General features: G+C 47.1%; 51 protein-coding genes, 1 pseudogene and 1 CRISPR repeat array (1 of these 53 running past the window's edge). Of the genes and pseudogenes, 9 read left to right on the plus strand and 43 right to left on the minus strand.

Annotation, left to right across the window (positions count from 1 at the left end; all coding sequences use genetic code 11):
* The first annotated feature begins 28 nt into the window (after positions 1 to 28).
* Positions 29 to 3401: direct repeats of the CRISPR family, unit length 30 nt; unit sequence GTTTCCATCCCTCATAGGAAGATCTGAAAC.
* Positions 3402 to 3574: 173 nt separating this feature from the next.
* The 8 genes and pseudogenes from cas2 to cas6 form a co-directional block, all read right to left on the minus strand.
* Positions 3575 to 3841, minus strand: coding sequence for a CRISPR-associated endonuclease Cas2 (gene cas2, locus M0Q40_03955; protein ID MCK9221764.1), 267 nt, complete (start codon positions 3839 to 3841; stop codon positions 3575 to 3577).
* 2 nt (positions 3842 to 3843) lie between these two features.
* Entirely contained in the window at positions 3844 to 4839 is a 996-nt protein-coding gene (gene cas1b, locus M0Q40_03960; GenBank protein ID MCK9221765.1) for a type I-B CRISPR-associated endonuclease Cas1b, read from the minus strand.
* A gap of 11 nt (positions 4840 to 4850) precedes the next feature.
* Positions 4851 to 5360, minus strand: coding sequence for a CRISPR-associated protein Cas4 (cas4, locus tag M0Q40_03965; protein ID MCK9221766.1), 510 nt, complete (start codon positions 5358 to 5360; stop codon positions 4851 to 4853).
* Positions 5347 to 7590, minus strand: coding sequence for a CRISPR-associated helicase Cas3' (gene cas3 / locus M0Q40_03970; protein MCK9221767.1), 2244 nt, complete (start codon positions 7588 to 7590; stop codon positions 5347 to 5349). Before cas3 ends, cas4 begins: the two co-directional genes overlap by 14 nt.
* Positions 7541 to 8251: a type I-B CRISPR-associated protein Cas5b gene (gene cas5b / locus M0Q40_03975; protein ID MCK9221768.1), complete on the minus strand. Its 711-nt coding sequence runs from the start codon at positions 8249 to 8251 to the stop codon at positions 7541 to 7543. The genes cas3 and cas5b overlap by 50 nt, the downstream gene beginning before the upstream one ends.
* A 5-nt stretch (positions 8252 to 8256) precedes the next feature.
* Positions 8257 to 9162: a type I-B CRISPR-associated protein Cas7/Csh2 gene (gene cas7b, locus M0Q40_03980; GenBank protein MCK9221769.1), complete on the minus strand. Its 906-nt coding sequence runs from the start codon at positions 9160 to 9162 to the stop codon at positions 8257 to 8259.
* A gap of 14 nt (positions 9163 to 9176) precedes the next feature.
* Positions 9177 to 11027: pseudogene (locus tag M0Q40_03985) on the minus strand (TM1802 family CRISPR-associated protein).
* A gap of 65 nt (positions 11028 to 11092) precedes the next feature.
* Positions 11093 to 11854 carry a CRISPR-associated endoribonuclease Cas6 gene (gene cas6, locus M0Q40_03990; GenBank protein MCK9221770.1) on the minus strand — a complete coding sequence of 254 codons (762 nt, stop codon included), beginning with the start codon at positions 11852 to 11854 and terminating at the stop codon, positions 11093 to 11095.
* 243 nt (positions 11855 to 12097) lie between these two features.
* Between cas6 and M0Q40_03995 the strand changes: the two genes are divergently transcribed.
* Together M0Q40_03995 and ytvI are read left to right on the plus strand one after the other, a co-directional pair.
* On the plus strand, positions 12098 to 12541 hold the full coding sequence (locus tag M0Q40_03995) for a DUF523 domain-containing protein (GenBank protein ID MCK9221771.1): 444 nt from the start codon (positions 12098 to 12100) through the stop codon (positions 12539 to 12541).
* Positions 12542 to 12553: 12 nt separating this feature from the next.
* A complete protein-coding gene (ytvI, locus tag M0Q40_04000) occupies positions 12554 to 13687 on the plus strand; it encodes a sporulation integral membrane protein YtvI (GenBank protein MCK9221772.1) in 1134 nt (377 codons plus the stop codon).
* A 4-nt stretch (positions 13688 to 13691) separates the two neighbouring features.
* Here ytvI and M0Q40_04005 read toward each other — a convergent pair whose 3' ends face one another.
* The 12 genes from M0Q40_04005 to lepB form a co-directional block, all read right to left on the minus strand.
* Positions 13692 to 14441, minus strand: coding sequence for a prepilin peptidase (locus tag M0Q40_04005; GenBank protein ID MCK9221773.1), 750 nt, complete (start codon positions 14439 to 14441; stop codon positions 13692 to 13694).
* A gap of 5 nt (positions 14442 to 14446) precedes the next feature.
* The gene (locus M0Q40_04010; GenBank protein ID MCK9221774.1) at positions 14447 to 16429 is read right to left on the minus strand and encodes a hypothetical protein; all 1983 of its coding nucleotides are present in this window, start codon (positions 16427 to 16429) and stop codon (positions 14447 to 14449) included.
* Entirely contained in the window at positions 16426 to 17544 is a 1119-nt protein-coding gene (locus M0Q40_04015; protein MCK9221775.1) for a hypothetical protein, read from the minus strand. Before M0Q40_04015 ends, M0Q40_04010 begins: the two co-directional genes overlap by 4 nt.
* A gap of 75 nt (positions 17545 to 17619) precedes the next feature.
* The gene (gene pilO / locus M0Q40_04020) at positions 17620 to 18513 is read right to left on the minus strand and encodes a type 4a pilus biogenesis protein PilO (GenBank protein ID MCK9221776.1); all 894 of its coding nucleotides are present in this window, start codon (positions 18511 to 18513) and stop codon (positions 17620 to 17622) included.
* Between the two features lie 5 nt (positions 18514 to 18518).
* On the minus strand, positions 18519 to 19076 hold the full coding sequence (locus M0Q40_04025; GenBank protein ID MCK9221777.1) for a PilN domain-containing protein: 558 nt from the start codon (positions 19074 to 19076) through the stop codon (positions 18519 to 18521).
* Complete coding sequence (gene pilM / locus M0Q40_04030; protein ID MCK9221778.1) at positions 19073 to 20104, minus strand: pilus assembly protein PilM; 1032 nt, start codon at positions 20102 to 20104, stop codon at positions 19073 to 19075. The genes M0Q40_04025 and pilM overlap by 4 nt, the downstream gene beginning before the upstream one ends.
* A 14-nt stretch (positions 20105 to 20118) precedes the next feature.
* A complete protein-coding gene (locus M0Q40_04035; protein ID MCK9221779.1) occupies positions 20119 to 21333 on the minus strand; it encodes a type II secretion system F family protein in 1215 nt (404 codons plus the stop codon).
* A complete protein-coding gene (locus M0Q40_04040; GenBank protein ID MCK9221780.1) occupies positions 21326 to 22360 on the minus strand; it encodes a type IV pilus twitching motility protein PilT in 1035 nt (344 codons plus the stop codon). Before M0Q40_04040 ends, M0Q40_04035 begins: the two co-directional genes overlap by 8 nt.
* Positions 22361 to 22366: 6 nt before the next feature.
* Entirely contained in the window at positions 22367 to 24070 is a 1704-nt protein-coding gene (gene tadA, locus M0Q40_04045) for a Flp pilus assembly complex ATPase component TadA (GenBank protein MCK9221781.1), read from the minus strand.
* Positions 24071 to 24332: 262 nt separating this feature from the next.
* On the minus strand, positions 24333 to 25622 hold the full coding sequence (locus tag M0Q40_04050) for a hypothetical protein (GenBank protein ID MCK9221782.1): 1290 nt from the start codon (positions 25620 to 25622) through the stop codon (positions 24333 to 24335).
* Positions 25623 to 25771: 149 nt separating this feature from the next.
* Positions 25772 to 26422: a bifunctional 4-hydroxy-2-oxoglutarate aldolase/2-dehydro-3-deoxy-phosphogluconate aldolase gene (gene eda / locus M0Q40_04055; GenBank protein ID MCK9221783.1), complete on the minus strand. Its 651-nt coding sequence runs from the start codon at positions 26420 to 26422 to the stop codon at positions 25772 to 25774.
* Positions 26423 to 26657: 235 nt separating this feature from the next.
* A complete protein-coding gene (lepB, locus tag M0Q40_04060) occupies positions 26658 to 27236 on the minus strand; it encodes a signal peptidase I (protein MCK9221784.1) in 579 nt (192 codons plus the stop codon).
* A 125-nt stretch (positions 27237 to 27361) separates the two neighbouring features.
* On the opposite strand from lepB, the gene M0Q40_04065 reads away from it, so the two are divergent.
* From M0Q40_04065 to M0Q40_04075, 3 genes are all read left to right on the plus strand, one after another.
* Positions 27362 to 28129 carry an MBL fold metallo-hydrolase gene (locus tag M0Q40_04065; GenBank protein MCK9221785.1) on the plus strand — a complete coding sequence of 256 codons (768 nt, stop codon included), beginning with the start codon at positions 27362 to 27364 and terminating at the stop codon, positions 28127 to 28129.
* A gap of 111 nt (positions 28130 to 28240) precedes the next feature.
* Positions 28241 to 29251, plus strand: coding sequence for a hypothetical protein (locus M0Q40_04070; protein ID MCK9221786.1), 1011 nt, complete (start codon positions 28241 to 28243; stop codon positions 29249 to 29251).
* 240 nt (positions 29252 to 29491) lie between these two features.
* Positions 29492 to 32533, plus strand: coding sequence for a DNA polymerase III subunit alpha (locus M0Q40_04075; protein ID MCK9221787.1), 3042 nt, complete (start codon positions 29492 to 29494; stop codon positions 32531 to 32533).
* Here M0Q40_04075 and M0Q40_04080 read toward each other — a convergent pair.
* Both M0Q40_04080 and M0Q40_04085 read right to left on the minus strand, forming a co-directional pair.
* Positions 32511 to 33803 carry a germination protein YpeB gene (locus M0Q40_04080; protein ID MCK9221788.1) on the minus strand — a complete coding sequence of 431 codons (1293 nt, stop codon included), beginning with the start codon at positions 33801 to 33803 and terminating at the stop codon, positions 32511 to 32513. The two genes, M0Q40_04075 and M0Q40_04080, sit on opposite strands and share 23 nt — an antisense overlap.
* Before the next feature lie 14 nt (positions 33804 to 33817).
* Positions 33818 to 34330 carry a cell wall hydrolase gene (locus M0Q40_04085; protein ID MCK9221789.1) on the minus strand — a complete coding sequence of 171 codons (513 nt, stop codon included), beginning with the start codon at positions 34328 to 34330 and terminating at the stop codon, positions 33818 to 33820.
* A 160-nt stretch (positions 34331 to 34490) separates the two neighbouring features.
* On the opposite strand from M0Q40_04085, the gene M0Q40_04090 reads away from it, so the two are divergent.
* Genes M0Q40_04090 through M0Q40_04105 form a run of 4 tightly spaced genes read left to right on the plus strand, consistent with a single transcriptional unit; the run spans position 34491 to position 41203 of the window.
* A complete protein-coding gene (locus M0Q40_04090; GenBank protein ID MCK9221790.1) occupies positions 34491 to 35213 on the plus strand; it encodes a hypothetical protein in 723 nt (240 codons plus the stop codon).
* 18 nt (positions 35214 to 35231) lie between these two features.
* Entirely contained in the window at positions 35232 to 38375 is a 3144-nt protein-coding gene (locus M0Q40_04095) for an efflux RND transporter permease subunit (GenBank protein MCK9221791.1), read from the plus strand.
* On the plus strand, positions 38362 to 39456 hold the full coding sequence (locus M0Q40_04100) for a hypothetical protein (GenBank protein MCK9221792.1): 1095 nt from the start codon (positions 38362 to 38364) through the stop codon (positions 39454 to 39456). Before M0Q40_04095 ends, M0Q40_04100 begins: the two co-directional genes overlap by 14 nt.
* A gap of 22 nt (positions 39457 to 39478) precedes the next feature.
* Complete coding sequence (locus M0Q40_04105; protein MCK9221793.1) at positions 39479 to 41203, plus strand: phosphodiester glycosidase family protein; 1725 nt, start codon at positions 39479 to 39481, stop codon at positions 41201 to 41203.
* A gap of 24 nt (positions 41204 to 41227) precedes the next feature.
* On the opposite strand, the gene M0Q40_04110 is transcribed toward M0Q40_04105, so the two are convergent.
* The 21 genes from M0Q40_04110 to rplO form a co-directional block, all read right to left on the minus strand.
* Complete coding sequence (locus M0Q40_04110; GenBank protein ID MCK9221794.1) at positions 41228 to 41617, minus strand: HIRAN domain-containing protein; 390 nt, start codon at positions 41615 to 41617, stop codon at positions 41228 to 41230.
* A gap of 11 nt (positions 41618 to 41628) precedes the next feature.
* A complete protein-coding gene (locus tag M0Q40_04115; protein ID MCK9221795.1) occupies positions 41629 to 42450 on the minus strand; it encodes a hypothetical protein in 822 nt (273 codons plus the stop codon).
* 45 nt (positions 42451 to 42495) lie between these two features.
* Positions 42496 to 46194, minus strand: a complete 3699-nt coding sequence (locus M0Q40_04120) for an Ig-like domain-containing protein (protein MCK9221796.1) — start codon at positions 46192 to 46194, stop codon at positions 42496 to 42498.
* A gap of 488 nt (positions 46195 to 46682) precedes the next feature.
* Complete coding sequence (gene rpsI / locus M0Q40_04125; protein MCK9221797.1) at positions 46683 to 47075, minus strand: 30S ribosomal protein S9; 393 nt, start codon at positions 47073 to 47075, stop codon at positions 46683 to 46685.
* Between the two features lie 25 nt (positions 47076 to 47100).
* Positions 47101 to 47517, minus strand: coding sequence for a 50S ribosomal protein L13 (gene rplM / locus M0Q40_04130; GenBank protein ID MCK9221798.1), 417 nt, complete (start codon positions 47515 to 47517; stop codon positions 47101 to 47103).
* Positions 47518 to 47711: 194 nt separating this feature from the next.
* On the minus strand, positions 47712 to 48464 hold the full coding sequence (truA, locus tag M0Q40_04135; GenBank protein ID MCK9221799.1) for a tRNA pseudouridine(38-40) synthase TruA: 753 nt from the start codon (positions 48462 to 48464) through the stop codon (positions 47712 to 47714).
* 14 nt (positions 48465 to 48478) lie between these two features.
* Positions 48479 to 49291 carry an energy-coupling factor transporter transmembrane protein EcfT gene (locus M0Q40_04140; protein MCK9221800.1) on the minus strand — a complete coding sequence of 271 codons (813 nt, stop codon included), beginning with the start codon at positions 49289 to 49291 and terminating at the stop codon, positions 48479 to 48481.
* Complete coding sequence (locus M0Q40_04145; protein MCK9221801.1) at positions 49281 to 50162, minus strand: energy-coupling factor transporter ATPase; 882 nt, start codon at positions 50160 to 50162, stop codon at positions 49281 to 49283. Before M0Q40_04145 ends, M0Q40_04140 begins: the two co-directional genes overlap by 11 nt.
* Entirely contained in the window at positions 50147 to 50977 is an 831-nt protein-coding gene (locus M0Q40_04150) for an energy-coupling factor transporter ATPase (GenBank protein ID MCK9221802.1), read from the minus strand. Before M0Q40_04150 ends, M0Q40_04145 begins: the two co-directional genes overlap by 16 nt.
* Before the next feature lie 93 nt (positions 50978 to 51070).
* The gene (rplQ, locus tag M0Q40_04155) at positions 51071 to 51415 is read right to left on the minus strand and encodes a 50S ribosomal protein L17 (GenBank protein MCK9221803.1); all 345 of its coding nucleotides are present in this window, start codon (positions 51413 to 51415) and stop codon (positions 51071 to 51073) included.
* A 16-nt stretch (positions 51416 to 51431) separates the two neighbouring features.
* Positions 51432 to 52373, minus strand: coding sequence for a DNA-directed RNA polymerase subunit alpha (locus M0Q40_04160; GenBank protein MCK9221804.1), 942 nt, complete (start codon positions 52371 to 52373; stop codon positions 51432 to 51434).
* A 76-nt stretch (positions 52374 to 52449) separates the two neighbouring features.
* On the minus strand, positions 52450 to 53076 hold the full coding sequence (rpsD, locus tag M0Q40_04165; GenBank protein MCK9221805.1) for a 30S ribosomal protein S4: 627 nt from the start codon (positions 53074 to 53076) through the stop codon (positions 52450 to 52452).
* Positions 53077 to 53107: 31 nt separating this feature from the next.
* Positions 53108 to 53503 (minus strand): 30S ribosomal protein S11, encoded by a 396-nt coding sequence (rpsK, locus tag M0Q40_04170; GenBank protein ID MCK9221806.1) that lies wholly within the window; start codon positions 53501 to 53503, stop codon positions 53108 to 53110.
* Between the two features lie 33 nt (positions 53504 to 53536).
* Positions 53537 to 53932, minus strand: coding sequence for a 30S ribosomal protein S13 (rpsM, locus tag M0Q40_04175; protein MCK9221807.1), 396 nt, complete (start codon positions 53930 to 53932; stop codon positions 53537 to 53539).
* Between the two features lie 26 nt (positions 53933 to 53958).
* Positions 53959 to 54072, minus strand: coding sequence for a 50S ribosomal protein L36 (gene rpmJ / locus M0Q40_04180; protein ID MCK9221808.1), 114 nt, complete (start codon positions 54070 to 54072; stop codon positions 53959 to 53961).
* Between the two features lie 25 nt (positions 54073 to 54097).
* The gene (infA, locus tag M0Q40_04185) at positions 54098 to 54319 is read right to left on the minus strand and encodes a translation initiation factor IF-1 (protein MCK9221809.1); all 222 of its coding nucleotides are present in this window, start codon (positions 54317 to 54319) and stop codon (positions 54098 to 54100) included.
* On the minus strand, positions 54319 to 54609 hold the full coding sequence (locus M0Q40_04190) for a KOW domain-containing RNA-binding protein (GenBank protein MCK9221810.1): 291 nt from the start codon (positions 54607 to 54609) through the stop codon (positions 54319 to 54321). The genes infA and M0Q40_04190 overlap by 1 nt, the downstream gene beginning before the upstream one ends.
* A 24-nt stretch (positions 54610 to 54633) precedes the next feature.
* Complete coding sequence (map, locus tag M0Q40_04195; GenBank protein ID MCK9221811.1) at positions 54634 to 55380, minus strand: type I methionyl aminopeptidase; 747 nt, start codon at positions 55378 to 55380, stop codon at positions 54634 to 54636.
* A gap of 14 nt (positions 55381 to 55394) precedes the next feature.
* Positions 55395 to 56051 carry an adenylate kinase gene (locus M0Q40_04200; protein MCK9221812.1) on the minus strand — a complete coding sequence of 219 codons (657 nt, stop codon included), beginning with the start codon at positions 56049 to 56051 and terminating at the stop codon, positions 55395 to 55397.
* 44 nt (positions 56052 to 56095) lie between these two features.
* Positions 56096 to 57364, minus strand: a complete 1269-nt coding sequence (gene secY / locus M0Q40_04205; protein MCK9221813.1) for a preprotein translocase subunit SecY — start codon at positions 57362 to 57364, stop codon at positions 56096 to 56098.
* Positions 57365 to 57671, minus strand: the 3' portion of a protein-coding gene (gene rplO / locus M0Q40_04210) for a 50S ribosomal protein L15 (protein MCK9221814.1). The gene runs 134 nt beyond the window's last position; only the last 307 of its 441 coding nucleotides appear in the window; the start codon falls outside the window, past its right edge — the gene reads right to left on this strand; the stop codon is at positions 57365 to 57367.

Genomic DNA, 57671 nt, shown 5'->3' on the forward strand with positions numbered 1-57671 from the left:
CAAAACCTTGCATCACGCTTTGCAAGTCGTTTCCATCCCTCATAGGAAGATCTGAAACCGTGCCGGGAAACACCTCATATGAGGCTTACACGGGTTTCCATCCCTCATAGGAAGATCTGAAACCATAAACTCGAAGTGATACCCGCCATCTTTGAATTGTTTCCATCCCTCATAGGAAGATCTGAAACGATCTTGGCTCCCTCTACCGCCGATCCAAGTTGGGTGTTTCCATCCCTCATAGGAAGATCTGAAACAAGCCCCTCACCTATGCGACAGGTGAAGGGGCACGAAGTTTCCATCCCTCATAGGAAGATCTGAAACTCTCGCCAGCCAAAGAAGGACCGCTAGCCGATCTTGAGTTTCCATCCCTCATAGGAAGATCTGAAACCGGCGGGACGATGACGGGCAAACTCGTTGCTCAATCGTTTCCATCCCTCATAGGAAGATCTGAAACCCCATACCCAATCAAGGCCACCAATGCGGCCACCACTAGTTTCCATCCCTCATAGGAAGATCTGAAACGATCAGCTACCACCAGATTGTTTTCGGTATTGTAATGTTTCCATCCCTCATAGGAAGATCTGAAACTTGGCGATGCTCTCCTCGTGACGGCGAGTGACCTGGTTTCCATCCCTCATAGGAAGATCTGAAACCGTAGCTCTCTTGAGTCTTGGCACCCAATTTCGTGGTTTCCATCCCTCATAGGAAGATCTGAAACGAACCACTGTACCGGGAGCTCAAAGAGGCATATCGGGTTTCCATCCCTCATAGGAAGATCTGAAACGGCATACTCGCCCGTTTTCTTGGGTGATGTCTCCCGGTTTCCATCCCTCATAGGAAGATCTGAAACGAGTTTGCGCACTTGCTCTTCGGGTGTTAAGTGCTGTTTCCATCCCTCATAGGAAGATCTGAAACCTTGCCCTCCGGCAGGAACGATCTGTGATGTTGTGTTTCCATCCCTCATAGGAAGATCTGAAACCGGATCAGTATTAGCCTGACGCCCGCTGATACGCGTTTCCATCCCTCATAGGAAGATCTGAAACACTACACATGCCTACTAGAGAAAATATTGCAAATCCGTTTCCATCCCTCATAGGAAGATCTGAAACATTTGTTCCTCCTTTGTTTTTTTGGCTTGCAACCTGTTTCCATCCCTCATAGGAAGATCTGAAACCGTGAACGGCGAAGGAGGAAATAAAATTATGGCCAGTTTCCATCCCTCATAGGAAGATCTGAAACGCGATCTGCTTCTCGATCTCACTCCGTCTTTCCTTGTTTCCATCCCTCATAGGAAGATCTGAAACGACGCCCTCACCGGGCAACTGCCGGAGGGCGTAAAGGGTTTCCATCCCTCATAGGAAGATCTGAAACTTTGAGTCCATTGTACCACGGTTTACATCATGATGGTTTCCATCCCTCATAGGAAGATCTGAAACGGGGACTATGGCGCCGCTGCTGACCAGATGCTTGACAGGTTTCCATCCCTCATAGGAAGATCTGAAACCCCGCCCCGGCAAAGTCCAGTGTATTGAAGTTCGGGTTTCCATCCCTCATAGGAAGATCTGAAACGTATGGCAAGGACCGGCTGTACATCGAGGACCGTCGGTTTCCATCCCTCATAGGAAGATCTGAAACGGGCAGGCCGAAGGGTACGATTTGGAAGATCCATAGTTTCCATCCCTCATAGGAAGATCTGAAACGCGAATAGAGATATTGTAGAATATTTGGGGGAATGGTTTCCATCCCTCATAGGAAGATCTGAAACAATTCGATGTGTCCTGTATTGCCGAAAACATCCTCCGTTTCCATCCCTCATAGGAAGATCTGAAACAGATCCAAAACCAACAAGCAGCAACCAACAAGCAACGTTTCCATCCCTCATAGGAAGATCTGAAACTTCCTAGGCACCTTTGTTCTCCTCCAGCTGCCGCGTTTCCATCCCTCATAGGAAGATCTGAAACTATAGGGTGTCCACCGTATGGAAGCTATTTTTTCGGTTTCCATCCCTCATAGGAAGATCTGAAACCCATTCTCCATAGTAAAGCTCTTCGAGGAGGAAGTGTTTCCATCCCTCATAGGAAGATCTGAAACTTTCTCCAGTCCATACCTCGCCGTCTCTCTCGAGGGTTTCCATCCCTCATAGGAAGATCTGAAACCGCATGGTTATGCGGTTTAACAAGCTACTATCCATAGTTTCCATCCCTCATAGGAAGATCTGAAACGTTGACGTGAGGGCTGAAAAGGCACGTTGGCGTGGTGTTTCCATCCCTCATAGGAAGATCTGAAACCCACCGGATGGATATATATCTTGCCGTGCTGAATAGTTTCCATCCCTCATAGGAAGATCTGAAACCATATCAAGTCATCCTCCCTTATAGCCGCCCAAAAGTTTCCATCCCTCATAGGAAGATCTGAAACGACCAAGGAAGAGGTCGAGGCGCACGGACAGAAATAGTTTCCATCCCTCATAGGAAGATCTGAAACTGCCCGTTACCATCCTTCATCTTGCGGATTTCCCTGTTTCCATCCCTCATAGGAAGATCTGAAACAGTGATACTGTCAACCAGACCAGCGACCGCGTCTAGTTTCCATCCCTCATAGGAAGATCTGAAACGCGGAGGAAGTACAGGAGGCCGCGAGGCACTCCTGGAGTTTCCATCCCTCATAGGAAGATCTGAAACACCGATGAGGAAGACCTGAAAAAGGTGAAGCACTGTTTCCATCCCTCATAGGAAGATCTGAAACGCGGATGGCTCCCGGGAGTTATTCGCAAGGATGTATGTTTCCATCCCTCATAGGAAGATCTGAAACCAGAAGAAGACTGGAGGTACTAGAATGGAACAGAAACTGTTTCCATCCCTCATAGGAAGATCTGAAACAATCATATCGTCATCAGTCATGCCACTCTGGGACGGTTTCCATCCCTCATAGGAAGATCTGAAACGTTAGGACCTAGACTCTCTATAAACAACCTCTAACTGTTTCCATCCCTCATAGGAAGATCTGAAACCAATCTCCGGGCTTCCTGTGTATCGCCCTTCCGAGGTTTCCATCCCTCATAGGAAGATCTGAAACATTCTAGATACTGCCAAGCACAGCGCAACAAAGCTGTTTCCATCCCTCATAGGAAGATCTGAAACACCGAATCGTCAATCCGTCAGCCATGACCCGCGTGTAGTTTCCATCCCTCATAGGAAGATCTGAAACTTGGAGCCTTCCTCGAGCCCCGCTGAGAGCTGTTGTTTCCATCCCTCATAGGAAGATCTGAAACGGGATCTGCTTGATGGTTGGCAGACGATACGAGTGTTTCCATCCCTCATAGGAAGATCTGAAACATCTTGAAAAACCCCATGAACCGGGTGGAGAAGCCAGTTTCCATCCCTCATAGGAAGATCTGAAACCCTCGTTACACTGGCAGTTTGCTATTTCCCTGCAATAACAATTCTGGATGGCAGGAAAAGGCAATTCAAGGCTATCACCTTCATAGCGCGGACTTAGACATTTTAGCTTAGTTGACAAAACCGCGTCGATGTCCCGGGGTTTTCGCGCTACTGAGGGTCGACGCGGATGAAAACTAGATAAAAACATCTGGACCCTCACTTTTCTCTTGGCCTAAGACTTCTCTTCTTGTATACTTTTCAACGCGCCATGTATATAGGATAACACTATCGTAGTCTTTGTCAATAATACCAAGCAAATCCGCTTTCAGTTGCGCGTAGAGCCCAGGTGTTAGTTCCCCTTCTAAAACCGAATTTTGAACCCATGTCAGGTACCGACGTCCAACCTTCAGTACCTTGTTTACCCGTTTCTCACCAGCATCATATACCATAAGAACAAACATACTTACCACCTTGAGATAAACGGCCGGTATTCCGCATCTCCAAGAATATGCCGTTCAAGTTTGTATACTTCCATCTTGATCAAAGTACGGTAACTAACTTTCCGGTTTAAGCGCGGATGTGTTATGGTCTCCCTGAGTCGTTCCTCCCAAGTACGGAGAACAATACCCCGACCAGTATCGGTTAGGTACATAGCATTGCCCTCTTTGGCGAAATGCTTCGCCTCAATCATTTTCTTGTTAAGCAACGTGAAAATCAATCGGTCCACGAGGATCGGCTTGAAGATCTCAGCGATGTCTAGATTCAGCGAAAAGCGTCTGAAATTGGTTTCGTGTAGGTAACCAATCCTTGGATCAAGATGTGTTTGGTAAATCTGACCCAATGCTGTCACGTAGCACATGCTGTTGAGGAAACTAATTAGCGCGTTCATTCTGTTTTGGGGCGGACGGCGGCTACGGATTTCAAAGCTAAATGCTGGATCCTGAACCACACGATCAAACATTTTGTAGTAAGCGTTTCTTGCTTTGCCTTCAATGCCCATTAATGTGGTAATGCCGGTTGCCTCGGTTACATCCTTTTTTGCTAAATCGAGGCTGTCTTCGATTGCTTCAAGGCTACTGTCCTGTCTTCTACCATAATAACCAACTACCTTTTTCATGTTTTCTATGGCCCCATAGACAAATCTACTCGCAATCTTTAGCCTCAATTCCTCGTTTGTGTAGTGCTCGCATTGTTTTATGATAACTGCCCCTGAATTGTAATGTTCCCGGGGATAGTACGTACCCTGATAGTATCCATAATGATTGAAAAAGTGCAGAGCCAAATGATATTCCGTTGCAAACTCAAGAAACCGCTTGTTCAACGTGACGTCCCCAAAGATCATGATCTCATCGGCAGTCTCGACAGGCACAAATCTGCGGCCTTCATCGTTTTCAATAACAATAGTATTGTCTTTCCGCGCTAGCCGACCCGACGACAATATGTAGAGACTTTTTCCCACCCATCTCCCTCCTAGCTCCAACACCATTGAACATACGCACAGGATTTGCAGTAGCCTCGCTTCTCAAGCACAGGCGGGCTCGTTGCTTTAGATATGATCTGGATCTGATAATATGCTTCCTCAAGTTGGTTACGAAGCCGCTCATCTAGTATGACTTCTTCTGTCCTCCGTTCAGTAGGAAACTGCAGCAGACCTTTAGCGTTGAAACCTTCGTTTTCAAGTTCATAGAGATAGTGAGCCAATTGCAGCCTAGCAGCTTCAATTGATTTGCTACTCTTCTTCACTTCCGCAATAACCAAAGCCCCGTCCTGTTGGCGAACAATATCGAATCGGTTATCACCGAAGACAACACTATGCTTGTCCCGCCTATAAGTAGTCTGATCAATTATCCTCCCCATCAGAAGAAGATCATCATCCTGGTTAGGCTCTATCCCTCGTGTTATGAACCACACCTGACGCGGACAGATCATGTAATACCATACAACAGTACCTCCAATACGTGGATCCTCAGAATATAACATTTCCGACATCCTCTTCACCGAGATCCGGCGGTATGTATCCCGCCAATGGATGATAAATCGTGCCTAGAGCATCCTTTGAAATTAGCCAGTATTCGCCATTGAGAATGGCTCGAACGGGCGGTTCTGCACTGGTGGTACTAATCGTTGCGGCAATCTCTCTGCTTTTCAAAAGAGACTTAAAAGGAACTTCGATCATGTATTGCGAAGCTCTTCGCCACAACTGCCGTATTCGCTCTTGATTCTCAAATGTCCACTCGGTTGATTCTAGCTGTTTGAGTATCTGTATTAGTCCTTGATCAAGTTCCACAAACACCTGAACCTCACCGTAGTACTTGGTTTCGATAAGGGGAGGGATGCTTCCCCATTCACCATTGTTAATCAGCTCGAAGCAATCCTTCGGTCGCAGACCATCCATGATTACACGGTAGTACTCGTCAATCAAGACGGATACTTCCTGTTCGGTAAAGGCCTTATACTTTGATAGAACTTCCTTTGCACCGTTGGTTAAGATTTGGCTGTAGACAAAGGAATGAAAGGCACGACCCTGCGTATTAACAAGCTCGGCAACCAACACGCTACCCGGCGGTTTAGTATGATCAAAGTGTCGATTACATCTTCCGGCTGCCTGAATTATTGAATCCAGCGGACCAACATCTCGATAGACCCAGTCAAAACTAAGATCAACTCCCGCCTCCACTACCTGGGTAGCAACTAAGTAATGCTTGCGACCCCGCCTTTGTAATCCTTTCAAAGCTGTTAGGATACGGCGACGGTGTATGGGCGCCATGGAACGAGAAAGGAACAGCACCGATCCTTCTAGATGCCCGTCTTTTTTGGGGTTTTGAAGCAGGTCCCACAGTTCATAGGCAGACTTCTTCGTATTTAGCACCATCATACCCGAGCCCTCACAAAAGGGTAGGTGCTCTCGGAGTACTTGCGGTAGTTGCTGCAACTCGAATTTCTGATCGAGAAATTCGTATGTATGCCGTGATTTTGGAAATGGCTCGATACCTTGCGCGAGTTCCCGCCCTTGGCCGATGAGGGGCTGAGTAGCCGTCATAAGCAAGAAGGTGGTGCCCCAATGTTCTGCCAAATAAGCCATAGTCTTGCCAAAACCCTCCCAAAGTTCAGGACTAATACTCTGTGGCTCATCAAGAATCACAACAGCACCACTTAGTCGATGAAAGTTCATTGTCGCATTCGCACGTGCTTCAAACAATGCACGCCAGAAAGCTACTAGGGTTGTTACTACCACCGGCTCAGTCCAATACCGAAAGTAACTAGACATGCGACCCCATGGATTCTGTGAAAGCTCATTACTTTCCTCGTCAGCAGAGCCCACTCCACTGTGATCCTCTTGGACATGTGCTTGAAAGACCTCCCGTGCTACCTTAGCATTTTGCTCTACAATTGCGATAAAGGGAAGCGCATAGATGATCGAAGTTGCACCTGTTCTAGTCGCCATTTCTTTAGCAATTTGTAGACCGGTGACCGTCTTGCCAGCACCGGTGGGTAGCGTTAGCGTATAAACACCAGGAAGAATTTTGTCCGGAAGATTTCCCAGGCACATCTTACGTACTTTGGTGCGCCATATGTTCATTTCACCGTCTTTTGGGAAATTGGGTAAATGAAACTCAGGCAAATTGGAGAAAGCCACCTTCTGTACTCCGACTGCATCCATCCGATCTGCCGCGATAAACAGAGAGTAGAGTGCACGAAGTCTCAACCAGTCTTTGGCACTCACTTCCCAATCAAGGTTTAGGAAATCGACAAAGTCATACCAGCCCTCCTGGGTAAACTGCATAGGCCAGTTGGGAACCAGCTTTTTCATTTCGTTATTGATTACTTGGAAATCCTGTCGATCGCTTGTCCAGAAGTTTCTTACTTGGTTAACATCTTGAAGACCGCTATGATGGCGTCGTACGGCCTCAGCAGCAAGGATATCCTTTGTCATACTAAGTGTAAAATAGGAAGATGGCAAAGAATGATTGATACCCTGCGGAGCACCGTCTAAATATGCTTGAAACTTCGGGTGGACTTTACCAAGATCGTGTGTCCACCCGATGGCTTCAAGTGCTTTTTCGTCCACGTCGATTCCGTGGGCTTGTGCTAAGTGCTTAGCAGTCTCCGCTACATTTTGTAGGTGATCCGACAGGCGTTTTTTCTCATGGCTTTTTAGGTCACCAGGCAGGGAACCAGGCAACCACATCGTCCCCGCATCGTGTGACATCAAGAACACCTCTCTCTAGTAGATGCAACTTACGGTCCACCGCTGTCGGATACAAGACCGTAACACTCTCGACCAGCCCCCGTTCCTGGTCTAATTCAAAGGGAACAATCTCTCTAAATGCCCCACCCGAGCGAAGGGCATCTATTTTCACCCCCTCGTCCCACGGAAGAACCGTGTCTACTTCGAGAACGTCTTCTTGGGCCTCGCTCCAAGGATAGAAACCGATATACTGTAAATCGGCAATGGCATAGGCTGTGCCAAGACAAGGCGTGTATATGAAGGTCTCTGACTCGATAAAGCTTCTCAGTTTTTCTTCCAGCCCCCCCGAGACATAAACCCGGTATCGGGGCGAACCTACAAACTGATGCTTTACCTGGACCCGCGGATTTCTCTGCGGATTCTTCGTGTTCCACAGGTTCACCGAATGGTTCTTCCAACGGATTGGGGCGGCGATCCTAATAGCAATCCTGGTTCCTCTCATGTATGACCAATACTCTGCATTGGTGGCGTCTTGATCACTTCCATTTCCGAGACCAATAATTGCAGCAATCATTCCAGCAATAGCGGTAGGCGGCGGAAATGCAAAGGAAACTGCAGAAGTCGTCGTATAGGGCTTGCGGAACATAGCCACCGGCCCTGTGACTTCAAAGACCGTTGCCACCGGCTTCACCTCTTTTCGACGGCCAACCGATTACCAAGTTGGCTCAACCGTTCTAATCCAAGCAGTTTTAAATCTTTGGAGTGGACGATATCCACTAATTTTATAGCTTCGTCATGGTAAAGAATCGCGTCACTTAGCTCTGAAACATCAAGCTGTATATTCGCCAAGGATCTTAGGGCCAACTGTTCTTCTTCGGAAAGACATCGTCCTTCATCGTCGACTAACTTCACTCTATCATCCAGGGAACCGGTAATACCGTTAAAACCTTCGTTATACACAACCTGGAGGATTAACTGTGGTTCATGCCCTACCTTACTCCTTGTAATAAGGTTAACGGTGCCATCCCACATCCCATCAATAAGCAGATCCAAGTCCGCATCGGTGGCCCCGGTTACCTGGGAAGGGTATTGATTAGCTATGGCATAGGCCGCAATAACCGCAAAGGGAACAATGTATTCGTTACGGAAAGAACGCTGCTCACTACCTTCTCGTGAGACAAAAGCCGCTGTACCCTGAACTAACTCCACACGAGATCGATTTAGCGATCTGCCCCATTTAAACTGCACCGGCCCAGTCCAGGAAAAGCTTTCGCTACCTAATGCAAAAGTCGCCCCGAACAATCTTGCATCGATGCACTGCGAGAGTACTTCCTCCCCAGTCTGCCCATTGGTTTTCTTCTTTAGCTCCTCAAAACGAGTTTTTAGAGTCTTTGGTTCACCATCCACAAAAACGTTGAGCCCATCCCTGACCCACTGATCCCTAATCGTGCGTTTAATCCTGACATCAGAAACAAGTAATTGTCCGGCATCCTCATCATAGCGAGGGTGATTTGCATTTAGAGGATCACCATTGGGGTTAGCATCTTTTACGGTATAGACGAACAATAATTCTCTTCTGTTTTCGAAAGACATTTCGATTAACCTCCTTATTCATCGTCCTCATTGACTTCATTGGTATCCATCGCTACTTGTTCTTCGGCGACATCAATTTCGAATATTGCTGCGTAATATGGCCATGGATTCAAAAATGCAACCGAAAAAGCAAAGTTTCCATCAACACCTAACTCAGGAATCCCGCTTTTAAGCATCAAAGAACCGGCTTCCGCGGCAAGATGTTCCAGTCGTCCAGCTCCTTTAACCCGATACACTCGCGTTAACTCCGGAACCCTAGATAAGTGTTTCTTAAGGTCCCGTAACATCATTTTGCCGAAGTTCAGTTGTTTAAAAAGTGGTGCCTTGGCAATATCATCACCTTTACTAACTTGGCCCCTCGCGAGCATTCCTAAGGTGATTCCGGCAAGGAAAACCCCCTTTCCCTCATCTTTTTGTAGATACTGATCTGAAAATTGATCAAAGAAACTTAGGTTCATCAGTTACCGCCTCCCATTATATCTATCAAGAAAGTCAACTAACGCGCCAAGTTCTCGTACATTATTCGACGCATATTTCATCCATTTTGGATCGTTTACCAAACCTGGCATGCGGGATACAGCTAGAGTCTTCATCATCTTCGAGTCCACCCACTCATTATTCAAGAGCTTGCCGACTAAGGATATGGTATACTCTGTCATCACATTTTTATCCTGTTGTCGCTCGCCTGCAAAGGATCTAGTGGCTCTGAATAGAGTTCGGAATGCACCATCAAGTGTTCTTCTTCCGTCTTCCTTTATGCCGAAAACATCAGCTGTTTCCAACCACGTATCCTCAAGAAATCTTAGATAAGACGGGGGTACATCCTCAACCATAAGATGAATCCTCTCCTGAGCCTGATTAGACTCCCAAAATACAAAGTGAAAGACAAGTAATTCATCGCGCCGCGCAAGACTACTGAACACACTCTCTTTTCCCGCCACCCCCTCCGTTATAAAGCCAGTGGCCGCCCGAGCTGCTGCGTCCATTCGCTTGGTGCCGGTAATAAGCTCCGGGACAACATAAATATTAATTCCGCTAATCGTGCGGCGATCACAAAACTGCACATCCAGTTCCTCACGTCCTACCAGAAGAGCGGAATAGCAGTCTATGCACGCCGGGAACACCTTGGCCGCAGACCTGTCTTTTCCGCCGCTTCCCATTCCCGGTAGGTATCCGGGTTTATCAAATGTAGCAAATTTGAACACCGTATCAAGATTAACGCATGCGGCCGATGATGTTTGGCACAGGGCACACGGCGATGAGAAGGCATCATCAAAGACTTGTCTTTTAACCTTATCTCGAAAGTAACTCACAAAGGCTGGTATATCGCCGGGATACAAGAAACTATCTTGGTGGGATATGCCAAACATCAGCAGATATGAACGCTCCGTATCCGACCAGAGCTCTGCTAAGGTTTCCGACTGTTCGTGGAGGGCATTCATAAGCAAGTCAACAGATCCGGGGGCGAAGACCCCTTCCTTCTCGTAATTGTTTAGCGTTGTTTTCTGCAACCTTTCTAACCGTCCCTTTTCACCAAGCAACTCTCTTAGGCTGTTTCTCTTGGGTTTCCCCAAGCGATATATGGGAGAGTAACTCCACGTCACATTGTTTCCGGACGGTTCTTTGAAAAGCATACGACGTTTTTGCTCCTGCCGAGCAACAACGGATAGGCCATCAGCTAGATAATCAACTACTCTAAACCTATCAATGCCTTGTATGTCGAGGACTTCGGCAAATGGATCAGCCGTCCTTAACCAAACCTGAATCACTTGCTCTTTTTTGGTCTCTTGTTGGTCATTCCTGGATTTTTGCACAATCGGAATCATAGGCAACTGTGAAAATTTTACTGTGGAATCTTCTTCCATACCGGCTGTTTGCACTCGTCCAATATCTCTTACAGCATTCAGAAATCCCATGATAAAATGCCTCCTTATTCCCTCGATTTCAACACCTCAACACAACCCCAACCACTGCTATTCTTACTGCCAAAACCAGCGTTAACCCCTACTTGCAGCAATTCCCTGGGACCATGGACCCGGAAGGTGCCCCACCAACCCTTGGTTGGCATTTTTGTTTCCCTGCTGAAAACAGCAATCTGTCGTCTAGGCTTGTCCACAGGCTCCAGTACAACTCTCTGTTCCGAAATGGGCTGGGTAGGCCAGCAAATCGAGTGCTTCTTCCGTAGATTCTGATCGATTTGTTGCTGGAATTCTTGTTCTATCGGTTCATAGAAGACGGTATATGGTTTGCCGTCCTCTTTGCGCAGTGTCGAATAGCAGGTTATAGGAGAGAGCGCGCGGATCACTATGGCATCGTCAGTCACTTTCTGATCAATAACTTCCACGCCAGCACAGTATAATTCGTTGTTCCCCAGGCGAACTGAATCCTTCGTAAGGGCACCGGTAGCTGCATCTTGAAGAATATGTAGTAGTGGCGAAGAAATATGCAGGGTAAGGGGTGAACGAAGGACAACCATGTCTTTGATGATCTTAATCGGTTCTACTCCACTAAGCCAAGAAAAGGTGAATAGTTTGAAGGTCCGCTTCTCAAAGGGAAATCCTTCATTGTGTAAGAAGCACGCAAGCCGCTCGGAAAAGAGCTGGTACACAAAGGCCTGAAGAATATGTAGGTTAGCTCGGGGTAACCATACCAAACCACTAGGTTCATTTTGTAAGGTCAACTTGATTTGCATGTAAGCGACGCTCCTAAACATTTTGGGATACACAAGATAATTATGTGTAGTAGGTTCGACATCTTTCACTTAAATTCCTTGTTTTCCCAGTTTAATGTCTGATAAGCAGAACTATCCGGTATTATGTATAGGTTGATTTATCACCCAACAACCGGCGCAGTAGACAAAACGCTGAAACTACACGTATGCACGTCCGGCATTGTTTGCTATAATGTACTTGTCGGAAGGAACAAGGTGATGCCTTTGATGCTAATCAGTGCCTGCCTAGTGGGTATCAAATGCCGCTATGATGGTAAGAGCCAATGTAATAAGTTGGCGTGCAAACTAGTACAAGAAGGACGGGCTATACCCGTATGCCCAGAGCAGCTTGGGGGGCTTTCTACGCCACGTGTCCCTTGCGAGATCAAAGGAACTGACGGCAAAGCGGTGCTACAGGGTCTCGCAAAGGTTGTAAGTAAAGACGGTGAAGATGTGACCAATTCTTTTGTTTTGGGCGCCATGGAGACTCTCAAATTGGCAGACCTAACAGGGATAAAGCAGGCCATTCTTAAAGACAATAGCCCATCTTGTGGCTCTAGGATGATTCATGACGGGAGTTTCACGGGGAGTAAGAAACCGGGCATGGGTGTGACGGCCGCATTATTAGAAGGTAAAGGGATCCTGATCCTGACGGAACGCGATCTTTAAGGGGTGCAAACATTGGGTAAGATCAATTGGTCTAAGCTTGACTTGAAAAAAGTGGGAATCCCCTTACTTATTGTGATGGGACTCATCATCACTTTGTATTTGCTTGCTCGACTACTTAGTGCAGTAACAACTGAGATACTACCCTCGATAATCGTGTTGCTCCGTTATGTTCTGATCAGTTTGATCCCATTTATTGTAGCTTTGATCTTGGCAGAACTGTTAGATCCAGTGGTTGGTTTTTTACAAAGCAGACTGAAGTTTCCCCGTTCCTTGGCTGTTTTACTCACTTTAGGCACCGTTATAGTAGTCTTCGGTTATATCCTGGTGATGATGTTTAGCAAGGTGATGACCGAACTGTGGGAACTTGCCAATCTACTGCCCCAATACCGGGTGGAGATCAGCGACTCCATCAATAATCTGCTGATTCAATACGAGGAATTTAGTAGCAACCTGCCAAAACCAGTCAGCGCCAAGATCCAGGAGACTATCGAGACCTTTGGCAAGTCTTTGGAGGGTACAGCCATACAGCTGGTAAATAGCATCCTCAATGCCCTTTCGGGGTTACCTTCCTCTATGTTTGTGATCGTGGTCATCTTCCTGGGAACATATATCATCAGCCGAGATAAGAATACCATTATTAATGCCATGACTCAGCTTACCCCGCGAAAATGGCGTGAACCATTGAACCTTTTGAGGGATCGGATCACAATTGATATCATCGGGTTAATCAAATCACAGCTCTTTTTCGTAGCTATTACAGTGGCGATAGCTTCCTTTGGGTATTTCTTGATCGGCAGCCGCTATTGGTTGTTACTAGCTTTAGCCACCGGGATTTTGGACATCATTCCAGTAATTGGCCCAGGCTTTCTCATGCTACCGTGGGCTTTGTTCTCCTTCCTGCTCGGGCATCCGAAGGTCTCTGTTGGCCTAGTTGTGCTGTATCTAACAATCCTCATTGTTCGACAGGTAATCCAGCCCTATGTAATGGGAGACACCATCGGTGTCCATCCGCTAGCCATGTTGATCTCCATGTACGCCGGGATCGTGTTTTTTGGTCCCTGGGGTCTTCTTATTGGACCCGTTCTGGTGATTGTGATTAAGGCCATTGTTAGAACCTATGTAGCTTTACGAAAGGGCGAGGCCTGAGGAATCACACAAACAAGTTGGTCCACCAGAAGATCAGTGTATCTCCCCAGAGGAAGACAATCCATCCTGCCACCGCGATAAACGGGCCAAAGGGTACACGGGTTGTTAGTGCCTGCTTTCCCCTCCGGACAAATAAGTGTATGTTGCTTATGAGACCGAATACGGCAGCTAGGAATAGTACTAGGAGGGCTTGGCCCGGTCCCGTGATGATACCTATATACCCTAATAGTTTAGCATCACCCATACCAATGGACTTTGGGTAGATGAGGCGAATAAACAGGATTGTACCAAACCCAACAAGCCCCCCTAAAAGGGCAGGGGGTAGCATGTCAAGCTGCTTAAGCCCGTAATAGGCCAACCCAAAGGCTGCCCCCCCATAGGTTACTTTGTTGGGAATCAGCCCCGTCTCTTTGTCAATGATCCCTGCTAATAGCAATAGAAGACCATTGACGCTAAACCACAGAAAAGAGGCGACTTCTCTAGTCATCCACCACGAGACTGGTAACCACACTCCCGCCAGTAATTCGACAATCAGATATCTAGTGGGAATGGCCCCGTGACAGTATCTACAGCGCCCTCGCAAACATAGATAGCTTAATACGGGCACAAGATCCAAGGCACCCAATCGGTGTTTACATCTAGGACATGCCGAGGGAGGAAATACCATGGAGATCCGTCGGGGTAATCGGTAAATACAAGCATTCAGGAAACTACCGATAACGCCGCCCGTGGCAAAAAGCAATAGATACAACATATCGACTAAAACTCCACTCCCACATTAAAGCCTACCCCGGTACCCTCAGTCTTACCTGGGATAGCTGGAATTTTGGGTTCGTTGCGTAGGCAATAGGACCAGTATCCTTCAAGAATAAAGCCTTCAGAGCGAAAGCGCAGCCCCGAACTTGTGTAGACTGAATAACCAGTTTCCTGTCCAGCGGTCAAATAGTATAAGCCCAGTTCCGCCCAAGCGGGTTCGTACATACGTCGTACTCCGGCACCAATACCCCAGCTTAGATCACCCACGCAACCAAGAAAGGAATAGACCCAAGGATTAGTCCGTCTTTCCAGCCTAAAATCAAGATTGCTTTTTGACAGACTTCCCAGATCAAGCAGCAGGGCAGTCTTATCTGGCTCAGCTGGTTGCAGTAGGGGAATTGCTATTTCCCCCTCGGGCACCACATCGAGCTTATCGTCGGTAACGATGTGGGGTACTAGGAATATTAGCATCTCCATTTGCTTGGACTTGCTTGATTTAGTCTGAAACAATCCACCAAGCAAAGGCAACTGGGATAGGATCGGAAGTCCAACATCATCCTGGGACTGTTCATCTTTTATCAACCCACCGATCATGAGGGGTTGTCCATCCTTGACCCGTACCTGGGTCTGTGCTTCTCTAGTACGGGTTTGGGGATAGCCTTGGGTAGTTGAGCCGGTCATACTGCTCACCTGGGTATCGACTTGAAGCGTAATGGTACCTTCACTACTGATCCGCGGAGTGATCTCGAGCAAAACACCGGATTCGAAGTAGTCAATGGTCTCTCTGACTGTATCTCCCACTTCGGTTTTCAATATGATCGGTATCCGATCCCCGATGAAAATTCGGGCCTTTTCCCCATCTATGGCGGCAATCTTAGGATGAGCAAGGAGGCGAGAATCACCTTGGGATAAGAGGGCGTCTAGGGCCACCTCCAGGTTGGGCCAATCGATATTTAGGGCAAAGGGCTTACCCCCATTGCTAGCTTCTATATTCGGTAGAGTCCAACTAAGGCCTAACTTAGCAATATCCTCCCTGGTTACTTCCTGAATCCGAGCCTCCACAAGGACCTGGTATCTGGGTTGGTCCAGTTCAGCCAGTACATTGGCGACAAGATCAACTAGGGAGGCTTGTCCCTTTAAAACGATGACCCGTTCCCCAAGGGTCTCCACAGCGATCTCCTCTCCGTAAATACTCATCACCACCTGGCGGGCCTTGTCAGCACTAATTTCGTTTAGCGAAATCACTCGATGGCTGGCAGGGTCCTGTTGCACCGGCCTAACCACCAAGACGTGATCCTCTAGGGTATAGGCAAATTGGAAGAACTCAGCTAGAAGCTCAAGGGCCTTCTGTGGTGGAATCGATGACAGATCGGTGGTGAGGCTACCCTCAATCTGCCCAACCAAAAACAGGGTCCACCCTGCTTTATCCGCAATGGCCTTTAGTGTTTGTTCCACCGAAGCATTATTTAGACTAGGTTGGGGTTGTCCTTGACCAAGTTCCGCCATGAGCTTATTTAAGATTGCCATTTGCTCCGCGGACGCATACACAATGATATGTCCTTGGATTTCCTCAACCTCTAGGGAACCTATTATCAGGCTGGCTAAGTTCTTAGCATCTGGCAAGGAGATGTATTGGGGAGTCAATACATGGTACTCCTTGGATACAAACTGCTCCGCAAGCCTCTCTGGACTTGCGATCACCAGAGTCTCCCCCACGATAGTGTACTGATACCCGGTGGTGCGAGCCACCAAATCAATGGCATCTAGTACTTCAATATTGGATAATTCCACCGTGACCGTTCCAGTAACACTTCGGTCGGTAATCACATTGAGCTTGCCGATACTAGCTAAGCTCTTGAATACCTGGAGCAAATCAGCATCTTGGAAGGAGAAGTTCACCAATGCATCCTGCGCCAAGGTCAGCGGAGCCAACAATACAAGAATTAAAGACCAAAGTAATCCATAAGTGAGAGGTTTTCGGGTCATTGGAAACTACTCCCCCATACACCATAACGGAGGCAATTCTGTCCGTTACAGATCTCAACGTAGTTGCTAGTTACTTCGGTCACTTCATAGGTACCTAGTCTAATCCCCTGCCATAACAGTGTGTTTTTCCCGGCTACGTTTGCAATGGCTATATTTTGACTCGTTGATTCCACTATACCGTTAATGATAAGTTGGGGTCTGTCATATTGACCAATGAATTGTCCAAGCCGTTCGATTTCATTTTCTGGACCACGCACCAACAACACGTTAAGTTCATCATTAAAGACTGCAGCAAGCCGGGGAGCCAAGACTTCCATGAAGGGTTTGAACTGGCTTGCCTTCATGAAACTCATCTGGAAAATCTTGATGGCTTCGGCGGTAGTCACCGGACTGCCCGTGTCCTTCGGATAGACAAAAAGTATCTCTCCTTCAATCCGGTAATCTAGTCCCATTTTTTGGGCAACTAGGGCAATTCCATCTACTGGTTCACGGCCCGTCAGATACATGGTGACTTTGGCGTCCACAGAAGGATCCATAATAAGGCTCAAACCAGCCTCTTTGGCCAAGGTCTGAAACACCTTAAAGATAGGCTCATCTTCCCATTCATACTCCAGGGTACGGGGTTGGTCAATTCTCTGTAAGATTTCCTCTATTGACAGTAGCACTGGCTGCTCAGCCTTAAGGATTAAGCTGTTACCAATATAGTCAGGAAAGACCTGGACATTGATGCCAAGGCTCTTAAATGCCTCTATTGCCATATCGGGCTGGATATGTGTTAACGGCAGATTCATCAACTTCTCGACGGCAAAGTCGCTTTCTATCCTGCTAGGCGTGGCTACAACCAATGTGTTATATACCATGCGGTATGCTAGTCCCTTGGTACGGGCGATGAGATCCACGGCCTCCATCACCTCGAGTTCCTTTAGGGAAAGGGAAACGGTGCCATGTACTGATTCATCGGCGATTATGTTAAACCCTCCGATCTCGCCTAAGGCCTGAAATACGTCGAGGAGATCGGCTGATTCAAACTTCATATTTAGTGACGTAGCTCCCCAAGCAATCGATGAAACGAAGATTACAAAAGCAACAGATAAAATACATGTTCTCTTTTTCATAGGCAAACTCCCCTTTCAAGTAATCATATGTATGAAAAGCCAGCAAAGACCTGTGTCAAGACATCTCCACAAAACTCACTTAGTACTGTTGCCTCGAATAAAGACAAAGGGGCCTTTTTCAGATAGACCCAATGCAACGTAATCTGGGCCGATCATCTGAACTATTAGGTCATGGAAATCCTGTCCCTTGGTAATAAGCTGGGTCTTCCCATTCACGTCTACTAAAGCATATTTCTTGTTTTCGTCCATAATGACTCCCACAAGCCGGATTTTTCCATCTACTAACCGTTCTTCAACCTTTCCTAAAGATAGCTTTAGTGCAAGCTGTTCATCCGGCGCAAAGATATCTCGCATATACAGTTCCAATGGCTTCTCCGCTGGAAAGCGCCAATCTAAATCCTTGTTTGGAATTGAATAAAGATAAACATTAAGCCTGGTTTTTACTTCACCGGGATTGTCATACACCCCAAGATATCCGGATGTAACTCGCACACTTGGAAATAATGTAAATAGATCGTGAGCTATCCTCACCGCTGTCTCAAAATCCGATGTATAGTCTAGGGTAATCTGGGTTCGTGTATAATAGTTCAGGCGCTCCAGATTACTATGACGGACATCAGTAAGGACAGCATCACTATTTTTGAGCCAGTACTTCAGCCAGCTGAGTAAAGCAGGGACCTCCTCATCCTTTGGAAACATGACTGCTAAATCAGCTACCTTGGCTTCTAATTCCTTCACCTCTTCTTTTAGTTCTCCAACCTGTCGTCCAACCGTCATCTTAACCGCCAAAAACTGCTCCTCTTGTTTGACCCTTAACTCTAGATCCCGCAACTCCCTCCTTTGGGAGACTGCCTTAACAGCTCCGAGAGACAAGAGTCCAATGCACAATATGAGGGCAATTATCCACCCATTGCGTCCTACGAATGGTACATACGAATCTGTCTTTTGTAACCCAACCCGACCTCTCAAAGCAGTTAACCTCCATATCCCAAATCGTATCGGAACTGGTAAAAAGTCTGCCCGCCCACAGTATACTCCTCTATTTCCTTCAAATTCACCTGGAAACCTGTAAATGCTGCACCTAGACTTTGCCCAAAGGACATGGCACTTTCAAAATTAGAGGATATACCTTCAATAAGTAATCGTTCTGGGACAAACGATACGTTTTGAATCCAGATACCCACAGGTCTCACCTGCGATACCTGATGAAGTATGTGTTCCATTTCTGTAGGATCTATGGTTTGTTCACTAGATAATAGCCCACTTAGAGTGGCTATCGTATTTTGTAGTTCTTCCCGTTGGTCACGCAAGCTGCTTAGTTCCTGATTGCTTGAATCTAACTGACGGGACTGACTCATAGCCGTATCTAGCCTTGATTTCATGGTCCCGATGTTCTTACCAATTAATAGATTATATGCCCCCATCCATATGACTAAGGGAAGGGAAACAAAAACAAGGATCTTGATCCAGTTAACCTTTGGTCGACGGGAGACTCGTTCATAGTCTGGAAGCAAATTATTCGAAAACGTCATCTTTCCTTCAACCCCCGATAGGCCAATGCAAAGGCAGGTACTAGCATCGGGCCCCACTCTTCAACTAGAACTGGTTTATCTATGGAAAGCTCAGCATAGGGATCAAGGATTCTTACTGGCAGATGTAGTGCATCCTCTAATAGAGCTGCCATGTGAGGAAAGAGGGCCCCTCCGCCACAAATGAAAACTTCCTCCGCCACATCACCGATGGAATTAAGTCTTTGTTGAATACGTTCATATTCCAGACTTTGCATAATACCGGTAACCATTTGGGAGGTCGTTTTTTTCATTTCCTCGCCATAAACCCCTTGATAATCCAATCCGTCATTGGATAACGTATGCCTGGCTTGCTCCTGGGAAAGACCCTCATCCTTTGCTAGAGCGTCAACTAGGTTCTCACAACCTACAGGGATTAGGCGCCCTAATCGATGCCCATTGGCATTGCGAATTAAGATCTGGATGGACCGCGCACCCAAAATAATATGGCACAAAGGGGTAGTCCTTGGGAATATGTGGGGTAGGGATAGCAAACCCATATCGATGATTTCCAATGATAGACCAGCACCCTTACATACATCGATATACCCATAAATCTGTGATTTACTTGCAGATACCACTAGTATTCTGGCCAGCTCCCCTGATTTGCCCTTGGTAAGGAGATGAAAATCGAAGAAGATATCTTCAAGGGGAGTGCTCTCATAGATAATTAACTCCTTTAATTCCCAAGCGATCGCCTGCTTCAACTCATTTCTGACCATTACCGGTAACTCGAGTTGGCGTAGATCCAGCCCGGCACCACTTATGGCTATGCACACACAGTCCCGCTTTGCCCTGTTTTTCTCAAAAAGCTCCGCAATCGCTCCTTCCAAAGTCTGTGGATCAACAACCACACCGGCTTCCAGGCAACCTGGGGGTGTCGATTGCACATCACAGCAAACTACCTCTATCGGTCCACGCCGTTTTTTCTGCAATTGGACTAGTTTCAGATATGAATGACCGATATCCAAACCCACTGCTGTTCGCAGCATATTCATAATGCCTCCTAGGAGATTGCTGATGTAATCTGAAACATGGGTAAGACAATGGACATCGCGATAATCGCTACCACCACCGCCATCACTGCCAACATAATCGGTTCAATCATGGCCGAGATATTGGTGGCCATATGCTCTAACTCCTCTTCGTAAAACTCGGCAACATGTCCTAAAACCTCACCAAGGGAGCCACTCTCCTCACCTATCTCGATCATTTGTTTCAGCAGGGGGGGAAAAGTGGTAGCCTGGCGCAAGGGAATCGCAATGCCCTGTCCCCTTTCTACTCCTTGCTTAGCCCTTCTCACATCTTGGGCAACTGCCTCATTCTCGATTACCTTAAGGCTCGCTTCTAGGGAACTAACCATTGGAACACCACTGTTAATCATTAGTCCAAGGGTCCTACAAAAACGACTGAAAATCATCCGGGACAGCATAGACCCGATAATAGGGACCCGCAAAAGCCAACCGTGTAGCTTTAGCTTGCCCTTGGGAGTTCTGGAGTACTGTCTGATTGCAAGCACTAAGCCGGCCAAACCAGCTAGGAGAGCGAACCACCACCTCATCAGCCAATCCCGCAGATCCAGGATAAATTGGGTCAATGCCGGTAAGGAAACTCCGAACCCGGCATAAATCGAGGCAAACCTTGGTAGAACCACAAAAAGCACAATAAAGATCATCACCACTGCAAAAATAGAGACCACTGTGGGATACATCAATGCCTGCTGAAGCTGGTTGCGCATTTTGTTCTGGCTTTCAAAATATCGGGACATGTTTTCTAGTACTTCATCTAAAGTCCCTGCCACCTCCCCGGTTTCGATCATATTCACGAAAATCGGAGGAAAAATCCGCTCATCACGAAAGGCATCAGCCAAACTCGAGCCACCACTTACCGCCCGCCGGGCCCGGGTTAAGGTCTCTTTAAGTTCCTTTTCCATGGACTGACTAGCAAGAAGATCTAAGGTGTTCACCATGGGTACCCCTGTCCTAACCAAAACGGCAAACTGTCGACAAAACAAGGACAAGGCCTTTATCTTTAGCCTTCTAGGTCCACCCAATTCCCTGTGCAGAAAGGATTTTTTTATCGGCTCTTCTTTCAATTCTATTATGTAGTTTCCCTCTGTTTTAAGGGATTTGGCCGCCGTAATGCGATCTTCAGCCTCGATAGTACCAATGGAGATCTGACCATGGATGTTGCGTACTTTATAGTTAAAGGACCTAGGCATCGAGTCGCTCACCTAACTCAATGATCTCTTCAGGAGCAATCACTCCACGATCCAACAGATTTTTGAGATCACTACGCATAGTATGCATGCCGAAACGAGCACTTGTCTCAATGATTCCTTCTAACTGATGGGTCTTTCCCTCCCTAATTAGATTCCTGACCGCTGGGGTTCCAATCATAACCTCTGTGGCTAACACTCGTCCTTGTCCGTCCCTACGGGGTAAGAGTCGTTGAGAAATAACTGCTTCTATTGATGATGCCAGTTGCACCCGAATCTGCTGCTGTCCATGGGGCGGAAAGGCATCGACAATTCGATCGATGGTTTGAACACTACTGCGGGTATGTAGGGTTGAGAGCACCAAATGACCTGTTTCGGCCGCTTGCACAGCAATGGCCATGGTCTCAGCATCCCGCATCTCCCCGACTAAAATTACGTCAGGATCACTGCGGAGGGCGGAACGAAGTCCATCCGCAAAGGAACGAGTATCGCTACCCACCTCCCGTTGGTTAATCACACACCTACCATGGGTATGTAAGAACTCGATAGGGTCTTCTAAGGTCAAGACCACACCCCGTCGTTGGTGATTAATTTCATCGATCATTGCCGCTAAAGTAGTGGATTTACCGCTACCCGCGGGACCAGTCACCAGAATCAAGCCATCCTTTTTGCTACATAGTTCCCTAACCACACTGGGCAGCCCGAGCTGGTCCAAGGGAATTACCTGAGGAGGAATCACCCGGATCGCTATGGCCACTGAATTCCGTTGTCGATAGACGTTAACGCGAAAACGACCCAACTCAGGGATCCCGTAGGAGAGGTCCATCTCCCCTTTATTTTCAAAGCGTTCTTTCTGCTCCTTGGTAAGAACCTGCTCGGCAATTGCCAACGTATGACAGGCTGCCATGATTGGTTCATCATTCATCGTATGTAATCTTCCATTAACCCGTATACAAGGGGGCAACCCTACAGTCAAATGTAGGTCCGAAGCACCAGCTTGGACAGCTTTATATAGTAATCTGTTGATCATGTTCACTTAGATTTCCTCCGCAAACTCAAGCTCACTATCTAAGGAATAGATGGCACGGGCAGCCTCCAAGACAGTGGTATCTCCCTTTAGTATTCGTTCTATGGCATTTTCCTTGATGGTCTTCATGCCCTGGGCCTTCGCCAATTCCCACACCACTGCTTCATCTAGACCACTTTTGATCTGTTGACGGATCTCTTTGGTCATGATTAAGACTTCCTCCAGGGGTATTCGACCAGAAAACCCCGTACCATTACAGGCGGGACAGCCCACAGCACGATACACAGAAGCAGCGTCAACACCAAGGAAGAGCTTTTCTGCCGGTTCTAATTGTTCAACCCTCTTCTTACATCGATTACAAAGCTTGCGCACCAACCGCTGCGATACTACGCCGATTAAGGTAGCAGAAAGAAGATATGGTTCTATACCCAGGTCAAGAAGACGTACAACAGTTTGGGCTGCATCGTTTGTATGTAACGTAGATAAGACTAAGTGGCCGGTTAACGATGCCCGGACCGCGACACTGGCGGTTTCCCCATCACGAATCTCTCCTACCATCACAATATCCGGATCTTGTCTTAGCACAGCTCTTAACCCTTCGGCAAAAACAATACCACCCCTTCTTTGTACCTGTACCTGGGAGATTCCTGCCATCCGATGTTCAACAGGATCCTCTACCGTAACAATATTTACATCCGGTACATTCAAGCGGCGAATAAAGGAATATAAAGTTGTCGTCTTCCCGCTTCCTGTAGGCCCGGTAACTAGAATTAGTCCCTGGGATTGACGCAACATTTGATTAATCTTGTGGGTGGACTCCTCCAGAAAGCCAATTTGCTCCAGTGCAACTGCAGCAAGATTACGATTCGGCAAACGTAGTACTACCTTTTCCCCATTTACCGTAGGCAAGGTAGATAAACGAATATCGATTTTCCTACCCTCAATAACCGCCCGCAGTCTCCCGTCCTGGGGACGCCGCCTGTTTGTAATATCTAAATTGGCCATGACCTTAAGTCTAGAGACAAGATCCGGATGTAGTCGTTTGGGTATGGTCATCACATTGTGTAGCACACCATCAATACGGAAACGAACCACTACTTCCGACTCCTCCGGTTGGAGATGGACATCACTAGCATTGCTACTTGCCGCTTGGTAGATAATTAGGTTGACCATTTTGACACCGGGAACATCGCCCACTTCCCCATCGGACATATCCTCGGCCAATAATAGGTCACCACCCTCATCTTCGCATAGTTCCCCAATGACTTGATCCGCAGAGCATTGTAGATCTATGCGACGTTGATAGACGGAAATAATATCTGAGGGGGTACTCAGTCGGGGTTTTACCTCTAAACCGGTAAGCCTTCTAACATCATCTAAAACTTGTACATCAAAGGGATCCGCCATCGCTAAGTACAACGAACGACCTTCTATCTTAATTGGTAGCACCTTATACCTTTTGATAAACTGCTCTGGCAACAGGGACAACAAGCTAGGATCAAGGGGTTCTTCATGTAAATTTGCTATGGGCAAACCGCTTTGCCGAGATAATTCTAAGGCAAGCTGTTCTTCCGCAAGGCAGCCGAGTTCCACTAAGGCCTCTCCCAATCGTTTACCGCTATCTCGTTGTTTTTGAAGAGCCTGTTTGAGCTGGTCCTTAGTCACTAGTTTTTGCTCAAGCAGTAAGTCACCTAATCTTTGTGAAGACCGCATAAAGACACCCCAAATAAAAAAAATAAACCGACCGAAATAATACCTTCGGCCGGTTTCACTACTAGCTCCCCCAGGTTAAATCAGTGACCAAATAATACCACAGGTTCATAGCTCCGAAGTACCAAATGCATCCAGAAAGATCCATAGCCTAATCCTGTTCCCTTATCTATAGGGCCCCCTATCATAGATAGGCGAATTATTACGTAGTACACTAATGTTTTCGACGTTTGGGTTGACTTTCCTTTAGCATAAGGTTACTTTATTAATCTAATTCCACCCGCCACGATTCTGCATCCATCTCAAATCGAGAACGGACCTGTTCTCTTTTTCTCCGCCGTTGTTCAATTTCTTCCCATGCCTCTTCGAGGTTTTCCGGTGGCACAATCTCTTCAAAGATATTCTCAGCTGCTTTCAGGATTTCCTTCTGGAGCAACCCCCGGGTTGGATCGGTCAGAATATCTGTCAAGATTGGGTATACAACGTCCTTACCACACACTTTTAACAAGCGGAGAGCTGCAATACGCGCCGCAGCGACTTGATCTCCATTTGCCATGTTCTGCACCCGTTGGACGATATCTGACTCTAAATTGGGCATCAAGCATAGAAAATACAGAGCAATCTCCCTGATTACTGGATTATCATCCTGTAAGAACAATGTGAGAAGTTTGAGCAAGGGTTCTCGCTTAGCCTTTGTAATCACTTGAGCTACTTCTTCACTGCTCGCAGATGCCGGATCAAAATCGATCAACCCATGGTTAGCAAAGTTGAGGAGGACTGTGGCTGCTTCCGTACGGGTATGATGATCGACTAGCACCAACCGTACCAGGTCCCCAACGGTTCTCCTCGAACGTAGGTGTAGACTCGCCTTTACTCCCAAGACCCGCATTTTTGCATCGGCATCCCGCATCCAGCCGGTAACCAAGGGTACTGAGTCTTCGTTTAATGTCTCTAGAATGGCTCTTCGCGCCATATGACTCAACCGTTCGGCACCTTTATCTTCCGCTTGGAGATAAAACTTAAGCAATCTTGGCAATAGCGGCTCATACTTTAAGCGGCGGCAAAGATGCAGCGCAAAAACTTGGAGGCTCTCATCCGGCTGCTTTAACGCATGTAAGATTGGCTCTTTGAGCACCTCGGGCGGAAACTGACGAATATGGGCGATCAGTTCACGGGCAAGGACGGTATGATCCGTAAAGGATACAATTCGGAAAAAGGCTGTGAGAGCCTTTGGGTCCTGTACTCCCCGCAGTGCTGCCCGGGTCGTTTTTCTATCCTGCGCCATACTCCACTTTAGATGCTTTTCGATGGCACGAAGTGATCCCACCGCATTGCGTCTGCGTATTAGGATGACTTCGTAAAAATGGGATCGAATCTCGATGGTTTGGTCAGCCAACAGCCGCAGAAATATCTTCAGGTTACCCGGGAAAAGAGCAGTGTCTTCCAGTTGGGCCAAACAGTTGCGATAGACTTCTGTATCTTCACCCCACTCCATCTGCAATGTATTAAATAGGTCAATAATCCGACCTTCTACTTCATCCCTATTAAGCTCCACAGTCTTAACTCCTTTCATAATAGGATACACGTATGCCCGACCGGGTCTAAAAAGCGCGCCTTTCCCAAACGCTATTCCAAGATCAGCAATATATAAAAAAGCAGCCGGCTTCAAGTACAGAAACCGGCTGCTTGGTATTCGGATAGTTGCTATCCACCGGTTCTCGCTTGAGTAATTACTTCAATAAACTGCTGAGCCCGTTCGGTAATCACTTGGTAATTGCCTGATTCTATTGCCTTCTTATCTAATAACGAACCGCCTACTCCTACCGCCGCTGCGCCGGCTTTGATAAACTCTGATGCATTCTCTAAGGTAATCCCGCCAGTGGGTACCATTGGTATCTGAGGCAGCGGCCCTTTTACAGATTTAATATACTCGGGTCCTAGAGTATCAGCTGGAAATACCTTTACAATCAGTGCACCAGCTTTGTAGGCTGCAAGCATCTCCGTAGGTGTCATAACCCCCGGAATCACCAACTTATCATAGGTATTTGCTACCTCGATCACTTCTAGATCCAATGTAGGAGTAAATATAAAATCCGCACCAGCCATAATGGCATTCCGAGCTGTCTGGGCATCAAGCACTGTGCCAACGCCGATTACAGCTCCACTATCGTTACTGTTCCGCAATTGTTCAACCATGTGCAAAATACCCGGACTATCTGCCGTAATCTCTAATACCTTCACTCCGGCTGTTGTTAGTGCATGGGCTACTTGGGAAACCCGTTCTACACACATCCCACGCATAACAGCTATAACTCCACTTTCTAGTATTTGGTTCATCTGCGCAAATCTATTCATCGTTTGAAAACCCACAGCTCCTTCATTGTTGGCTCTCAGTTTATGATAACAATTTATGGGTATAAGCGCAATATCTGTCTCTTTTTGGGTGCAAAAACACCATGGATGGATACACTACATACACAGTTTGGCAATCAATGCTATTACGGCGGAAGGCAAAAAAAGCCTAGGCTGTGGCTACAAGTAGATTATATCACAACATATCTTACTGTTCAAATTCAGCTTGTCCTCGTATTTACTCTAAAGCCGCAAAGACCCCGGGGATGGAGATCACACTTAGCTTGCCAAGGGGCCAGTATCGCCAAATAGCCCTACCAATAATAAGATCGCGGGGTACAAATCCTACATCTTTTGAACGACTATCTTTGCTATTGTTTCGATTATCTCCTAGTACAAAAAAAGAATCCTCGGGAACTTCCACCGGGTCAAGCTCATCCCACATTTGTTGATTTATGTATGGCTCATCAACAGGATTGCCATTAAGCAACAGCTTGCCATGTTTAATCGCGACAACATCGCCGGGTAATGCCACCACTCTTTTAATAAAGTAGTGTTTGGGGGAAGCAGGGTATTTGAAAACTACAATTTCTCCCCTTTTTGGTGGGCGGAACCGGTAAGTGACTTTATCAATAAGTAATCTTTCGCCATCAGTCAAAGTAGGCAACATGGAAGGACCATCAATTGTAAATGCCCGAGCAATAAAGGTCATGAAAAAAAAGGCCAAAATACTGGCTAAAACAAGGATTTCTACTGCTTCTTGTAGGGTAGACTTCTCTTCACTAGGCTTTCGCCAAGCTGCATATATCTTTTTCATCCTAAGGCGCCACCTTAATTGCCAAGTTATGAAAAACATAATACAATGTGGTCTATAGTGTATTCTAGTTTCAACAACAGATTCCTGCTTTTGTAGTTTTTGCAAAAAGTGTTGGAGGTACTGTGATGCTTGAGATCTTGTTTTTAGGAACAGGTACTTCCCATGGGATACCGGTCATTGGCTGTAACTGCGGCGTCTGTCAATCCTCGGATCCAAAAAACAAACGAAACCGCTCTTCTATTTTGCTTACCCAAGGCGATACCAATATTCTCATCGATACTGCGACGGAACTACGTCTTCAGGCCTTAAGGTTTAATATCACTAGCGTTGATGCGGTGCTTTATACCCATTTCCATGCAGATCATGTCTTTGGCTTTGATGATTTGCGCAGGTTCAACAATAATGGTAGTAAGCCCATTCCCGTTTACGGCAATGCAGAGACAATAGAGGAATTACGCCAATGTTTTGCTTATGTGTTTCGCAAAACCCAAGAGGGAAGTAAAAAACCATTGGTAACCCCTCAGATTATTCAACCCGTACCCACAGTTATTCACGGTTTAACTTTTCAACCCATCCCAATCTATCACGGACAATTGGGTATTTACGGTTACCGGTTTGGAAATGTAGCCTACATTACCGACTGTAGCAAAATCCCCGAACAAAGCGAAAAGCTATTGAAGGATCTAGATATTCTCATCCTCGGAGTTTTGAGGTACCGCCCTCATCCAACCCACTTCAACCTCAACCAAGCATTAAAAGTAATTGCTAAATTAAAACCCAACCGCACATATTTTACCCACATATGTCATGACTTTGATCACGAACAAGTACAAAGGGAACTGCCGCCCAACTGCTACCTTGGGTATGACGGTTTACGGCTAGAGACTTCCTAACTGTATCTGGCAATAACCTCCAAACAGATTCAATTGACATCCCCTCGAAAGGTTACTATACTTATTTATAAGAACATATGTTTGCCAAACATGCTTTCGGGGTGGGAAGATATGAGATTAATTGCCTATGTTCAAGGAACAAACGGTAGATTAAATACTAAAGCATGGGATGTTTTCTGTTCCTTTACCCCACAGATTGAACTTGTCACGGATGCTGCAGCGTTTATAGATCTGTCGGGGTGCGGGTCATTGCCTTCTCTTTTGAGACAAATCGATCAGAATATCTATGGAGAGCATTCTATCGGAATTGCCACTACTAAATTGCTGGCTAAGGCTGCTGTTCTTGCTCCTAAAGCCATTATTCCCTTTTCTGTTAACTTAACAAAAGTGTTACGACTTCACAAACTAAAACCATGCGCTCATTTGTTCGCCAATAAAGAACAAGTGTTTTTAGCTAATTTGCCGATTGAATATTTAAACCTCGGACCCTCTTTGCAGGAGCAGTTAAATAAATTGGGGTTATTTCGCGTTGCAGATGTTTTAAGTATTACACAACAACAATTGATTTATCGGTTAGGCACCGACGGCACCTTGGTTTACCAAAGTGCCCGGGGAATTGATCACAGCAAGGTAGAACCAAATTATCCTCCTTGCAGTATCGTGATTGAAAAGTCATTAGATCATGTTTTTAATCAAGGGGCCTTATCTATGGTATTAATGGATTGCTGCACTTCCCTGTCCAATGAATTAAGGCAGACAGGAAAGGCCGCTACTCTTTGCCGACTAGCACTGACAACAGATGATGGTCAAAAGCTAGCAACGGAACGTAAACTTTCTTCGCCAAGCAATGAGCTGTTAAAACTTTGGTTTTTGGCCCAGTCTATGCTAAATACTTTAACCATATCTACACCTCTTACTTCTCTCAAACTAACGGCAATAGAACCAGTTCCAGTATCTTTACAGCAGTTAAGTTTGTTCGAAAGACCAACAACAATATGCCAGGGTTTGAATAAAATCCTGTCCAATCTTCGCTACAGGTTTGCCGACACCAAAACCTACCTAGCTTCTCAAATACAGCTGGATCGTTACGAACAGATGTTGTCTTTTTATCGTCATGAGTAAAATACTAAAGCAAGAGATCATTTTTAAAAATAGGCCTTTCCGCATTCTATGGAAGGGAACTTCTCATTTAATCACTAGTATTCAGGAGGCTTGGGTGTATCGAGGCCGCTGGTGGAAAGAAGAACCAGAAAGAGTCTTTTATCTAGTTGAGTTAGCCGATGGCACCCTTTGTGAGATTTATAGAGAACTCCCCAACAACCAGTGGTTTTTGTATCGGCTTTATGATTGAGGTATCTTGTTATGTTTATACACCTACATGTACACAGCCCCTACTCCTTTTTGGACGGTGCATCTACTTTGGACAGTCTACTAAGCTGCGCCGGTTCCTTTGGAATGCCTGCCATAGCAGTTACAGACCACAATAACGTAAGTGCAGCAGTGCAATTCCATCGTTTGGCTAAGGAATATAAAATTAGGCCAATCCAAGGGGCCGAAGTAACCATGGAAGATGACTCCCATTTGATTCTACTGGCTAAAAACTCCAAGGGGTACGAAAACCTATGCCGACTTCTTACCTCGGCTCATCTAAACAGCGATCGAAAACAGGTCCGTTTGTCTTGGCAGGATTTGATTAAATTTAACCAACACCTCATTTGCTTATCTGGGTGCACCCAGGGCTTAATTCCCCGGTTACTTTTAGACCATCAATACCGGGATGCTGAAGAGGCAGCAAGGAGAATTACCCGCATATTTGGTCCGGAACGGTTTTTTATCGAGCTGCAGAATTTATTAGTGCCTGGTAGTAAAAAGTTAAACAAGATCCTGGTAGAGCTTGCAGAGAAGGTAAATATACCCATCGTAGCCACTAATAATGTCCATTTTGCAGCGAAGGACGCTTTCGCCTTACATGATGTGTTAACCTGTGTACGAAACAAGAGTAACCTTGAGACCATAAGTAAGCTCCGCCGCTTTAATGCCGAAAACTACCTAAAGTCAGCGGAACAAATGCAAAGGTTATTTAAAGAATACCCACAGGCTTTAGCCAATACCATTAAGATCGCCTCCCAATGTGAAGCAGCCCTAGAATTAGGAGTAAATCATTTACCGACATATCAATCCGGTGGAAAATCTTTGGAACTCCTTCGTTCCTTAACGTTCCAAGGTGCCAGGAAACGGTACGATAAAGTGACGGGGGAAATTAGACGACGGCTTGAGCATGAGTTAATGGTAATCGGTAAACTACAGGTTGCCGATTATTTCTTGATCGTTTGGGATATTGTCTGCTATGCGCGCCAAAAGCAAATCCGCTTTTCGGGAAGAGGCTCTGCAGCCGATAGTGCAGTGGCCTATTGCTTAGGGTTCACCAATGTAGATCCCATTAGCCGTGGCCTTTTATTTGAGCGTTTTCTCTCACTAGAGCGGGCTGAAAAGCCAGATATTGATTTGGATTTTGATGCCCGTTTTAAGGATGTCGTAGTCGCCTATGTCAAGGGAAAATACGGAAAAGTACATACCGCTTCGGTCTGTACCTTTGCTACATATCTGGCGCGTATGGCTATTAGAGACTTCGGCAAAGTCCTCGGATATCTTCCAGAAGAAATCGATGAACTAACAAAGAGAATGCCCTATATCCCCGCCGATGGAATAGAGCATACCCTTACTAGGATACCCGAACTGAGAGAAAGCAATATTGATTTTGGTAAATTCGATATGTTGTTCAAATTATGTGCACAGGCTGCCGGATTTCCTCGACACATGGGCACCCATTTGGGCGGTGTTGTCATTGCCGATGTACCTTTATACCAACTTAGTCCCTTACAGCAGGCAGCTAAGGGAGAACAGATCATCCAATTTGACAAAAATGACATCGAGGATCTAGGTTTAATTAAAATTGATCTTTTGCCCCTACGTACTTTAAGCGTTGTGGAAGATACGATTCACCTCGCCCACGATGAAAAGATAAACATTGATTACGATGCTATTCCCCATGATGATCCTGCAACATATAGTCTTCTTAGATCCGGTAATACAGTGGGGGTTTTTCAACTAGAAAGTCCTGCTCAACGGGCACTTCAACCAAGGTTGCTTCCAGATTCCTTTGAAGATCTTGTCGCTAGCGTCGCTTTGATTCGGCCCGGTCCAATCAGTGGGGATATGGTTGAACCTTTCATTGAGCGCCGTCATGGTAGAAGTCCCATCACCTATTTGCATCCAAAACTAAGGGATATCTTAGCTAAAACTTATGGCATTGTTCTATTTCAAGAACAGGTAATTGAAATTGCAGTAGAAATCGCTGGCTTTACACCGGGGGAGGCGGATCGGTTAAGGCGAACAATGACCCATTACCGGTCGGAGAGGGAAATGCAGGAACTGGGGACCCACTTTGTGGAAAAGGCCACTAAGAATGGCGTTTCTTACGAGAATGCCAAGACTATATTCTCGTATATTGCAGGATATGCAGGCTATGGTTTTTGCGAAGCACATGCTGCTTCCTTCGCCGATACTGCCTATCGTAGTGCCTATTTACTTTGTCATTATCCGGCCTACTACTTGGCCGCAATGCTGAATAATCAACCAATGGGCTATTACCCATCCCATACCCTGTGTGTTCTTGCCCAAAGTAGGGGTATACAAATTCTTGGGGTAAATATCAACAAAAGCCAAAGTGGATATACCGTTTGGGATAACAACATTAGGGTAGCTTTAAAACAAGTCAAAGGAATTTCCACCAAGGAACTATCACTGATAGAAAAAAACCGGCAAGTTAGTCCTTTCACATCGGTATTAGACTTCCAAAGGAGGGTATCTGTTTCAAGGAATACCTTAGAAAACCTTATTCTTGCAGGGGCTTTTGATCAATTATCCCCTAATAGACGCAGACTCCTTTGGCAAATTCCGGACATCCTAAAAGTAGGAACTCCAAGGAAGATCATAGGTGAAATGGATGACTTTCCTCTGAATCAAAGAATCTACCATGAGTATAAAGTCTTAGGTTTCAGCCCCACAGGACATATTTTGACTCCCCTCCGTTCTAGATTACAGGAAGAGGGAGTTGCTACCAGTAGGGAATTGCAGCATCAGACCGAAGGAAAATGGGTCAAGGCCGGGGGAATAGTGATCAAACCCCATCGTCCCCCGACAAAAAGCGGAAAGACTGTGGTTTTTCTAACCCTCGAAGACGAGTTTGGTCTTGTTGATGTGGTCATCTTCGATGATGTCTATCAAAAATATGGAGAACTGATCTTCTTGTGTCCAGCATTGATCGTTGTTGGTCGGATTCAACGAAAACATGATACCGTTTCAGTCGTCGCCACACAAATTAACGAGATGAACCTTGCCTGATGCGCTTAACCTCTAATTCTTTCCCTGTCTTAGCATCAATGTATACTAAGTATCGCTGGTTATTCATAGTACCGGCAAACTCATAGGCAATTCTTTGAACACCGCCAACCGAAACCAATACCTTTTTGTATTCCTCCGTGGTGAAATCGGAATGTAGAAGTCCTAAGGCTGCATCAACGCTAAGAAGTGCCTTGGTTGTAGCTATCTCGTCCTTGGACGCATTCAAATACGCACTGGCATCATAACCGATTACAAGTCCTTGTTCTAGTTCAATACGTAGTTTCACCTGTTCTTCAGAGCTGATGGCACCTGCTCTTAAAGGGGAAAAGCTTGCGATCAAGTAATTTGCCGATACATGATCTACTGAAACATTCACCATATCTACCAATCCATTTCTTTGGAGGAAGGCTTGACCGACATCTAAAGCTTCCTCGATGGAGAGATTAGCCTTCTTGGGAACAAAGTCACTGAGCATCCACAGAATGTCTCCCCTACTTTTAGTGACTGCCACAGTAATCCGCTCCCCAGTAGTACCAAGGGCGGGGACTATCTCCACGGTATAGGTTTGACCAAAGTCCTCATCACCTTCTGTTACTGTAATCAAGTGCTCTTTTAGACGCCGACGAGTGAGAAAATGAACGGCTGCACGGCGGGCCGTATCCTTGTCTATGGATACCTCGGAAGTAGTCTGTGCCTCCGCTGATAATGGTCGTACTTGTAGTATCTCTTCTATGGCAACCAAACTGTAGGCTGCGGGATGACCTTTTTGGGCATCCTCAATCGCGGTAGCAAAACCGCTCACCCAAGGAATTGTCACACTGCTATTTTGGACCGTAAGCCGAGCTTTGTCTAGCTCAGCATTAATAACAGTCAGGTAGTTCATAAAGTCGGCCATTTCCTCTGGTTCCGAAGTGTTATTCTGCTTACTGTCCAATACCGTCTGTCGGGTGTACTCAGCTAAGGAACGGAGAAAAAGGATGGTCTTGGACAAGTCCAAAGGTAGAATGGGAAGTTCCTCAAGATGCAACCGGGCAGCTAAGGCATGGTAGTGGGCATTAAGTAAGTAATTGGCCTGGTTTGCTGGATCAACGGATACCATGGCTTTGCCTAGCTCATTTTCTATCTCTGCCAAGTGCCCCGATAACTCATAAAAAGCACAGTAATAGTGGTTTTCGATCCCCTGTTCTCTCTGTCGCCCTGTAAAATATTGATAGCCTCCCCACAGTAACAACCCAATACTTAAAAGGGCAATTAATCTAGTTTTATGCAAAGGCCTCCCCCCTGCTATTTCGTAAACACATGTTGCCCGATGATCTTAGTCTTCGGTCTAGTCTCCAGCCAAGGGCTCCGAGCGATTTGCGGGTTATAAAAGTATACAGCTCCTTCGGAGGGGTCCCACCCACTGATAGCATCAATCGCTGCCCTTTTTGCTTCCTCATTAGGCTCAAGATTGATTTGCCCATTGGTTACAACGGTAAAAGCCCCAGGCTGATAGATTACACCGGGTATCGTATCCGGAAATAGGGGACTTAACAACCGATTTAGTACTACAGCAGCTACGGCTACCTGGCCCGAATAGGGCTCAGCCCGTGCCTCGGCATGCACAAGTCGAATCAATAACAATAGGTCCGCCTCTTCAATTGGTAGCCTTTCCTCATCCTCTGAGATCTTTGGCCCTTCCCCGGAAAACTGTTGGAGTACACCGATTAACACGCAGATACTAATTAGCATTAAGGCTAGAAGTCTCGGATCATGGATTTTCCTCCAGAATAAGTCAAGCATGGCTGTTTTCGCCAACCTTCCTAGGGTGACTAATAAATAGTATGATCTGGTTGCAACCAATCCATGCATGTACCCAAGCTTTCCCCCGATGAATATGGCGTTAACGGAAGGAAATCCCGGCTGAAGCGACGAATGTTGTGATGATTAAGATGTAACACCGAGGGAGGACACACTGTTGAGGCTATTTCGGTTAACTTGTTCTATAGCTTTTGCCCTATGTTTAATGTTGACTTTAACAACTGGGGCCGCGTCGCCATTTATTGGTGGTACTGAAGAACCATGTACCATTGATTCATCCCAGTTGTTAGATAAAGTAATAACCACATACACCGAAATAAAGGAACTGAGGATAGTTGTCCGCATAGAGATCATGGACCCTAATTCTTCCGGGGAAGCTGTCTCTGATTACATCATCGGAGAGGTATTATATCGCCGGCCGGATGTATTGCGGTTAACATATCTTGAGCCCATGGAATGGGCCGACTATTTTATTCTCATTGATAAGAGTAAAGATACGATCAAGCGGTATCAACCGGTAACGGATCGACTGTTTGTGGAATCATTATCCCGGGCGGCAAAGGATAATGTTGGTTTATCTTTAGATAGTCTGTTAACACCCCCTAAGAAAGAAGACGTTCTCAAGGTTAATCAAATGACTGACCTATTAACTGACAAGCAATACTATGTGGTCCACAACCGAACACAGCAATATGATGATTTGGGAGTTCAAAAGTTCTGGCTGGACCCTGAGACTTCGTTGATCAAGCAAGTGCATTTGTACAATCTTGAAGAAAAGTTATTGCTCCGGGGGGTCGTCTTGGAGATGGAAATAAATCCAAATATTCAGGATGCAGATTTGTTTTTCATACCACTGGAAGCAGAGGTAACACAACGATAGGAAATACGAGGGATATTAATGAGACTGCCTTCTTTTGCTGTTTCGCGTACTGTAACAATGACAATGCTCATTATCGCTGCCTTGATCTTCGGCGGAATCGGTCTTGATCGCTTAGGTTTAGAACTTCTGCCTGATTTGAACATACCGATGATGACAATTGCCACCCTTTACCCCCTGGCTAACCCGGAAACGGTTGAAAAGGAGGTCACAACTCCCATCGAACAAGCCATGTCCACAATTCCTAATGTAAGGAAACTAGAATCAATCAGCACAGAAAATGTATCCTTGGTCATGGCACAGTTCAATTGGGGCACAGACTTGGATAAAATGGTGGATCAGGTACGGATCAGCTTAGATCGTTTGTCTTACCAGTTGCCCACGAATAGTTCGGCACCTTTAATCATGTTAGTCGATCCAAACCAAACCCCATTGATGTTGGTGGGCGTTAGTGGGGCTTTAGAGTCTGGGGAGCTTACTGCCGTTGTTGACGACTTTCTCCCTGCTTTAGAGCGAATACCGGGAGTAGCAAGTGTAACGGCAACTGGTGGTGCCAAAGAAGAGATCTACATTAAGTACAATCAGGAAAAACTTCAGCAGTACGGGCTGACCACAGACCAATTGAAGCTACTCCTACAGGCCCAAAATGTTGTTCTACCCATTGGTGCCGTGGAAAAAGATGATACCCGCTATTTGGCAAAGGTGGGAAACAATTACAGGACTATTGATGACTTGCGAAACATGATTATTGGGGAACAAGAAGCAGATCCTTTGCTTAACCAAGGCCTTGGAGCCTTGGTCCCCAAAATGCTTCGTTTACACCATATCGCCGAGGTCGGTGTTGCGTATAAACCTGTCACAGGTTATAGTCGTGTTGACGATAAACCAGCTATTATGTTGAGTATTTATAAACAGCCAGGGAAAAACACGGTGCAGGTAGCCGATGAGATCAATGCTACTTTAGCACGGATTAAACAAACATCTCCGCACCAACTGGAATTCTTTACGCTACAGGATCAGTCGCTTTTCGTTAGGGACTCTATCTCCTGGCTTAGTTCTACAATGGTAGTAGGAGCTATTTTAGCAGTAATTGTTCTTTTTGCCTTTCTGCAGAGTATTGCTAGTATCGCCTGTATTATGGTGGCGATTCCCCTCTCGATTATGATTACTTTTTTCCTCATGTACTTATCTGGATTAACTTTGAACCTAATGACCCTGGGCGGCTTAGCCCTTGGGGTTGGAATGTTAGTAGATAACGCGATAGTTGTGTTAGAAAGCATTTATCGGCAATTACAACAAGGCAAAAAGGTAAAGGAAGCAGTAATCCAGGGAACGAATCAAGTGGCTTCTGCCATTACCGCCTCTACCATAACTACGTTGGCGGTGTTTATCCCCGTAGTCTTTTTGGGCGGCATAGCCGGTGAGATCTTTAAGGAACTGGGGATCACAATTTCCTATGCCCTTGTTGCATCCTTATTGGTCGCCCTTACTGCTATTCCAATGCTAGCATCTAAGATCTTCGGACGGGCAAAAACTATCCAGTTTGAGCGGAGTAGGTTTGCAGAACTAGATGGGCTATATCGAACTGGCTTGGAATGGGCAGTGAACCATAAGCCTTTGATTATCGGGCTGGCCATCGTATTGCTTGTTTGTAGTGCAGTAACCCTGCTGCGTTTTGACGTTGAGTTTTTGCCCCCCATGGATCAGAGTATGCTCATGGTGAATATGGAGCTCCCACCGGGAATAACGCTAGATGAGACCAACAGTCTTGTCACACAGGTGGAGGAGCAAATCCGTAGCATTCCAGAGGTTACCAGTATTGCATCTTTAGTGGGTTCTTGGGCAGATGATGTCCTTTCAACGGCACGGGGTGCCTCCGTAAACACCGCAAAACTAACTGTAATGCTGAGCGAAAAAAACCAGCGTAATAGAAGTGCTGCCCAAGTTGCAGAGGAAATCAAGAAGGTCCTTGCTCCCTTCAAGACCGCCAATTTTGAAGTCATTCACGATATTGTTGGAGCCAATATGGGCATGAAGCAAATAGTAACACTGGATATTTCCGGACCAGATTTTGAGGTCCTTACTACTATTACAGAGGAATTGGAAACCGCGTTAGCATCTGAGTCGGGTTTTGGAACCATTGTCTCGTCCTTAGATAAACAACAACCGGAATTATTCTTTGAAGTAAATCCTTTCCGGGCTTTATCAGGAAGTGTTACGGCTACACATATTGCCCTAGCTATGCGCGATGCCATTGGTGGTGCAGAGATTACAGATCTGCAGCTGAATGGACGTACCCTTCCAGTGGTTTTACGTCCTGACTATGACCCAACCACCAATTATGATGCCTTAACAAAGCATCGCATTGCATCGGCCCTACAGGATAAAGATGGACAGTCCTATGTGGTATTTGATCGGGTGGCCAATGTAACGGAGACCTCATCAATGTTGGATATTTACCATACAGAACGGGTTCGGGCCGTGACCCTCACAGCAACCCTTGATGGAATAGGTCTGCGAGAAGCAATGACTACAGTGGATAAACTGGTGTCCAACATGGACTTACCACCTGGTTACGCGGTTAAGCATGGCGGTGTATGGGAGATTGTGCAGGAATCCTTTGGAGAATTATTGCTTGCCTTGATTTTGGCCGTTGTCTTAGTGTATATGGTGATGGCCGCTCAGTTTGAATCCTTCGCCCACCCTTTGATTATCATGATCACCGTTCCCCTTGCTGCTATTGGTTCCCTTTTTGGATTATACCTGACCGGAGGTCGCATTGGTGTTCCATCGTTAATCGGCATGATTATGCTCGTCGGAATCGCAGTAAACAACGGAATTGTACTAATTGATCAAATCAACTATCTACGCAGAGAAGAAGGCCTTTCCTTGAAGGATAGTGTCCTTCAAGGATCATGTACACGGCTAAGGCCAGTGCTAATGACCTCCCTGACTACTATTTTGGCTTTGGTTCCCCTAGCATTGGGTTTTGGTGATGGCGCCGAGGTTCTAAAGCCCTTGGCCATCACAGTCGTATTTGGTCTATCTGTATCCGCGGTAATGACCTTATTCGTTATTCCGGTGGTATACCATCTTTTTGAAAACTCGTTGATCAGGACCAGTGCCGAATCAACACAAGGGGAGTGTTCCCATGTTAAAAGTTAGAATTACCCTGTTTCTTGCGGTTTCGGTAACCCTTATCTTTTTATTGAGTGCGATCAGTTGCGCCCAGGAATTAGGACAAGAGGGTACTGGTCTTGTTATTAGTGAGCGGGAACTAAACCTAGGCTTTCTCCAGAAAACAGGGGCAATCGGCCAGTATCTCCTCGGTATCCTTTTCGAAGGTAAGACTTCGGATGCAGTATTCCGCTTCCATGTTAGTAATCTACCTACCATGGGAATTGAACCAATCGCGCCGGTAACCGGACTGCAGCTTAACTGGAACAAGATTATCGGAGTGACTAGCTATATAGATCTTAAGGGAGACTTCCATGTACAATGGAACCCCGATGGGTACAACCAGATGGCCCCACCGTCCTTATACCTTATTGGTGGAGCTGGACAAGCCGCCTTTCGGAACTATTCAGGCGCCCTACGAACTGGATTTATTGAGAGTGGCTTCCCCCTGCAGTCTTTGCCTGGAATTGGCTCGGCAAATTGGAGCCTCCCCTTATCCGAGTTCTTCGGAATTGGCAGCTCCGTAGGTCTGATTGTCCCCAATACAGATCCGTTTTTTTGGGTTGATCTAGAGGGTCGAATACGCAAGGATAAGACCCAAACAAATATTGGTAATATCAGTTGGCGGCTTAGCATCGGAGATAATGCCCAACGGGAACTGCGGATATTGGTCGGATCTCAGTTTACATTAACTACTCAAAACACGGTGTCCCGTTTTACCGGACGGCTCGGAGCATTAAATGCCGAGGGTAAGCTACTACCGGTTCTTCAGATGGACTATTCACTGCGTTTAGGACATGTAAGAAGATTCCACGTGGGGCTTATGACTGCTGCTGGCAATATCTCAAATAAGGGTTTTGACCCTCAATTAGGACAGGCAGCCGTCTCCTACGAAAGACGTTTGAGTGATCGGGAGACCATCAACTTGCTTTTCATTTCGTCTTTAGATCAACTAGGCAAGATCAACTTCATCCAGCTTGATCTAAACCGCATAGATCAGAATACTAACATTAGACTACAGCGGGCCGAAGACGGACAACTACAGATCACCCTATCCCAGAGTTTTTAGTTAAGCAAAGGGGAGTGTAGCATTGCGCAGATTTCTAGTCGCCTTGACTCTTGTGTGCGGATTATTAATTCCTCAAGATCCGGTCTGGGCTCTTGATCTTTCCGCAATTGCCGCTCTACCTTTTATGACATCTTCTCAGTTAACGGTAGAACATACCCCCTATGATGGTATCGTTCTCTATCGGCTTGAACAAGCTACCCCTCGTCCTTTGCTGATCCATATCATGCAGGTAGACCTAAGTAATGGAAATATCAGTCTGGATCTGTTACTAGGGGATAATGTCTTGACTAGACCCCGCACAATTACAAGCATGGTGGAGCAACAAAGGGATATCGTAGCCGCGTGTAATAGTGACTTCTTTTACATTTCCTCTACTCAATCTCCGGTGGGACTAGCGATCAAGGACAGCGTTATCATTAAAAGCGATAACCCTGAACTTAAACGACCATGCTTTGGCTGGGATAATGCGGGCAAGGGTTATATCGGTTATTGGTCGTGGCATGGCGAACTAGTCATTCCGGCAATTAACCAAGTGTATCCCATTGCAACATTAAATGACATTCATATTCCCTCCGAGGGGCTGGTAATGTATAACTGGATGTGGGGTACTAAACTGCCCCAAAACATTGTACAGCAGGCAAACCTAGCCATAACTGTCCTAGATAACCTAGTCAGTGATATCCAGCCGGATCCGCTTGGGATCACGGTTAATAAAGAAGCTATTTACCTGCTAGCCTTTGGTACCACCGGGGATGAGCTCCGTGAACAGGCCCGACTTGGTACCGAGGTCTTAATCCAACAATCCTTTGATGGACCAGACAATCTACAGCTAGCTGTCTGTGGATATCCCATGCTCATCGAAGATGGGGTCGTACAAAGGGACTTTCCCGATTGGCTCAATGGCCCTAACCCGAGAACTGCTGTGGGATTGAATAAACAAGGTACTACACTGACGCTCGTTGTCGTAGATGGCCGTTCCCAGGTAAGCTATGGATTGACTTTAGATCAGCTTGCGCAACTACTAAAAACAATAGGTCTTCACTCTGCCCTCAATTTTGATGGAGGCGGGTCCTCGACAATGGTACTGCGTCAACCAATGGGCCGAGCAATGGTGGTTAATACCTTACCCGGCAACACTCAACGGGCAGTTCCCGTTGCCCTCGCCCTTGGCAGCGTTCCAACAACTATCTTGAGTCGGGCTGATGTTTGGGTATCCGTTGCTCCTAGATATGCTACCTATTCCCTTACTACCTTTGAGCAAGGTTCATTTAAGATAGTCTCTACTCCGGAATCACATCTAGGGTCCTTGGATATTACCCAGGGACCTGCCTTTGAAGATGGTACAACCCCACCAGCAGCAAAACTGACCTTCAGCACATCAACTACCCTACGGCGCCGGGAGATCTCTTTAATGCCGGAGACGCCAGTCAAGTTACCGGGCGGAATAAAACAACTTGGGGTCTGGGTTTACAGTGAACAGGAAGCATCCTTCCCCATTGAGGCAGTAATACTGGATATTAATGGCGAGCCGCACCGCCTAGTCTTGGCGGATTCCATAGACTGGACTGGTTGGATGTACATCATGGCCAATATCCCTGATACGCTACAACCTGAGACACTTACGGCCCTAAGCGTAGTGATGCCCGCCTTAACCAGGGGAAGTCTTGATACTATTTACTTCGGGGAGGTGCTAGCTGGAGTTGACAGTCAGAGAAAGCCTTCCACGAAATGGCAGATTGTTCCGTAGAATAACCATCGCTGCCTCTTTCCTTTAGTCTTGCAGATAGACCTGTATCGTGATCTTAACCCATTTGCCGAATCGCTCTTTATCTTCTACAACTCCATAGATAAGCTTCCCCGCATCCATTAGACGCGCGATGATCTGATTCGTTTCCTTAGGCAGATATCCCACCTTATTCCCTTCTGTGTCTTTGATCACAATAGCCAGATTATCGTAGATGTTCTCCGGCTCCCGGAAAAAGTGGAGTTTGGTTCCTGGGATGAGTTTTTCCTCAATATCGTCGATGTTATCTACATAGGAAGTCCCTGCAACATGGGTCTCAACTAGGAATATTTCCCGGGAGAAGGGCTTGGCAAGACTGCCCTTTGCACCGATCAAGCTAATTAGAAGTCCACCATCGGATTTTGCAATGTTACTCATTCTTTCTCAACTCAATTCTGGCACGTATTTGCGCTGAGAATCAATACTGTCAGATATCGCCGCAGTTCCTCTAGTGTCTTTTTGGCTTGCTCAATTGCCGAACGTAACTCCCCTTGCTTATGTTTTATTTGCTCCGCATCCCGGAGGAAGTCACTAAGGTTAAAGGGAAATATTTGTTTTATCTTCTCGATTTCCAGTAGCAAATCCTTCATTCTCTTTTCCAATAGCCGGATCTTTTCTTTTAGTTCTTCAACGGCACTGAGGCTGCCATTAGATGACGACTCACCCTGCAAAATCAGTTCGGAGAGTACCCCTAACATCTCGACATTACCGGTGCAATATGCATCGGTGGCCTGGTTCCAAAGGGCCTTTTGCTCATCGGTCAAGCTTGGGTTTATGTCAGGATGAAGTACCTTGACAATCGAGCGATAGAGCTTCTTAACCTCTGCGGTCTCCTCTTGACTTAGCTTAGGACACTCATTAAGGTAGTCTGCCAGATCAATTTCCGCTGCCATTTCCTTGAGGCGTTCCATGTATTCCTCATATTCTTGATCGAGCTGTTGTTCCAGTTGCCGTTGATTAAATGAAACTTGCTGGTTAATGCATGCTTGAACCATCTGGATCTTCCGCCTAGTCCGTGCGATATCACACTCTAATTGAAACAGGTCGTATTCAAGTGTCCCAATCTTCATGATGTACTCGGTCTTCAGTCTGGTCGCCTGATGGTAAATTAGATCCGCTCTGTGCTCGATAATGACAGCAAGTTGTCTTTGCAGCCGGGTATACTCATTGAGGACTGCTTCGTATTCAGGGTTCATGATTAGCCCCGACATATTCCCCCTCCTTCCTCAGGGCATTACAAGGGGTGAAGTCCCACCCTAATCTAAAAGTACTATGGCATTGATACAAATGTTCCCCCAGTGATCGTACATTGTGTCCACGGTATTGGTGATGGTCAAAACCTGATCCCCTTCAGTGGCCCTAAACCGAATAACATACAACTTATTGAAGTGTCCCTCCGGATTGTCGCAGACAAGTAGATAGTCCGACTCTTTAGCGTCGCTCAACGATACCCTTAAGTCAGCCTTTGCCCGCCAGCCCCCAGCATAAACCCACACCTCTTGGATACTATCGGTGGCAGGTATTACCGCTTGCCAGCCATGCCCGCGATCATGGAAGACGCCTCCACTTAATGAATTGCGATACTCCCGACGGGGCGTTCCCCCCGTCCACGACACACTGACAGAATTATCGTCTTGCAGGCCTATTCTCCCCTTACCTAACTCGGTGAAGGTGATTAGATCCTTGCCGAGGGCACGGTTAGTCGGCATATGGGAGAAACCGGGCAGTGCAGGATGCCCTTGGTTCTCTCCTCCCAAATGGATCCAATCCTTTGCTTGCAGTTGTCCAAGGTCTAAGGTTCCACTGGCTTCCCGTACTAAGACAGTGAGGGCATCACTAACAGTCACTATCCGTTCTGCTGTGATCCCAGAGCCGTCCATGGCTGTCGCCATGACTTTCACTTGGCCCACAGACCTACCTGTTAGTAGGCCAGTAGGTCCAATCTCGGCCTCTCCATCTAGAACGATTACAGACCACCTCACTTGCTCATTGGAGGCATTAGCCGGTGATACGGTCACCTGCATCTGCACCGGCATACCGATAAAAACAATATCTGAGGCTTTTGTCTGCTCTATGGCGATTTCCTCTACGAGAACACTTGGTAAGGTTGGGCTGCTACCGCTTTGGTTAAATACCTGGATTTCAGTAAGCCCAACCGAAACACCCTCGGGATTTATGAGCAACACTCTCAGCCTTTTGGAGACTACCGGTGCAAAAGTCACGGTGTTAAGAAGGCCCCTTGGTGTTTCCGGCTGTTTATGCTCGCAGAATACATCTAGCCAGGTATCTTTCTCTCCATCAAAGTACTGAATCTTGTAACTTAGGGGAGGAATGATGTTAGCCTGATCATTGAAGAAGTAGAGTTTTACCGTATCAAAGACAGTGTTAACACCAAAATCAATCTGGTACCAGTCTTGTCTACGTGATGAGCCTTGGGTGGTCCATTTAGGTTCACTTGTGGTACTGCCATCTACGGCACCGAAGACCCGGTTTTGATTACACGATGCCGTATGCTTAGGGTAGGCTCCATCGGTCCGTAATGCCAGATTAGTCATTTTCTCTTTAGAAAGGTCAACGCCGATTAGCCCAAAGAACGATGCCAGTCTGTCATTTGTGCAGCTTACCTCAAGGGCACTTTTCAGGGGATAGGGTCTATTGTAGCTAATCTCGGCATGTTGATCTAGAAAGCTAATTCTCCCTTCCTCTGAGTCCCAGATAAGATGTACAAGGCTATCCACCGTAAAGCTCCTGGTCCCATTAACGTACACGGAATATCCCTCGGGAACATCCTGGTAGTACTGTTTTCCATCATCGGGTCTATCCCATACAATTGTTAGGTCGACACCGTGGTACCTAAGGTTATCTATAGCAAAATGATCCCAGCCAATATCGATAGGATATAGCTCCAGTTTAGTGTCGGTTCGGGGTGTTAATCCGGCGATATCTTCAATCAGAAACACGTTGTACTTGGAATGAAAGTTATGATGTATCCACGACCGATATCCGATCTGACCATTATCCCAGTCACTGAAAAATTCATTAGCATCTGGGTAATCTCCATTACCGTCTACGTACAAGGCAAAGGTGTACCAGTATAGAAGCTCCTTGAACATATCGACCGAGATGTATTCCGAAGGATATTCCTTAATCACCCTAGCAAGAAAAGAGAGGGTTACGCCGGTAGGCGCAGGTGCAAAGTTACGACTGATACCACAACCTGCAGCCTTTGCCGCGTGGTAATCCTTCACATTACTAACATAGGCCGGCCAAATAACAAATCCAGACCGATCTCCCCATAGCCTTAAAGCCTCTCTGTAAACGGAGTCATCCTTTGGAACCATCTCCATGGTAAAGGGATAATAGTTGTTGATTTCCTTCCAGGGAACGAAGGCATTAGAGCTGATGTCCCTATGCAGAAATAGCTTTGACTCGGGGTCCCACAGGAAATCAATCAAGGCCTTTTGCATCTTCCCGGCCACTTCTGCCAATTCATCGGCCTTCGTCTCATTTCCCAAATAGCGGTACATTCTAGATACCGCTAGGCCGTTGGCATAAGGGTAAGCACTGTCGAGGCGTTCTTGGACATTACTGTAGAATAGAGAAGTAGTATCCGCATCCCAGGCATCGTACTGGTTCTCCGTTAGATAATTGCCGTTTCTGTCGTACAGTCTTAAAGTGTCATAGAAATCCTGCTCACCGTATTCTGCAAACACCTGCAGAATCTCTGACCCACCCCCATGGACTTTATAGGTCTCCCATCCCGCCTTGGAGACGTATTGTGAACCGGTACGTCTTCCCCAATGGGGGCTTCCAGGATTGTCCCTGAAGGCACCACCACCCGAGGTTTGTCCTAGAGTAAGCCAAGTCCCGTAGGTATAAATGGGGGAACGTAGGTAGCGACCTTCATCTAATTGCCAGGGCAGCGCATTGGTGATGGCATTGTTATACCCTAAAACGCCCTCCATAAAAGTTGGAAACATATAGCTATAACCGGGTAAATCGGCATCGCAGGTATTGTACCTGACAATCCACCAGCGGTAATAGGCCATTTTCTTGATATACGGGTCCGGTACATCAATATAGGGGACATTGTCCACCCACCAACGATTGTAAGAGTTAACATGAGTCGAAAAGGCTGTATGCGCATCATAGGCCTTATATTCTTCGTATTCCTCTTTGGATTCAGGGATCTCCTCAGTAATAAAGCCCATAAGGACCTTGGTCTCCACTGTTTGATGGGGCTCTAAGACTATCTGTCCCACTAACCGCTGGCCCACCGGCACAAGCCCCTCCCCAAAGAGCCTTGTCTGGACCATAGTCAAGTTCCTCGGAGCGGCAAACTCTCCTCTAAGTTCCCCTTCCGTGGTTGTGGATACTAGGGGCGAGCGCACCGTCATCTGCAACCGTTGCGTCTCTTCGGTATTATTCGTAAACCCAAGCACCGTAACCGCCACGTTCTGCTCGGTGATAAACTTCTTTACGGTAACCGTAACACCCGTCCGGCTATTGTATGTACTTCTCCAATGACTCGGAAAGCTCGCCCGGTCATTAACATCTTCAGTAAAGAAGCTGGGCGCGAATGTGATGGAATAGGCACCTTTCCCCAAGCCATCAATATAGGCAAGGTCACCCCCAAATCCTACTACAGCGGGGTTATGGGACCGCATGTATACAGTCCTGCCTTTGGTAAGTAAATAGTCCCCCGCAGGGTCCTTACCGTACCGTGCTAGCATCCTATCAATCCAGAAGTCATTGCCATTTTCTTCTACGGTGTAAATCGTATGCAGCATCTGTCCTGGGGCAAATCCCACTGGCTCTTCCAAGGCTCCAGTACCAATAAGCCGGGGTAACCCAAGACTCACACACCCGTCATCAGCACCTAATACACCCACGACAACCAAGACAAGAAGCACCCATCTCCACCACTTACTCTCCTCCTTGGCCAATCCGTTCACCGAGACTTACCCCCCCAAACGTGGCAAGCCCCCGGTTCCCTCCCTTCCAGTACAAGACCTTTCCAATCCTATGACCTGCTCCGCGAATATTCCCGTGAGAGCCGGCTATCTATACGAATCCTTGCCCCATCTGTTAGCAGGCTTGTATACCCCCCTACCCGACTAATCCATGATAGGGAGCTTCTCCCTTATTAGTTTCCAGTTCCTCCTTGGATAGTCCTGCTTCGCTTTTCGATAGCCGCCCTCTGACCGTATCTACCTACCAACGCGACCCGAAGCAACCACATGGATCTGAAAGCATGCTGGTCATATCAACACTAGTAGGACTAATATGTGCGGGCGTATAATATGGTTCAAAACAGGGAGCTCTTAATTTGCGGGTAAGATGTAAGGGGTATAGCTAGGGTGCTTGACCACTCTTAGAAAGGCCTAGGAGAACAAAAAAGAGAGGTGTGCACCTCTCTTTAATCTTGACAGCTTTACTACTATTACCGTTTTGAAAACTGCGGCGCTTTCCGCGCTTTTTTCAGGCCGTACTTCTTTCGTTCCTTCATCCGTGGATCACGAGTAAGGTAACCCGCCTTTTTCAAAACAGGACGGTAGTTTTCATCTGCATCAATTAATGCTCTTGCCAAACCATGGCGAACAGCACCTGCCTGGCCACTGAAACCGCCTCCGTTAACTGTGACAAAAACGTCATACTTTCCTTCCGTTCCTGTAACCGCTAATGGCTGACGAACAATGGTCTGCAGAACTGGGCGCTCAAAGTAGTCTACAATATCCTTATCGTTAACTACAATATTACCGCCGCCTTCAATTACACGTACCCGCGCTACAGAACACTTTCTGCGGCCCGTACCGTAATAGTATTGCTTCACTATCGCCAAGTTGTACACCTCCCCTAGGTCAGATGTCTAACTCTTTCGGTTGCTGCGCCTGATGTGGATGCTCCGGTCCTGCATAGACTTTGAGCTTTCTAAACATCTGTCTGCCCAACCGATTGTGGGGAAGCATGCCCCATACAGCTGCTCTAACAACCCGCTCAGGATTCTTCTCCAACACTTCGGCAGCAGTCACAGTCCGTAGACCACCGGGATACCCGGTATGCCTATAATATACCTTATTTTCCCTCTTGTTGCCCGTCAAGACGATATCCTGGGCATTCGTGATTATTACATGATCGCCCACGTCTATATGGGGCGTATATATCACCTTATGTTTACCCTTAAGAATACTAGCTACTTGTGTCGCTAACCGACCCAAGGTCTTACCTTTGGCATCCACTACATACCATTGCCTTGTGATTTCCGCTGGTCGGGCCATATAGGTCTTACTCAATTTGGTGTCACCCCTCGTGCCAAACTAGGCTGCATCAGTCCAGATACGGGCGGGGCTAGGACCAACATCCGGAGCAAAATGCACTGCCTGATAAACCGACATTGTCCATTCTAATACACACGTTAGAGACTGTCAAGCATCAATCTAGCGTCCACTGGGATAATGCCGTTAGGTCCTGGTTACCCATAGTAGACCTCTTTGAGGTACAAACCGCAAGCAGGTGCTGTGGCCCCGGCCATCTTCCGATCCTTGGCCTTGAGGATTTGTTCCATATCCCCAGGCTCCCTTCGTTGTAATCCCACTTCGACTAACGTACCAATGATGTTACGCACCATCTTGTATAAGAAACCATTAGCCGTAATTGAAAAAACAACCAAAGGGTAATCACCCGGCAGTATCCGCTCTTCTACCTCCAATCGATCCACACGTCGCACAAAGGTTTTAACACTGCTTTTACTGGCACAAAAGGAGGTGAAATCTTGTTCCCCGGTCAGGTAAGGTAAGGCTGCATTAAGCAAGCGCACATCTAGGGAGCGATTCAAAAACCAAGCTCTATCCCGCCACAATGCAGAAGGTTGGGTGCTGACATAGACCCAGTACTCATAGGTTTTTCCCACTGCAGAAAAGCATGCATGAAAATCGGGATGTGCCTCCCATGACCTCCGTATCCTAAGCCCAGGCGGTAATAGTCTATTTAGGGCGTAGGAAAAACGCTCCCCAGGAATTCCTGAAGTGGTATGGAAATTGACCACTTGTCCCCAAGCATGAACCCCAGAGTCGGTACGTCCCGCACCGATCACCCCGACATCCTCCCCGGTCAGTATCTTAAGCGCATCGGTTAGGGTTCCTTGGACCGTGGGTCCCTGGGCTTGAATCTGGAACCCGTAGAAACTGGACCCGCAGTATTCAACTAACATCGCGATGTTTCGCATTCTCTGCCCCACCATTACCAGATGATCACGACGATCCCCAATGTACCTAGGGTCAGCCCGAGGGCAATCCAGTCAGCCCACTTGAATTCGAGCTGCTTAAACCGTGTCCTTCCCTCGCCTCCAACATACCCCCGTGCTTCCATGGCTACTGCCAAATCCTCCGCCCTACGGAAGGCGCTTACAAAAAGGGGAACTAGAACTGGTAGTAGGCTCTTCGCTCTTCTTACCAGATTCCCCTCGGTAAAGCTTGCACCCCGGGCCATTTGTGCTTTCATAATCTTCTCCGTCTCTTCCATAAGAGTCGGAATAAACCTGAGAGCGATAGTCATCATCATGGCCAGTTCATGAGCTGGCAGACCAATGCGTTGACCTGGTGCCAAGAGCATTTCTAGACCATCAGTAAGTGCCAACGGAGATGTGGTTAGAGTCAGCAAGGAGGCACTAATCACGAGTAAAATCAGTCGCGCAACCATTTCCGTCCCCCGTAGAATGCCTTCTTTAGTAACCGTCAAGGGCCCAAGGTGCCATAAAGCAGTTCCCTCACTGAAAAACAAGTGCAAAACGAAGGTGAAAAGCATGATAAAAAGTACCGGTTTCAGGCCACGGATGATTCTGGATAAGGGAATACGAGCTAACATGATCACCAACAAAAGGAGTCCAGCCACGCACAAGTAACCCCACAGGTTATTAATTAAGAACAAGCCAATGATGATCATCAGCATAGCACCAAGTTTGGCTCGCGGGTCTAACCGATGAATGATTGTCTCACCCGGGATATATTGTCCCAGGGTTATATTTCTAAAACTAAAAACCTCGCTAATCTCCATCACCACCGCCGCTGGCACCAAAACTTCCATCCAGTCCCTTTAGGATCTCCTGGGCACACTCTTCCGCCTGAAACACGCCACCATTAATGGGCCAACCAAGATTCTGCAATCGGTAGCTTAGATCCACAATCTGAGGAATATCTAGACCTAGACTTCGGATCTTTTCCCCCTGAGCAAAAACCTCAGCTGGGGTTCCTTCCATAGCAATTCGTCCTTCATGGAGAACCACAAGTCTTGTGGCAAGCATACCCAGCTCCTCCATGTTATGGGATACGTACACTATACCAATGTCCCGGGTCTGATGCAATGTCTGAAGTAGTTTAAGTAATCCCCTGCGTCCGGCAGGATCAAGACCAGCGGTTGGTTCATCAAGGATGAGGTAGCTTGGCTCAGTGGCAAGAACACCGGCGATGGCCACACGTCTTTTCTGGCCCCCACTCAATGCGAAGGGAGAACGATACCAAAGCTCGGGCTCTAGTCCCACCTGTTGTAAGGCGGTCTCCACCCTCTCTTTTAGCTGGGACTCATCCAGTCCTAAATTCCGAGGGCCAAAGGATACATCCGCGAAAACGGTCTCCTCGAAAAGCTGGTGCTCTGGGTACTGAAAGACCACACCGACCATCTGCCGAATCTTCGTGAGACTCGTCCCCTTGGTCCATAGCCCTTGGCCGTCTACCTCCACAGAACCTGACGTAGGTTTTAATAGACCGTTGAAATGCTGAATTAGCGTGGATTTGCCGGAGCCTGTTGGTCCTAGGATACCAAGGATTTCGCCCCGCTGGACTGTAAGGTTAATCTGGGACAAAGCTGGAACTGCCCGTTCACTACCTGCATCATAGACGTAATTGACATCTTTTAGCGATATTGACATAGAGCGTTCACCATTTCTTCAACGTCGATTACATCACCCACTGAAACACCCTTATGCCTCAATAAGTGCGATAGTTTAACTATTGGGGGCGAAGCCAGCCCACAACTATCTAGTAGTTCGGTGTCGTACAGGATCTTCCGGGGACAATCATCTTTTCTGATCCTTCCTCGTTCCAACACGATGATCCGCTCGGCTCTCGCCGCCTCTTCCATGAAATGGGTGATGAGAATGATGGTAATTCCCTGTTGGTTAAGTTCCTCAATGATCCTCAATACATCGGAACGCCCACCCGGATCCAGCATCGCGGTAGGCTCATCCAAGACAAGACACCTCGGCCGCATGGCAAGAATCCCCGCGATGGCTATCCGCTGTTTCTGGCCTCCGGAAAGCTCATGAAGTAGACGATGCCGGTAATCTAGCATTCCCACAGCCTGCAGACTCTCTTCGATCCGTCTTCCGATCTCCTCTGGCGGTACCCCAAGGTTTTCTGGACCAAAGGCGATATCCTCTTCCACCGTTGAGGCAATGAGCTGGTTCTCGGGGTTTTGGAACACCATGCCCACAGTGGAACGAATTTCCCGAATCGCCTCAGGATCCTTCGTTGAACGTCCATTGATCAGGACTTCCCCCTCGGCGGGAATAAGAAGTGCGTTTAGATGACGGGCAAGGGTTGATTTTCCAGAACCATTAGAACCAATGATAGCTACATATTCACCGACGTCAATGTTAAGACTCAAATCATCCAAGACAGGAGTAAATCCAACACTGACATCGGCATGCTCTTCATAAGCATATGTAACATGCGATACAGTGATAAAATGGTTCGTGATTTAGATCCACTCCTTGAAGGTAGAGAACGCAGAGGTGTCCCTCTGCGGCTCTTTCCCTTTTAATATGCGGTTAGAAGCTTAAGCCTCTACAAACTCAATTATCGCCAATTCGGCAGCATCGCCCCGTCTTCGACTGGTTTTCACAATCCGGGTATAACCACCCTGTCTGTCAGCAAATCTGGGGGCTATCTCATCAAACAAAAGACCTACCGCCTTGGGGTTTTGTAAGAAAGACGCAGCCTGTCGTCTAGCACTCAAATCACCGCGCTTACCCAAGGTGATCATTTCTTCAATAAAGGGTTGAACCGCCTTGGCTTTCGTATGGGTCGTTTCCACCCGTTCATGCAAAATCACCGCTACAGCAAGACTACGAAACAACGCCTTGCGATGGCTACTCGTGCGTCCTAGTTTTCCTGTTCGCACGTCAGTCCACCTCCAATCATTCCTCCGAGGACCGTAAGGATAAACCTGCCTTTTTCAGCTTATCTTTGATTTCCTGCAAAGACTTCTTTCCAAGATTTCGGACCTTCATAATATCGTCTTCATCCTTACGGACCAGTTCACCTATAGTATTAATACCTGCTCGTTTCAGGCAGTTGTAGGATCGAACTGATAGCTCCAGTTCTTCTATCGGTAGCTCTAACAGACGACTCTTTTCATCATCTTCCCGCTCAACCATAATCTCCATCTCATCGGGCTGATCAGTAAGGCCCATAAACAGCTGCATATGCTCCACTACGATCTTGGCTGCTAAACCTACTGCATCCTCCGGGGTTAAGCTACCATTGGTACTTACTTCAAGCACCAATCGGTCGTAGTCTGTAACCTGACCCACCCTCGTGTGCTCCACGGTATAGTTCACCCTGGATACTGGGGAAAAAATGGAGTCAATGGGGATCACACCGATAGGCTGACCTTCCTTTTTGTTCTTATCTGCGCTGCGATAGCCTCTGCCTTTTTCAATGGTAAGCTCACAAGTTAGCTCGCCCTCATCGTCAAGGGTGGCAATATGCAGTTCTGGGTTTAGGATCTCCACATCACTACCTACAATGATGTCCCCAGCGGTAACTTCCGCCTGCCCCTTAACATCAATGCGTGCCGTCACTGGACCATCGGTGTGCAGCTTCACCAAAACCTGTTTCATATTTAGGACAATATCCGTAACGTCCTCGCGCACACCAGGAATAGTGGAAAACTCATGGAGCACACCATCTAGCTTAATAGAGGTCACTGCTGCCCCAGGTAAGGAAGATAGTAAAATGCGTCGCAGAGAATTCCCCAGGGTGATCCCATAGCCGCGCTCTAAGGGTTCGACCGAGAATTTCGCGTAATTGCCGTTTCCTTCTAGCTTTTCGATCTTGGGCTTTTCGATTTCAATCATTAATACATCCCCCTCCTTCGGGCTGTACACCGCCACGGCTCACAACCTGGCCCTGCAATACGTTTTCTCTCGACACCTATCGCGAATAGTACTCAACAATCAGGTGCTCCTGAATCGGAACATCAATTTGCTCCCGGGTGGGGATAGCCAATACTCTGCCTTCCATGTTATCAGCATCCAGCTCTAACCATTGAGCTAGTCCCCGGTCCGCGGCTGCTTCAATATTGCTCCGAATGAGATCCTTATCTTTGCTCTTCTCGTGTACTGCAACCACATCGTTGGCCTTTAACTGATAAGATGGTATATTGACTTTCTTCCCATTAACCGTGAAGTGCCCATGCCTCACTAGTTGTCTTGCCTGGCTCCTTGAATCACCAAATCCTAATCGGTATACCACATTATCAAATCTTAATTCAAGAAGCTGGAGCAAGTTTTCTCCGGTAATTCCGCGACCGCGGGATGCTTCATCATAGTACCTCTCAAACTGCCGCTCGAGGATACCATAGATACGACGGCACTTCTGTTTTTCCCGCAAGTGCAGTCCGTATTCGGTAACCTTCCTAGGATTACGACCATGCTGTCCCGGTGCATAGCTACGACGCTCTATACTGCACTTTGTAGTATAGCAACGGTCGCCTTTTAAGAATAACTTCTCGCCCTCACGTCGGCACAGCCGACAAACGGGTCCTGTGTATCTTGCCATTAGTCTAAAACGCACCTCCTGCTTGTTTGCGTTAAACCCTTCTCCGTTTAGGTGGACGACACCCATTATGGGGAATTGGTGTTACGTCCTTAATCACTGTGATCTCAAGACCTGTAGCTTGTAACTGCCGAATAGCAGCTTCTCTGCCAGCCCCCGGTCCTTTGACATAGACTTCGACTTCACGTAGACCATGTTCCATGGCTGCTTTAGCCGCGGATTCCGCAGCCATACCTGCTGCAAAGGGTGTGCCCTTACGGGACCCCTTAAAGCCAACATTCCCCGACGTGGCCCATGAAATCACGTTTCCTTCCGGATCGGAAATTGTAACAATGGTATTGTTAAAAGTTGAACGGATATGTGCAACTCCTCGCACCACATTTTTCCGTTCTCTGCGCCTAGTCCTTCGTACCTTCTTCGCTTTAGCCATCTGCATTCCCCTCCTTTACGACCTTCCGGCTACTTACTGCTTCTGACTTACTCCTTCTGACCTAGTCCTTCTGATGCCAACCGTCCGCTTGGGACCCTTGCGCGTACGCGCGTTGGTACGTGTTCTTTGTCCCCGTAATGGTAAGCCTCTTCGGTGCCGGTGACCGCGATAACAACCGATGTCCACCAGCCGCTTGATATTCATGTTAACTTCCCGTCTTAGATCCCCTTCGACAAGAACCTCATTGTTAATAAGCTCTCTGAGTTTGGCTACCTCTTCCTCAGTTAAGTCTCGTACCCGGGTATCAAAATCTATACCTGCTTTAGTCAAAAGCTGTTGAGACGTACTTCTCCCAATCCCATAAATATACGTTAGACCTACTTCAACTCGCTTGTCCCTAGGTAGGTCTACGCCTGCAATACGTGCCATACACATTCACCTCCTACTAACTAATCCTAGCCTTGCCTTTGCTTGTGCTTGGGATTCTCACAGATTACTCGAATCCTTCCCTTGCGCTTAATAATCTTGCATTTCTCGCATATAGGTTTTACAGATGCACGTACTTTCATGTTCATCCCTCCATTTCCGGCAATCCTATGACTTGGTGCGGTACACTATGCGACCTCGAGTAAGATCATAAGGACTCAATTCAACGGTGACCTTATCCCCCGGTAGAATCTTAATGAAGTGCATCCGCATCTTGCCAGAAATATGGGCAAGAACTTTATGCCCATTATCCAATTCCACTCGAAACATCGCATTAGGCAAGGGTTCGATCACCGTTCCAACAACTTCTATCGTATCTTCCTTACTCATTAATTGCTCGCCTCCTCTTGCCCTGCTTTTAAATAATCTATAACCTCAGCGATCTCAGCGTCCGTGACCTTCGAACGATCTTGTGCCAGCTTCTCCGCCAATCCTGTATCCACATGTCGATGGATCCTAACATGCCTAAGGTTCTTCCTTTTTGGATTCCCCACTAAACGCATACTCCCATCGGCTACCTCCACGAAATGCTCGTCTACCACACCAACCACAACAAAGTACCGCTCCCGATCCCTACCTGCTGTTGACGTGACAAGTTGACCCAGACGCACCGTCTGCATCGGCTTCACTCCCACCAGCACCTCTTAAAGAATCGTTAGAACTTCAACACCATCTTCAAGGATCGCAACCGTATCCTCAAAGTGGGCGCAGAGACTTCCATCCAAAGTAACAACCGTCCAATCATCCTCTAGGACTCGGACTCTGTAATCTCCGGCCGTAACCATCGGCTCAATCGCTAGTACCAGTCCGGGTTTTAGGCGTGGTCCCCTATTAGGCAACCCAAAGTTAGGCACCTGGGGATCCTCATGCATTTGTGAGCCGATTCCATGGCCCACAAAATCCCGAACGACTCCAAATCCGGCTGTTTCAGCAAAGGATTGCACCGCGTGGGAAATGTCCCCCAACCTTCCACCTGGTGCTGCCGCTTCAATCCCCGCTTGAAGCGCACCTGCCGTGATTTCAATCAGACGCTGTGCTTCCATGGAGCTCTCCCCCACACCATGGGTACGCGTTGCATCTCCGTGAAAGCCATCGATATATGCTCCGATGTCAACACTGATAATGTCCCCTTCTTGCAGGATGCGATCGCCAGGAATACCATGCACCACTTCTTCGTTAATCGACGTACAGATGCTCTTGGGATAGCCTCGGTAACCTTTGAATGATGGAGTCGCACCACAACTCATAAGATAATCCTCGGCTAGCTGGTCGAGCTTTAGCGTCGAAATCCCGGGCTGAATAGCTTCCGCCAGTTTGGCATGAACTTCCGCCACAATCCGGCCAGCTTTGCGCATTGAGTTAAGAGCCCGGTCCGACTTAAGCACTATCATTTAATCATCCACCTTTAGCAACACCTATGGCACCTTTTGAGGTCATCAAGGACTCTGCTAATTTGTGCAAACACCTGATCAACCTCTTGCTGCCCTTCTATATTACACAACTTATGCTGCGTAGTATAGTACTCCACCAACGGCAATGTCTGTTCATAGTATACTGCTAAGCGCTTGCGCGCTGTCTCTTCATTGTCGTCGCTACGTCGAACCAACTTGCCTTGACATGCTTGGCAGTGGGCAAGTTCCGGTGAAACCTGATAAGTCGCACCACAATCCTCACAAACCAACCTTCCGCTAATCCTCCGGACCACTTCGTCTTCGTCGATCCGAATGTTGAGCACAACATCAAGGCACGTACCTAGTTCAGCTAAGACGCCATCAAGCGCCTCGGCTTGTGCGACCGTCCGCGGGTATCCATCCAAGACAAAACCCGGCAGGCAGTCTGGACTCTCCAATCTGTGTTTAACCACGGCTACCGCGATTGCATCAGGAACCAACCGTCCTTCATTGATATGCTTCTGCGCTTCCCGACCAAGGGCGGTTTGTCCTTCAATTTCCGCTCGGAACATTTCACCCGTGGAAATATGCGGTATCCCGTACCGGTGAGACATAAGCCGCGCCTGGGTCCCCTTCCCGGCAGCCGGCATACCGAGTAAGACAATTCTCACCTTACTGGCCCCCTCTACCCACAACAAAGGAATCATTGCTTCCTTTAGGACATGAATCCTTCGTAATGCCTCATTACTAAATGGGCTTCTATCTGTTTCATCGTATCAAGTGCAACACCCACAAGAATTAGTAAGCCCGTGCCGCCGAAATAAAACAGATTCATCGGCACTCGGGTGATACTAGCCATCAAGTAGGGCGATACAGCAATCAAAGCTAAAAAGATGGCCCCAACTAACGTGATCCGGGTCAGTACCTTTTCCAGATACTGCGTTGTTGGTTTACCAGGTCGTAGGCCCGGAATAAATCCACCGTGTTTTTTCATGTTATCTGCAATATCCTTCGGATCAAACGTCACTGCCGTATAGAAATACGTAAAGAAGATCGTCAAGACCACATACAGAATATTGTATCCTACAGTGCCGACGCCAAGCCAACGCTCTATCCCTGAAATCGCCGGGATAAACTGAGCAAGCGTTAATGGGAAGGTCAATACCGAAGAAGCGAAAATGACCGGCATGACTCCCGCCTGATTGACACGAAGTGGAATATACGTGCTTTGCCCACCGTATACTCTTCGGCCCACAACCCGTTTAGCATACTGTACCGGAATTCGTCGTTGCCCTTCCTGAATCAGGATTACACCACCGATAACCACTACGGCAAGAATCATAAACACAATAAAGCTAAGTGGATTCAACCCACCCTCACCGACGGAACGAATGGTAAGGTAAGTTGATGCTGGCAACCTCGCCACAATTCCAGTGAAAATGATTAACGAGACTCCATTTCCTAGACCGTTCTCGCTAATCTTCTCACCAAGCCACATCAGAAATACCGTTCCAGCCGTTAGTGTGGTAACAATAAGCGCTACCCCGCCGAAACTTGGGAATTTGAGTACTCCGTAGTTCCGAGCAAGCATCGTGGTACCAAACGATTGTACTATCCCAAGCACAACGGTCCCGTAACGCGTATAGTTCTGCAATTTCCGTCTTCCCTCAGGACCTTCCTTCGCTAAGGCTTCCAGACTAGGAATCACCACAGTTAGCAACTGCAAAATAATGGACGCGGTAATATAAGGGCCGACCCCCATCGCAAATACGCTAAAACGACTAAGAGCACCCCCGGCGAACATATCTAGAAAGCCGAAAATTCCGCCTCCCTCGATGTTAAGTCCTTCGGCTAATGCCCGGGCGTCTACCCCGGGAACGGGTACGTGAGTACCAACCCGAAATACCAACAGCAACGCTAGGGTATAGAATATCTTTCGCCTCAGATCCGGAATCTTAAAAGCATTACTTAGGGCCGCTAGCATTTAAATCACCTGCGCCTTTCCACCAGCCGCTTCGATCTTCTCTACTGCGCTCTTGGAGAAGCGATGTGCCTTCACCACGAAGGGCTTGGTGACCTCTCCCCGGCCTAACACCTTTACGCCATCACCGATTTTACTAATCACACCAGCTTCCACAAGCAGCTCCGGTGTAACCTCTGTGTTAGCATCAAACGCATCCAGTCGATCCAAGTTGACTACGGTGTACTCCGTGCCAAAAATATTTGTAAATCCTCGCTTAGGTAGCCGACGCTGTAAAGGCATCTGGCCCCCCTCAAACCCGGGCTTCGTT

It is taken from the genome of Limnochordia bacterium (assembly GCA_023230925.1).
Lineage (GTDB): Bacteria > Bacillota > Limnochordia > DUMW01 > DUMW01 > JALNWK01.

Bases quoted from the DNA above. Each gene is read 5' to 3' on its own strand.
- cas2 (MCK9221764.1), bottom strand. From the start codon at position 3,841: ATGTTTGTTCTTATGGTATATGATGCTGGTGAGAAACGGGTAAACAAG.
- cas4 (MCK9221766.1), bottom strand. From the start codon at position 5,360: ATGTTATATTCTGAGGATCCACGTATTGGAGGTACTGTTGTATGGTAT.
- cas3 (MCK9221767.1), bottom strand. From the start codon at position 7,590: ATGTCACACGATGCGGGGACGATGTGGTTGCCTGGTTCCCTGCCTGGT.
- cas7b (MCK9221769.1), bottom strand. From the start codon at position 9,162: ATGTCTTTCGAAAACAGAAGAGAATTATTGTTCGTCTATACCGTAAAA.
- cas6 (MCK9221770.1), bottom strand. From the start codon at position 11,854: ATGCAAATCAAGTTGACCTTACAAAATGAACCTAGTGGTTTGGTATGG.
- M0Q40_04005 (MCK9221773.1), bottom strand. From the start codon at position 14,441: ATGTTGTATCTATTGCTTTTTGCCACGGGCGGCGTTATCGGTAGTTTC.
- M0Q40_04010 (MCK9221774.1), bottom strand. From the start codon at position 16,429: ATGACCCGAAAACCTCTCACTTATGGATTACTTTGGTCTTTAATTCTT.
- M0Q40_04015 (MCK9221775.1), bottom strand. From the start codon at position 17,544: ATGAAAAAGAGAACATGTATTTTATCTGTTGCTTTTGTAATCTTCGTT.
- M0Q40_04025 (MCK9221777.1), bottom strand. From the start codon at position 19,076: ATGACGTTTTCGAATAATTTGCTTCCAGACTATGAACGAGTCTCCCGT.
- pilM (MCK9221778.1), bottom strand. From the start codon at position 20,104: ATGCTGCGAACAGCAGTGGGTTTGGATATCGGTCATTCATATCTGAAA.
- M0Q40_04035 (MCK9221779.1), bottom strand. From the start codon at position 21,333: ATGCCTAGGTCCTTTAACTATAAAGTACGCAACATCCATGGTCAGATC.
- M0Q40_04040 (MCK9221780.1), bottom strand. From the start codon at position 22,360: ATGATCAACAGATTACTATATAAAGCTGTCCAAGCTGGTGCTTCGGAC.
- tadA (MCK9221781.1), bottom strand. From the start codon at position 24,070: ATGCGGTCTTCACAAAGATTAGGTGACTTACTGCTTGAGCAAAAACTA.
- eda (MCK9221783.1), bottom strand. From the start codon at position 26,422: ATGAATAGATTTGCGCAGATGAACCAAATACTAGAAAGTGGAGTTATA.
- lepB (MCK9221784.1), bottom strand. From the start codon at position 27,236: ATGAAAAAGATATATGCAGCTTGGCGAAAGCCTAGTGAAGAGAAGTCT.
- M0Q40_04065 (MCK9221785.1), top strand. From the start codon at position 27,362: ATGCTTGAGATCTTGTTTTTAGGAACAGGTACTTCCCATGGGATACCG.
- M0Q40_04070 (MCK9221786.1), top strand. From the start codon at position 28,241: ATGAGATTAATTGCCTATGTTCAAGGAACAAACGGTAGATTAAATACT.
- M0Q40_04075 (MCK9221787.1), top strand. From the start codon at position 29,492: ATGTTTATACACCTACATGTACACAGCCCCTACTCCTTTTTGGACGGT.
- M0Q40_04095 (MCK9221791.1), top strand. From the start codon at position 35,232: ATGAGACTGCCTTCTTTTGCTGTTTCGCGTACTGTAACAATGACAATG.
- M0Q40_04100 (MCK9221792.1), top strand. From the start codon at position 38,362: ATGTTAAAAGTTAGAATTACCCTGTTTCTTGCGGTTTCGGTAACCCTT.
- M0Q40_04110 (MCK9221794.1), bottom strand. From the start codon at position 41,617: ATGAGTAACATTGCAAAATCCGATGGTGGACTTCTAATTAGCTTGATC.
- M0Q40_04115 (MCK9221795.1), bottom strand. From the start codon at position 42,450: ATGTCGGGGCTAATCATGAACCCTGAATACGAAGCAGTCCTCAATGAG.
- rplM (MCK9221798.1), bottom strand. From the start codon at position 47,517: ATGGCCCGACCAGCGGAAATCACAAGGCAATGGTATGTAGTGGATGCC.
- truA (MCK9221799.1), bottom strand. From the start codon at position 48,464: ATGCGAAACATCGCGATGTTAGTTGAATACTGCGGGTCCAGTTTCTAC.
- M0Q40_04140 (MCK9221800.1), bottom strand. From the start codon at position 49,291: ATGGAGATTAGCGAGGTTTTTAGTTTTAGAAATATAACCCTGGGACAA.
- M0Q40_04145 (MCK9221801.1), bottom strand. From the start codon at position 50,162: ATGTCAATATCGCTAAAAGATGTCAATTACGTCTATGATGCAGGTAGT.
- M0Q40_04160 (MCK9221804.1), bottom strand. From the start codon at position 52,373: ATGATTGAAATCGAAAAGCCCAAGATCGAAAAGCTAGAAGGAAACGGC.
- rpsD (MCK9221805.1), bottom strand. From the start codon at position 53,076: ATGGCAAGATACACAGGACCCGTTTGTCGGCTGTGCCGACGTGAGGGC.
- rpsK (MCK9221806.1), bottom strand. From the start codon at position 53,503: ATGGCTAAAGCGAAGAAGGTACGAAGGACTAGGCGCAGAGAACGGAAA.
- rpsM (MCK9221807.1), bottom strand. From the start codon at position 53,932: ATGGCACGTATTGCAGGCGTAGACCTACCTAGGGACAAGCGAGTTGAA.
- rpmJ (MCK9221808.1), bottom strand. From the start codon at position 54,072: ATGAAAGTACGTGCATCTGTAAAACCTATATGCGAGAAATGCAAGATT.
- infA (MCK9221809.1), bottom strand. From the start codon at position 54,319: ATGAGTAAGGAAGATACGATAGAAGTTGTTGGAACGGTGATCGAACCC.
- M0Q40_04190 (MCK9221810.1), bottom strand. From the start codon at position 54,609: ATGCAGACGGTGCGTCTGGGTCAACTTGTCACGTCAACAGCAGGTAGG.
- map (MCK9221811.1), bottom strand. From the start codon at position 55,380: ATGATAGTGCTTAAGTCGGACCGGGCTCTTAACTCAATGCGCAAAGCT.
- secY (MCK9221813.1), bottom strand. From the start codon at position 57,364: ATGCTAGCGGCCCTAAGTAATGCTTTTAAGATTCCGGATCTGAGGCGA.